The sequence below is a fragment of the Paenibacillus sp. FSL W8-0919 genome, from assembly GCF_038003785.1.
In the GTDB taxonomy this organism is placed as follows: Bacteria; Bacillota; Bacilli; order Paenibacillales; family Paenibacillaceae; genus Paenibacillus_AQ; species Paenibacillus_AQ lactis.
This window is the reverse complement of sequence record NZ_JBBOPV010000001.1, coordinates 4813487-4871157: the sequence shown is the minus strand read 5'-3', so window position 1 is coordinate 4871157 and position 57671 is coordinate 4813487. Positions and strand designations below refer to the sequence as shown.

The following is a 57671-nucleotide window of genomic DNA, read 5'->3' as shown; positions in this document are numbered from 1 at the left end:
GATGAACCCACCAATGGGCTGGATCCCATCGGGATCAAAGATATGCGGGAATTGATCCGGATGTTAAACAAGGAATACGGCATCACGTTTCTTCTTTCCAGTCACATCCTGGGCGAGATTGAGCAGATGGCTGACCGAATCGGGATGATCCAGCAAGGGAAACTGGTAAATGAAGTGGCACTGGCGGACATACAGAAGCTGCGTACCGATTATATCGAACTGGTAACCTCGAATGTACAGAAAACGGTCTACTTGCTTGAGCATGATCTTCAAATTTCCAATATCAAAATCGTAAAGGACACAAGGATCCGCATATATGATATGAACCGGTCCACAAGCGACATTTCAAAGACGTTGATATCGAACGATATTGAAATCGAGGAGATCCAGAAGCATACGAGTACGCTGGAGGACTATTTTTATCATCAAATCCAAGGGGGCGGTAAGGTTGGCTAAACTGATTGAGCTCGAGTGGAGAAAATTAGATCAAAAAAAAGTTATTGGTGAAGTGATTGTCTACTGGGTAATTATTATGTTTTTACCAACCTTCTTTATAAAAGTTATCTTTGCTGATATGGCTTTTGTGGATTTCTCAAAAAGCTATGCAAATGCGTTAGAGCTGATGCTGCCGATTCAAATGGGACTTCTTCTGTTTGGCGCTTCCATGATTAATCATGTGTTTATCGAAGAATATAAGAATAAAACGATGTCTTTATCTTTTGGATATCCGATCAGCCGAAAGAAGCTGGTTATGGCAAAAGTGTGTTTTATCTTCCTGGCGGTTTTCCTGTGCACGCTTGTATCCTTTGTCCTGTCCGGGATCACCACCTATGTGATTGATCAGATATTCGATGTGATACATGGACAGCCAACGCTGGAGGACTTCATGGCCTTTACGGTCAGATCGATTGTTCATTCCGTCGTTGTCGCCCTGATCAGCTTTGTTCCGCTGTTTTTGTTCGGAATATGGAAGCGGGCAGTGATTCCGACCGTGATTTGCGCCGTGTTTCTTGCGCAGTTCCCTAACTTCACCGGACTGCTTCATATTACGTTAAATACGGATATGCTATATGGCGTGCTGAGTCTAATCGGCGTGGCCAGTGTGTACTTGTCGGTTGCCAAAGTGAATCAGGTGGGGGATATCTAGCGATGAAGACTTAGGCGGATTTTCGTATAATGCGATTATGCATCGAATCAGTTACCAGATAATCGCTCTCCGCAACCTCTCTCGGGATGAAAGATCTATCCTGTGACATGGTTGTGGAGTTTTTTTGTGCAAAATGAACTTTTATTGCCTTTGCCAACTCTTATCTATGGAAGGAGGGGGAACATGAGAATAAGCCGTCTTGTCAAACAAGCCAAAAATGGCAACAAGGAAGCTTTATTGCAACTCATCATGGCCGATCAGGACGCTTATTATCGTCTTGCTTATTCATATATGGGAAACGAGCATGATGCGATGGATGCCATGGAAGACATGATTGTATCCATTTATGAAAAGATCGATCAGCTACATAATATTGAAGCTTTCTACAGCTGGAGCAAAACCATTCTCGTCAATCGGTGCAAAACATTGCTTCGCAAAAAGAAGCGGTATTTACCTATGGAAGAAATGCATGAACCATCACATGCCGAATTAACTGACGATAATCCATTTCGCTATACAGAGTCTGCAATAGACATGCATGAGCTCTTATCCCGTCTGAATCCAAAGCAGCGGGAAGTGATCGAGCTTCGTTATGTTCACGATTTGCCGTATCAGACAATTGCGGACATGACCGGTGCACCCCTTGGCACGATTAAATCAAGAATGTCACAAGGAATCCAAAAGCTTAAAGTCTTGATTGGAGGTGATCGTTATGAGAACGATCAAGGAGAAATTACTAGAGCATAAGCAAAGTTTTAAAAGGATACAAGCTCCATCAGAACTTGAGGGAAGACTTCGGAATGCACTTCAGAAAGTTCCCGCTAAACCGAGAAAAAAGAATAAAGCTCTGCTATGGGTTGCATCAGCTGCTGCAGCACTCATTTTGATTGCTGGAATGTATCAATATCCTGCATTCGCTTATTACGGTGCGAAGCTGCTTGATCGAAACGAGTTGATCTCGTTCAGCTTTTCAGAAGTGGCGGAACAAGGCTACGGGCAAACGGTTAATAAAAGCAAAAAGTTTGACGACGGCTCGGTCATTACTATTAATGGTGTCATTGCGGACGATAATGCATTCTTAATGTATTACACCATTGATTTTCCAGCAGGATCCAAATTTGGTCCAGGTGATCGTTCATCTCATTACAACGTGGATAATTTACACGGATTTTTGACGGATTCGGATCCGAAAGAGGGGTATGGGAATTATAACCATGACGGCTCGCAATACAAAGGAGTGTATAAATTCGAGCCAGTTAGTCCATTCTCCAGAACATTAACGGCGACTTTCAGTAAATGGCAGGATAACGGGGAACAGGCATCTTCTGCGATCTCCTTCAAATTTGAAGCAAATAAAGCAATGAAGAGTATTATAAATCAGAAAATTTCAAAATCCGTTGCTGTCGATCAGGGAACTGTTCACTATGACACCATTACGGCCTCGCCATCCTCAACCATCGTGAGAGGGCATTATGAACTGGAGAATAAGGGACACCCATGGTTTTTTGCTAAAACAAAGCTATTGGTGAATGGAACCGAAGTGGAGTACTGGGGAGGAAGATCGAGCAATTACACCAACACGGGATTCCCTGGCTTTGATCTGGAATTCGATGTCCTTCCAACCGACAAGATAGAAACCATCGAGCTTATCCTCGAAAATTTCGATGGATATCAAAAAGTGGAGGAACCTATTTCGCTAGTCTCTCCATCTGATCAATCCATCCGAATAGGCAACGAAAAATTATGGATTCGCAGTGTAACAAAAACCGACAGTGGTTATGACATCGTGATTGCCAGAAAGCAATTTATCATTTTGGAAACGGACAGTTTATCCATACAAGTGGGGTCGAACGTTGTTCCCGTATCATCAATTTCCGCTGCACGGCCTTGGGATCTGAACAACGGTAACATTCTGTGGGAGCAAACGTATTCATTTTACACATCGGATAAGCCGGAACGCCTGTTGTTGGATGGATTCAAATATATAAAAACCTATAATAAAAAGATAACTATTCCTGTAGATAGCAAAAAATAAGATTATACGTTTTTATAACATCTTTGGTTTGAGGATAACGTTTGTAACCCTAGAGGCTAGTCACTTCCTAAAGAGAATGGCTGCCCTTTAGGGTTATTCTATTTTTAATATAAAACTATAAAGAGGCATACTTGGCTCGAAGAGCTTCCAAAACACCAAATAAGTAAAAAAAGTGAAACTATTGTAAAAAACACGAAATTGATAGCGCTTTCTTTTTGGGCCTATAATGAAACCACATGAAGCATAAGTAACACTTTGCGCTTAACAAATCAACTTGGAGGTGCTTGGATGCATCAGCGTGGTTATTCGAGGACCAGATTCAAGTACGTGAAAGGTGATGGATGCTTATGAGTATTTTGACACCTAATAAAAGCAGCCTAGTATGGCTGTTCACGGCCGGAATTTTAATCTTGGTTTTCCTGAGTGTCGCGATCATCGCGAAGCCGAAACCTTCAAATGCTGATCAAGAAGACGATTTTATCGCAACAGTCGATGGTTTTCCGATCCATGCAAATGAATTTCAAAGAGCGATTCATGCCAATAAATCCGGGAACATCCATTATTTCCACGAGAAATATGATGCTGGGCAGTCGGCCACATTTTGGACCACTTCTTACGGAGGAGAAATTCCGCTAGAGTTGTTAAAAGAGAAGGCACTGGAAAATAGCGTGAGTCTAAAAATTCAGCAAATCATCGCCAAGGAGCAGGGAGTGCTGTCTGAAATCAGTTACGACAGTTTCATACATAATCTCAATCATGAAAACGAGAGAAGACGAAAAGCCATCAAAAATAACCAAGTGGTTTTCGGACCCGCCCAATACACCGAGGAGGCTTATTTAGAATATGTGATGGGAAATTCCATTTTATCCGTCAAAAACCGCCTGATGGAACAGGAATGGAAGCCGACTGAACAGCAAATGAGAACGTTCTTCGAGACCAAAAAAGATAAGTTGTACAGAGCGTCGGCAACTGTGAAGGTGCAGCAAATATCCTTGTCTTTTCTTGATGCTAACCTGAGTACCGATAAGGAGCTCAAACGTCAGAAAAAGAAGAGAATGAATGCGGTTCTGGGGAAAATTGCATCGGGATTGTCATTTGAGCAAGCAGCCAAAGAACTCGGTCATGAGGGGAAAGTTACGGAGCAATCATACAATCTGGATAGTTACAGACATAACGCTAGGAGTCCGGTTGCTCAAGCAGCCGAAAAGCTTCAAATAGGTGAAGTTAGCGGAATTATTGAAGAAAACGGCCATTTTCATTTAATTCAATGTATTGAAAATGAGAAGGCTGACTCGAATTTCCTGTCATTTGATGAGATCAAGGAACAGGTGTTAAGAGATTACATTGATCACAGATATGAAGAGTATGTGCGCACGCGAATTGCAGATGCGCAGGTTGTTGTGAACGAAGAGTCCTACCAAAACTTCAAGATGTAACGTCCTATATAAGTTGATTATAAGAATACGACGCAGGCAAGGGAGTAAAATGATTCCGAAAAAGTGGAACGGTCGCCTTTGGTTTCAGATTTCTACTGTACTAGCTTATATACAATCAAGAAATCTGAAACCAACAGCGATTGCAGGAACATTTTACGTACATGCCCTGACATCGATCCATTCATTTTGTTCAACTTATATAGTTGATTTTACATAAATAAAAAATGAAGGGATGATATGCTTTGAGGCCAAGGTATATGAAAAAAGTGATTTGCATGGTTTCGATTTTCTCCTTGTTCTGTACGTTCTTCACCGCTTTGCCTGAACCAGCGAATGCTGCCGGAACAACGTATTATGTGGACAGCACCGGAGGAGACGACAAGAATAGCGGCACAACCCAAGACGCTGCATGGAAATCGCTGGATAAGGTCAATGCGACTACTTTTTCTCCAGGCGACAAGATTTTGTTTAAAGCCGGGGAGAGCTGGAACGGCAGACTGTGGCCAAAAGGTTCCGGCGAGAACGGACGGCCAATCATTATTGATATGTACGGAACCGGTAGTAAGCCGTTAATCGCCGGTGTAACGACTGAACTTGAAGCCGTCTTTTTGAAAAACCAGCAATATTGGGAAATCAACAATTTGGAGGTGACCAACAGCTCGCCATTGCCTTTTGATCGGGATTGGGAGAATCCGCGGGGACAAAGACGAGGTGTCTATATCTTAAATGAGGAAGCGGGCATACTGAATCATATTCATATTAAAAATATGAACATCCATGATGTCGATGGTTCCTATACCACACGTTCCGGCGGAATTATTTTCGATTCAGTCGGGTCGAATACGCCAAGTGCGTTTAACGATATTCTCATTGACGGAAATACATTAACGGATGTGGATGCCTATGGGATTTTCATAGGTTCTAACTGCATTTTGCGCTATGGGATGGGCGATTTATGGCCTTGGGTACCGAAGCCTTACGGGCCGTGGACGCCGTCTACCCAAGTGAAAATTGCCAACAATACCGTCATTAGAGCCGCCACGGGCGGGATTGCTTGGAATGTTACTGATGGAGCGATTGTCGAGCATAACACGGTGCAGCAAGCCACTTACCTGGCCACGAATGCTTCGATTTGGTGGGCTTATGCGGACAACAATCTCGTTCAATTCAACGAATCTTTTGCAAGCGTTAACGGAGCAGAAGACGGCCATGGCTTCGACGTGGATGCAGGGAACATCAATTCGCTCGTCCAGTATAATTACAGCCATGATAACGCCGGCGGCTTTATGCTTTTTGTTAACGATACCTATTACACGATCAATACAATCGTTAGGTATAACATCAGTCAAAACGATAGAAAAAGTATCTTCAGGTACAGCGGTTCAATTGATCATGTCTACAACTACAACAATACCGTTTACGTAGGAGAATCATCAGGCAATCCGGTCATGAGCGATTATTTCACCAAGGCTTCAGGTGCTCCGCGCAATATTAAAAACTATAACAATGTGTATTACAGTGTCGGTGATAAAGGATGGGATTTGACGGGCCAAACGTTTGACTATAACGCTTATTACGGTGGGAACACGCTGGTACAGGCCGATGCGCATGCGGTGACCGGCGACCCAAGGTTCGTGGATCCCGGAAGCGGCGGCAACGGTATGGATACCGTAGATGGGTACCAATTGCAACCGATTTCGCCTTTAATCGGCGCAGGCATTCGCATTAACGATAATGGGGGGCGGGATTATTACGGCAATCCATTATACAATGGGGCTCCCGATATTGGTGCCTACGAATACGGCGGTACCGTTCCTCCAGCGGGAGATATGCCGGATCCGATCGTCATTGTTCCGAAACGGCCCGATAGCACGCCAGTTGACAATCTAGCTACACAGGCAGCTGCAAGTACGACCTTTGCAACATCAACTTCGCAGCCCATAGAAAACATCAACGATAACTATTATGACATGGCTTGGTCTACCGATCCTTCGCCTTCATTCCCGAACTATATTACGCTCGATTTCGGTGATCAAACGATTTCTGCCAACCAATTGAAGTTAAATACAAGATTCGGTACAGAAATGGGAATCACGAATTTTGATCTTGAATATAGTAACGGTTCTGCATGGATTCCAGTTCGGACGAATATTCACCTGACTTGGGATATGAATGATGGCTCGGACGAGATCAAAACCGTGGAATTCCCGCTCACTCGATTTTCTAAAATAAGATTGAAAGTAAATGAGGGGAACCGCCAATCGGGACGTATTGCCCTGAACGAGCTAGAACTGTACAACAATCCGGATTTATCCAAGGACATGGTGAGCACGACCTTTGCTACAGGAGCAGGCACAATTGCCAATATTATCGACAATAATTTAAACTCGGCGTGGGGGAGTACGGGTGATGTGAGCTTTCCAGGTTATATCACGCTAGACTATGGCGAAAATGCTGTGCCCGTCAACGAAGTCACTTTGGTTACCTTCTTCGGCATTGGCCAAGGGATTACTCATTTCGATGTTGAGTATTACGATGGCAGCAGCTGGAACACGGCTTTATCCAATGCAAGGATTGAATGGAAGCTGAACGACAGCACCAAAGAACGGCATACGGTTACTTTTCCAACGGTTAACGCCTATAAACTTCGATTGAAGGTTAACGATGCGAATCGGATATGGGGAAACATTGCGCTTAATGAGCTTATTGTTAGCTATTCCTCTGAATCCGTACCCGTTACAGGAATTTCGCTCGATAGACCAGCGTTGACCTTTAATTCTTTGTCGGATCGCACAACTAAGTTACTCGCCACGATTGAGCCTGACAACGCGAGCAATAAAAAGATTTCATGGAGTACGGATCAAGCTCAGGTCGTTACGGTTGACGATAACGGATTGGTGACAGCAGTAGGGGAAGGGAAAGCAGTCATTACGGCAGCGACGGAGGACGGGAACTATAAGGCTGCCAGCAGCGTTACCGTCGATTGGACGGCTCCTGAAATTACGATCCATCGCGTTGTCACATCTGAATACAACACAGGTATATTTCAACCGAAATTTGAGCTCTCCGACAGCCTGACCGGAATCGACAATAAGAAAACAGAAGTAATGCTGGACGGGAAAGTGCTAAACACTGTAAGTGATATCCCAATGTACAAGCTTGATCTTGGAACACATACCTTTACGGTAACGGCCTTTGATTTGGCAGGGAATGCTGCAACAAAGTCTATTGAGTTTCAAGTCAACACAAGTTACGAGACGCTTGAGGAGTTAGTTCACCGTTTCGCAGACGTGGGGTGGATTGACAACCAAGGCATCGCCAACAGTTTGCTGAAGAAATTACAAAAGCAAAACCTTAGCAGTTTCATTCAAGAAGTACGTGCACAGAAAGGAAAACATATAGCTGCCGAGGCTGCGGGTTATTTACTTCGCGATGCAAAGGCTCTTCGCAATCAATAGAAGACAATCAATCAAAGACCAGGTTCCATGGAAAATGAAATAGGTAATCCAAAGTGATGAATAAGATATTTACATTGAGATCAATTGAAAAACACATCGAATCCAATTTGTTCGATGTGTTTTTCGCTTACGCAACCACCTCTTCATCCCAGGAAGGCCGGGACTGGTTCTATTGCAAGTTCAATCCTTTTACAGTAAACTAACAATTACATCTTAATTATATGGAAGGATGAACGATAACGATGACCATTCCTTCATTGCATAGAATCAATGAACTGAGCCGCAAGCAGAAATCCGAAGGATTGACCCAAGAAGAATATACCGAACAGCAAAAGCTTCGCCAGGAATACTTGAAAGACATCCGGGGCCAGGTTCTCTCCACGATGTCTACCCTGAAGGTTGTAGACCCGAATGGTGACGATGTTACCCCTGAGAAATTGAGAATAACCCAGCAACAGAATCGGTCAAAGCTGAATTAAGCTTCATCTCATAAAGCAATGGTCCGTAATATGGATAATTGACCAGGTCCCATTTATGATCCCGGAAGACAGACAATGTTGGTTGTCCGTTTTCCGGGTTTTTATGTATTAGCGGAGGGGAGAAACGATGAACAAAACCGAGCGCCAGTTCGCCATCATGCTTGAATTGCAGCGGAGCAAGGTGCTGCGGGCGGAAGATTTGGCTGCCCATTTCGAGACAAGCGTGCGGACAATATATCGAGACATGCAAGCGCTCAGCGAAGCAGGGGTTCCGATACTTGGGTCTCCAGGGCATGGGTATTCCCTAATGGAAGGGTACTTTTTGCCGCCGGTTGGTTTTACTGCGGAAGAGGCGGTGGCATTGCTCATGGGGACGGATATGATTGAGCAGCGGCTGGATGGCGACTACAAAGCAGCTGCGAGGGCAGCTCGAAGCAAGATTGAAGCGATACTTCCTGAACCCATTCGTGAGGCCTCAGCGGATGTCCGGGAAACGATGCAGTTTCTTCATCCCGGCGGGCAGGGGGAGAACGAGCTTGGACAGGTTCGGGGTGCCATTTTGGAGCGGCGGAAGATAAGGATGCGTTACCTGAAAAAAATACCGGATTCGGATGGAAAACGGATGAGCGACCGGATCGTTGCTCCATATGGCCTTGTGCTCGTCCAAGGGAATTGGATCATGATCGCACGCTGCGAGCTGCGTCAGGAGATCCGTCATTTCCGATTATCGCGCATGAGGGATGTTACGGTCCTAGAGGAAAGGTTTAACCTTCCCCAAGGATTTAAGCTGAGTCAATATCGTCCGCCTGACGATCGTAACGTTCATGTGACGATTCAAGTAAATCCGGAAATTGCCGATAAAATCACCGAGACCGCGAGCTTCTATATCGAAGCTTCTGAGCAAAGGGAACACGGTCTTCTGGTCCGCTTTCGAGTCAGACAGCCGGAAGAATTGCTCCCCTATATTCTCAGCTGGGGTGGGGACGTGGAGGTGCTGGAACCTGATTCCTTTCGTAACCGGATTCGTGAAGAAGCTGAAAAAATACGAAAACGCTACTGACACGCTGTTGTCAGGAGCGTTTTTTTATATTGGGTATATACCAGATGGAAGAGGAGATATCATGATGAGAAATACAGTAGAAGCTTTGCAGGCGTTTGAAACAACAGTAGCGATGTATTTAAACGAGCTGGGACACCTGGAGCTGGAGGAGCTGCATATCAAGCCGAACGAAGAGGAATGGTCCATTGGGCAAATGTACATGCATTTGATTCAATCGGCTCAATATATGCATCTGCGCAATGTCGACCAATGTTTGGCCGGAAACGAAACGGCCGTCGAATCCCCTGGGGAAAAAACGGAGAGAGGCAAGACGGTATTCGAGCTCGGAAGTTTTCCGCCTGTCAGGATACGAATTCCGGCGTCTCCGCAGTACACGCCGCAGCAGCCGATGAGCAAAGAGCAGTTAGTTGAAGGTCTTCAGGGCGTAGCGGAGCGGATGAAGCGAACGGAACCGGTTGTGCGTCAAGCAGACAGCAGCATCACGATTCCTCATCCCGGATTCGGAGCCTTAAACGCCAAAGAGTGGTTTCTGCTGGTAGAGATGCATTACAGGCACCACCTGCTGCAGCTCGATCGGTTAAAAAAGGAGCTGTCCCTCTAAGGACTCCCCTAATGGATTGATGATCAAGCGGAATTGACAAAAGAGCGTCTCAGTGGAGACGTTTTTTTGTTGTCGATCCTCGTCTATGAATCTCAAAATTTGCTTGATAGAATTAGAGATATTTGGTATGATGAACTCACATAAAGCTACTCACGATAAATGGCAAACTTGTCGAAAGGCAAGGACGCAAAGCTATAGGGCCTTCTTGATAAACCATCAATGGCAGCCAGCTACCGAACGAAGATGCTTTTTTTGTTTTTTATATGAGATTTTTATTCAATTAATTCTTTGAAAACTCTACTACGATAACGGCAAACTTGTCGAAAGATAAGGACGCAAAGCCACAGGGCCTTCTTGATGAACCGTCAATGGCAGCCTGGCTACCGAAGGGAGTTTATAGTATGCGCAACATGGTGTTGGCTATTGTAGGGTTTATTGCGTTATTCGTATTGGCTCCGGTTGTACATGCTTCCCAAACGGGAGATTGGCTGGATCTGGAGCAGCTTGATCGCGGAGTCATCGCCGTTCGCTATGACGTGAAAGCGGACGTGAAGACGAAGCTTATGATTGCAAAAGGGCAAAACAAGTATACATATACGCTTTTAGCGGACAAGCAGCAGGAGACCTTTCCGCTGCAAATGGGAAACGGTCGTTATACCATAAAAGTGCTGGAGCAGGTCAACGGTACCAAGTATAAGATCGTTCAAGAAGCGGAAGTTAAGCTTCAACTGACCAATAGCAGCAAGGTATTTTTGAACTCGGTACAAAACATCGATTGGCGTTCAAGCGACAAGGCGGCTCAGCTTGCAAAGAAGCTAACTCGGTCCGCAGACACCGACGAGGAAAAAGTAAAGCTGATCCACGAATATATCGTCGATACGATCCGGTACGACAAAGCACTCGCATCCAGTGAGCTGACGGACTATCTTCCCGATATTGACCGCACGCTGTCAGGGAAAAAAGGCATGTGTTATGATTACGCCTCTCTGTTCGCATCCATGCTGCGGAGCGTGGACATTCCGACTAAGCTTGTAATGGGGACAACGGATTATGTTGACGTTTACCACGCTTGGAATGAGGTTTACCTGAACGGGCGGTGGGTAACGATCGACACGACCGTTGATGCGGGATGGAAGAGCAAGGGTGCCGGTTTCAAAATGATTAAAGAGGCATCTCGCTATTCTGCAGCCAAGTATTATTAAAATAATTTTATAGCTAAAACCTTAAGCTTTGGACCATTGTCCAAGGCTTATTCGGGTTTTTATTCAGAAAATATTCAGAATCGGGCGTTACAATGCTAGAAGCTCAATTGGTTCTTAAGGAAAATACAGGCACCAATGTATCGTGCGCCAAATAAAAGTATGCGGAGGTGATGGACGAACAAATCTCTTATCGGCATATGATCCGAGAGATGGTTGGCTCGATTTGCGCACGCGAAAGCGACATCGGAACCAAATATATTGAGGGTAATGGAGAGGCTGAGGGAGAGATCATGAAGAAAAAAGTAAGTGGAATCGTATTGGCTCTGCTGCTTATGATCCAAACGTGGTTTGGAGGATCGGACTGGACGGTCAATGCATCGACTAATGTTCCAGAACCGGTAAGCGTGCAGGATTCAGTGTATGGAGTGACGGATGATGTTTATGGCCCGTCCGAATCAGAAATCAATAATGATAGCATTTTAACCAAAGTTGTGTTAACCGACATGGATGGCACCGTCATTGATGCCGTTTATAATCCGGACAGCAGCCTGGATATCGGTGCAGCCGTTAATCTAGGCTACGAATGGGAGCTGCCGAACGGTCACAACTATAAGAACGGGGACACCTTTACCTTCGATCTGCCGCAGCAGTTTGAAATCTTCACGGACATTGACTCGCCGCTCGTTGCCGGTCAGGGTGAAGTCGGCCGTTTTACGGTGGACCGCAGCGGCAAGGTTGTGATGACCTTCAACGATTACGTGGAGAGCCATTCCAACATCAGCGGCAAGCTGGAAATTCGTACAGAGTTCAAGAAGGAAGTTCTTAAAGGAAGCACGGAAATCATTATTGCTATTCCGATAAAGGGCGGGGTTCAGACCGTCGTCGTGAATCTGAAGCCGCAAGGCGGAAAGCTGATCGAGAAGCAAGGAAAAGCGATTGGCAAAGACCGGATCGATTGGACGGTACAGATCAACAAGTCGCTCAATAAGGTCAAGCACGCGGTCATCACCGATGAAATGCCTGAAGGCTTGGAGCTCATCGGGGATTCCGTTGAGGTATACAATCTGCAGGTTAACGGTGACGGCTCGGCGGTTCTTGGCGAACGGCTGGATGCCGGCAAGTACACCGTCCAAACAGGCGGTGGCGGCAAGCTGGAGCTTGCATTCTTGGATGAGACGATCAGCAAAGCCTACGAAATTCGCTTTTCGACGAAGCTTGTCGGCGAACAGTCCCGTTTTGAGAACACCGCAGTTCTATCTGGCGACGGGATGGAAAATGCCCAATCGACGGCTACAGTAACAGTAGATCGCGGCAGTTTCTTGGATAAGACATATAGCCAGGACAAGGACACGGGGATCATCACTTGGACGGTGAAATACAATTTCAACGAGAAGAAGATTCCGAGCGCTCAAGCCATCATTACGGACCAAGTTAGCGAGAACCATTCCTGGATTGCCGATTCGCTGAAGGTGTATAACGGGGATTCGAAGGATGCCAGCGCTTTGGTATCAGCGGATGAATACACCGCTGTAGCGAAAGGTAAGCACGGATTCGAGCTACAATTCAAGAAGGATATCGATTCGCCTTATACGATTGTTTACCAGACGGAGCCGGTCGATCGCTTGAGCTCCGAGGGGAACGCAGTCAAGAACAAAGTCGTATCGGGTGAAGCGTCTAAGGAAGTAACGGCTCCGGGCTACGGAAGCCGTGCCCTGGTAAAAGGATCCTCGAACGTCAATTTTGACACAAAAGCCGCGAAGTGGATAATTACCGTCAATGGCGATAAAAAGCCGGACGGCACCAAATACATCATGGAGAATGTAGTCATCACGGATACGTTCCCGCAAGGCGGACTTGAATTCGTTCCGGATTCGGTAATCGTAAAAGCGGACGGTAAAGTCGTTCCAGCGAGCGAGTACACGGTGAAGTACAATGATTTACGCGAAGGCTTTATCATCGAGTTCTCCAAGATTGACACCACCTATACGATCGAATATGAAACGAAGTTTAACATCAACTGGCTGAAGGATCGCAAATGGGACTTTTTAAACAGAGCCTCGATGACATGGGTCGAGGAAGGCAAGGTGAAAGGCCCGATTGTGCGGGATGCAAGCTTCTCCGCTGATGGTTATACGAAAAATAACGGCGGTAAAGACGGCAGCTACAATCCGATCAGCAAAGAAATTACGTGGAACGTCAAGATGAACTATAATCTTGATTCGCTTCAGGAAGCGATCGTTACCGATGTGCTGCAGCAGGATCAGAAGCTTGTTCCGGGTTCGGTCAAGGTCTATGAAATGAAGCTGACTGGAGGACGGAATGGCGTTCAGAAGGGCTCGCTAGTTCCCGCTTCTCAATATGAAGTGACAGGACCATCAGAAGCTAATGGCAACAAGCTGTCCATTCGCTTTGTCGGCCCGATCTCATCCGCATACTGGATTGAATTCAAAACATCGCTGGAAGGTACATTGATTGTCAACAAAATCGATAATACTGCGGAGCTGTCCGATGGCAGCGCGAAAAAGGCAACATGGAACGCCAGCGTAACGATTCCTCACGGCGGGGAATATGTGAAGAAGAGCGGCTCCCAGAACGGAAACAAAATCGACTGGGAAATTCGCATCAACGAAGGTCAGTCGCATATTTCCAACGCAAAAATTATCGATAATCCAAGTCCGAACCAGATCTTGATCGAGGATTCCTTCCGCTTGTATGCGACCAAGATCAATGCAAACGGAAAAGCGGAAAAAGCCCAAGAACTGACTAAAGGGAAGGATTATACCTTAACCATCCATAGGCTTGATGGTGATAAAGAGACATTCGAGTTGAAATTCACAAATGACATCTCTACGGCCTATATTTTGGAATATCAGTCGTTCATTATTGCTGAAGATAAAGAGGCAGTACAGAATAAGGTGGCTCTTGAAGGAGATCAGCTGAAGACGGAGATCCGGGAAACGACGGAAGAGGTTATTGTCCGTACTTCCTCCGGTTCAGGTTCGGGAGGCGGCGTAACGGGAAGCCTGGAAGTAACGAAGGTGGATCAGGACGAACAGACGAAGCCGCTGGCGGGAGTCAAGTTTGCGCTTTACGACAAAGCTGGCAAACGTGCGCCGATCGTAAAATCCTCGGACGAGGAAGGCAAGATCCTGTTCACAAAGCTGCTGTACGACGAGTATATTTTGGAAGAGCTGGCTGCTCCTGAAGGATATAAGATCGAGCAAGCGAAGTGGGACGTAACGATTGACTCCAGCATCAAGAATCAAGATAATGTTAAGAAAATGATCGTTACAAACCGCAAGGAAGAGCCGGTTATACCTGGCGAGCCTACGGATCCAACAGATCCAACAGATCCTGAAAACCCAACGGATCCTGGCAATCCGACCGATCCAGGCTACCCGGGGAGCCCAACCGATCCGGGCAATCCGACGGACCCAGGAAATCCGGGGAACCCAACGGATCCAGGCAATCCGACGGACCCAGGAAATCCGGGGAACCCAACGAATCCTGGCAATCCGACGGATCCAGGTAATCCGGGGAACCCAACGAATCCTGGCAATCCGACCGGTGAGGTAGAGGTGCCGGACGAGGATGTTCCAAGAGGTGAACCAACAACGCCTCAAACGCCTGAGACACCTCCGACAGAACCGGAAACACCTGCCGTCGATATTGACGAAGAGGATATTCCGCGAGGAGGCGTCGAGCCTGAGCCTCAAAAGCCGGATGCACCAACTCCGTCTGAGAACGCTTCGACACCGCAGCCAACGGTTCCGATGCTTCCAAAAACGGGTGAATCGAGTCCTTATCCGTTCTATTTAGCGGGTCTCGGGCTGATCGCTTTCGGTGTATGGTTAGGTCGCAAACGGATGAACATGAAACAATAGCACGTTGTACTTCGGCTCTTCTTGTCCAGTAACCTGGGCAGGGAGAGCTTTATTTCTTGCAGCATCCCGTCCTATGCTTAAGCACTGAACGGCAAAGTTCGAGAAGAAAATTTTATGGTTTATTATTGACTGAACGATCTATAATTGATATGATGAAGCCATCAAAAGGAGGTGCTAATAAGACAATGTAGTTGAAGCACTGTATTTTTTTAATCAATATAGACCGAACGGTCTGGAAAGTCGATTTCTTGAACCCTCATTCTTGACTGAATAATCCGATAACGATAGTATTATGGGAGTGAAGGAGGCAGACGAAAATTGGCAAGGAACAAAGAATTTGACACGACACTGGTCCTACATAAGGCTATGGAAGTATTCGGTCATTACGGTTATGAAGGCACGTCACTGCAGCTTTTGCTCGAAGGATTGGGTATAGCGAGACAAAGCTTGTATGACACCTACGGAACGAAGCGAGATCTCTTTATCAAAGCGGTTAAGTATTACCTGGACGAGAAATCATCTGCCGTCATCGCCCATTTGGCTCAACCAGGCCCTGTCAAGGGTACGATTGCCGAAATCTTTGCGATTATCGTCGATACTTTGAAGGATGAGCAGCGCCGCAAGGAGTGCCTAATTCTGCATAGCGCAATTGATCAGGTACCTCATGATCCCGAGATTGCACAGATTTTCGAGCAAGATAAGATTCGTTTGGAGCAAGCGCTATACGAGGCACTAGCCCGTGGCCAAGAGCAGGGAGAGTTAGGATTGAATCAGGATCTTCGCTCGCTGGCACGATATTTATACCATTCGCGTTATGCACTGACGCAAGTAGCAAAATTAACGGACGACCCTCTCGTCATCGAACAAGTTGCTTCAGTTACTCTATCTGTACTTGATCATAAATGAAGCGTCCTTTTTCGCGCTTCATTTTTTCATGCGAATAATAGAATGATCAGTCCGTAATGGCGATCATTTTGGATCATTCAAGTCTACAATCGCGCATATATTAGATCGATTGGTCTATAATATTGCGCATATTAGATCGATTGGTTCCTAATTATGTTTATATTAGATCGTTTAGTCTATAAAATGGAAGGGGAAATTGTATATGAGTTCAAGTAAATTCAAAGGCTTGGCACTTTTCATTCTAGCCATCTCCCAGCTCGTTATGGCACTCGATTACACCATAATTTTTGTAGCGATGCCGTCTCTCGGCAACGAACTCGGGTTTTCGGCAAACCATCTGCAATGGGTCGTCAGTGCATTTTCACTCGCTTACGGCGGTTTCTTGCTGCTTGGCGGGCGCTTATCGGATCTTCTTGGCAGACGGCGCATGTTTATAATCGCTATGGCACTCTTTGGCCTAGGTTCGCTGCTTGGAGGATTATCTGAATCGCAGCTGATGCTCATCGTCGCAAGAGGGGTGCAGGGTCTTGGAGGAGCTCTGCTCTCTCCCGCAACGTTGTCATTGATTGTGTCTAACTTTAACGAAGGAGCGGAACGTAACCGTGCAATGGGCATATGGGCTTCCATGGGCGGTGTAGGCTTGTCGCTTGGATTACTCCTTGGCGGTGTGCTCACCAGCTATATCGGATGGGAAGCAACCTTCTTCGTTAACGTGCCAATCGCGCTTATCGTCATTATTCTTGCACCCATTGTACTTGCCGAGAGCAAGGTATCCACGGCAACCAGGCACTATGATGCTGCCGGAACGATCTCCGTTACTGCTGGGTTAATGCTCGTCGTATATTATCTAATACAGTCACCGGTGGAAGGCTGGTTCAGTGCATCGACACTTCCTTATGTGCTGCTTGGAGCGGTGCTGTTTCTCGCTTTCATAATCATTGAGCGGCGTACGAAAGAGCCATTGATTTCCTTCGGATTGTTCCGTAATCGCAATTTGACCGGAGCAGCACTCACTGCATTTCTGTTGTCGGCCTCGTTCGGGTCACTGTACTACTTTCTGACGCTGTATACGCAGGGTGTCTTGCACTATTCGGCCATTCAATCCGGCCTTAGCTTCCTGCCGCTTACGCTTAGCGCTTTACTTGGTGCCCGGTTCATTAACAGAATACTCACTAGGATCGGCGTAGCAGGTACAATCGCTGCCGGCATGGGTCTGGGAACGATCGGTTTTTTACTTCTGACAAGACTGTCGGAAACAGGGACGGCGTGGGGGATCATACCAGGCACGGTTATTATCGGCCTCGGCCAAGCGCTTGTGTTTACAACGATGTTTATCGCCGGAAGCACGGGAGTGGATCCTAAAGTACAGGGCGTTGCTTCCGCGCTCATTTCGACCGGCCAGCAAATTGGAGGTGCAGTAGGCTTGGCCGTGATCATGGCCATGATTTCGGCTGGTATGGGTACGAACGAAAGTCTCGAAACCATGATGGCGACGGAGCTTAACCAAGCGATCCGGACTGCGTTTCAAATTGCGGCTGTCACTACGGTGCTTGGCATCGTAGTAGCTTTCTTGGTGCTTAAACAGCCTAAGGTATCGAAAAATGCAGATACGGAAGTGACCATTTCCCATTAAAAAACGCAGTAATATTGAGAGCAAGGAGAGGGGCCGCGGATAACGCGGCTTCTTTTTTACGGCCGAACAATACCGCTATGGCATAAAGCACCCTTTGAACATCACCGTAAAAGGCAACCGAGAACAACATTTCATGTTAATGAGCATTGGTGGTGCATTCCATTCAGATCGATATAATGAAGACAAGGGATGTGAAAAATATGATTAGTATGAATTTAAAAACCATGCGCAAGCTGCACCGATTGACTCAAGAAGAAGTGGCTGAAAAGATCGGCGTGTCCAGGCAAGCTGTAGCTAAATGGGAAAATGGAGAGACCGTGCCGGATATTCAAAATTGCTTGGCGTTGGCGGAACTTTACGATGTTGTATTGGATGACTTGGTCAAAAATTCCGATAAGCATGTCAAAATAGGGATTCGGCCGAAGGGAAAGCACATGTTCGGGATGGTAAAGGTTGGAGACCGGGGACAGATCGTGATACCCAAAAAGGCAAGAGACATATTCGATATCCGTCCTGGGGACAGGCTTGTGGTTCTGGGGGATGAAGCGCAGGGAATCGCCATTTTGAAGAGCGAAGGCTTGCTGCAGTTTGCCGAGGAGATCCTTCAATCGCAGAACGACGAGGAGGAAGATGAGTGTTAGCTATTGAAACGAAGAATTTATCCAAGAGATACAAAACCAAAACGGCCGTCGATTCGCTCAATCTCTCGATAAAGCAGGGCGAGTTGTTCACGCTGCTTGGCGTGAACGGCGCAGGAAAAACAACGACCATCAAGATGCTGACTTGTCTGAGCAAACCTACCAGCGGCGATGCGATTCTATTGGGAGACAGCATTATCTCCAATCCCTTTGCGGTGAAGGAGAAGATTAACATTTCGCCGCAGGAAACGGCAGTCGCTCGCAACTTGTCCGTCAAGGAAAACCTCGAGTTTACTGCAAAAATCTATGGATTCGACCGGAAAGAAACAGCCTTGAAAGTACAGGAAATGCTCGACACCTTCAGTCTTGCAGAGGTGTCCCCAAACAAAGCAAAAACGTTATCAGGTGGTATGCAAAGACGGCTTAGCATTGCAATGGCGCTGATTTCTGATCCCCAAATCCTGTTTCTCGATGAGCCTACCTTGGGCTTGGATGTTATCGCTAGAAGGCAGTTGTGGTCAGCCATTGAAAAACTAAAAGGCAATATTACCATCATTTTAACAACACATTACATGGAGGAGGCGGAAGCGCTCTCGGATCGCATCGGAGTCATGTCGAAAGGTAAACTGAGGGCTGTCGGTACGACGGCTGAATTGACGGCAAAGACTAGCACGGGATCGCTAGAGGATGCATTCGTATCTTTGGCAACACTAGAGGAGGCAACTGGATGAAGACGGCAGCATTTTCCGCACGAAACCGGAAGGAAATGATTCGGGATCCGTTGAATATGGCTTTCGGTATTGGTTTTCCACTGGTCATTTTGCTGCTCTTAACGGCGCTGCAATCGAATATTCAAGTTGAATTGTTTGCTATCGATCAGCTGGTTCCGGGAGTCGCCGTATTCGGATTATCGTTCATCTCGCTTTTTTCAGGGATGCTCATTGCTAAGGACAGAAGCACTTCATTTTTAATGCGATTATTTACGGCTCCATTAACGGCTCCGGACTATATCCTGGGATACACGTTACCTTTAATTCCGATGGCGGTTCTTCAAATAACGATAACCTTTATCGCGGCAGCCTTCTTGGGACTGGTCCTCCATTTCAATGTTCTGCTGTCCATCGTGGTGCTGATTCCGGTAGCCATTTTATTTATCGGCATTGGTCTGCTTGCAGGAAGCATGTTTAACGATAAGGTCGTCGGGGGCGTATGCGGAGCTTTATTGACGAATCTCAGCGCATGGCTGAGCGGGACATGGTTTGATCTTCATCTGGTGGGCGGTTGGTTTAAGGGGATTGCCTACATGCTTCCTTTTGCCCATGCGGTTGACGCGGGAAGGGCAGCCATTTCGGGAGATTACACATCGATTTTACCTCATCTTTGGTGGGTGATCGGGTATGCCGTTGCCATCCTGATTATTGCGATCTTTGTATTCAGGAAGCAAATGAGCAGTGATAGCGATTAGACTATTGAACGAAAATCGATGATATAATTGCGTATCGTATAACAAGATGTCCATACGGCCTGTTGGAGGTCAAACACTTTTCCGCATGAAAGTCGCCGAACTGGCGGCTTTTCTTGCTGCAACGATGCAGAATCATGTCTAGAACCGAGGACACGATCTTATCGCATACCGGAAAGATAAAGAGGATTTGTAACTTTTCTACCGAAACCAATATGAACATGTGCAGATTGGGAGTGATGTTTCGGTTATGAACAAAATCCTCATCATAGGTAGTGTTGCCAGTGGTAAGACAACATTGGCAAGACGATTATCCGAACAGCTGCATATTCCTTGGTTAGAACTTGATACCATTGTCCATCATCAAACATCGACTGGACGATATAAACGAACAGAGGAAGAGCAAATTGAAGTTCTGTTGGAAATCGACCGGAATGGTCCGTGGATATTAGAAGGCACGGATCGAGAATCATACCAATGTTTATATCAAATGGCGGATACCATCATATTCTTGGACACTCCATTATGGAAGCGTAGAATTAGGATATTGACGCGATTCCTAAAGCAAAACCTTGGCATTGAGAAGTGTCATTATAAGCCAGACCGAACAATGTTAATGATGATGTACAAGTGGACGGAGGATTTTGAGAGGAACCGAAGCCATTTTGAAGCTAAATTAACCCGACACAGTGAAAAACTCATCAGGTTAAGAGATAATGACAGCCTGAACATTTGATAGCCCTATAAATCATTCCAAACATGTTCTGTGCTCCTTCCAATACGGATGGGGCTTATTTGTGTTGTGCTGAACATCAATTTATGTGTTTACCATATTGGGATTTCTAAAAATCTTTGATCAAAATTAACATAGATCTTATATGATTGGACTGGGGAAGTAGGTATACAATGAATAGAATTTTTTTATAACAAAATGATTAAAAGGCGTATTTTTACGCGATGAAAAAAGCAGGAAAACCCTATTCATTAACGAAATGCTTGTTCAATAAACGGAGCATCTTGAATCAAAGCATATCGATGGAGGTATATCGCTAAATGTACACTGTTCTGATCGCCGAGAATGAACCATGGGTATTGAAAGGAATCGTCCAGATGGTGAAAGCTGCCGGGATGGAATTCCAGGTTGTTGGAGAATGCAGCAATGGAAATGAAGCATGGAACATGATACAAGAAGTGTGGCCCATGCTCTTGATCACGGATATCATGATGCCTGAGCTGGATGGGTTATCTTTGATTAAAAGAATCGCCGAGCATCGAATTCCCATGGTATCCGTCATTATCAGCGGCTATGACAATTTTCAATATGCACAAAAAGCCATGAGCTTTGGTGTTTCGGAATATTTACTGAAGCCGCTGGAATTTGAAATGCTGACCGAAGCCTTGAATCGATCCAAGGATAAGCTGGAGTCGTTAAAGGATCTGAACAACTATATCGTCAGGTTCCAGTGTTTATTGGAAAACAGTCAGGGTTTGGCGCTCGATACCATCATGCAAAAGCAAAGTCAATTGATTCAGTCGATCTTAAGGTTACATGGTCTGAACAACAATGCCCGGGTCGGGCTGCTGAATATATTGGACAGCAAAATGAAGAACCTGCTTAATGATTTTGGCATTGAGTTTAGGGATATCCCTAAATCCAAGCACCAGGATGAGACCTCCATCTTGAAATACTACATGGCGATGCTGGAAAAATGGTATCTCGAGTATCCCCGAATGGTGAAATCAAGCATGCCTGAGGCCATCGCCCAATCATGTCGCTACATTGAGACCAATTTTAAAACGAACCTATCGCTCGCGGAAATGGCGAACCTAACGAATTTCAGCATTTCCCATTTCAGTATGTTGTTTAAAGAACATACGGGCTGTTCGTTCGTCAGCTATGTGAACCGATTGCGTGTTGATGAAGCCAAAAAGCTGCTGAGGACAAGCTCCTACGCTGTATCCGAAATTGCGGACATCGTCGGATACGCTTCCGGTCCGTATTTTACGCGAGTGTTCAAAGCACATACCGGCGTGTCGCCCCTCGAATACAGAAGGAGGATGGGTTCATGAAATGGCGGAACTGGCATTATCGATTCTCATTCAAAACGAAAATCCTCGGGCTGGTATTCTCCGTTAGCATGATTTCCGTTTCGCTGATGGCGGTGTTCACATCGTATTACTATACCGAATCAGCTAAAAATGATTTCTACATGATTGCTCAGGATTCTACGGCGAGAATGAACCATCAGCTTGACCGGTATTTCACGCAAATGGCCCAATCGACATATGCATCCATTGCCGGTCCATTGCCTTCGAATTCCATGCTCGGCGACAATCCGGAAAGCGGGCTGCTGCAGAAATGGCTTATTCGTGGTCAATTGTTCAGTCGGGAGCAGGAGGCACTGGTTGAAGGGATCATGTCGAAGTATATTGCAATTAACTACTCCAACGTCCTGGGGCTTGTGCTCCGTTCACACGACAACCGGCTGATTTATTCGAAAGACCATTCTTTAAGTCATCCCATGATTAGATCCTCACCTTGGATTAACGATACGTTGGCCGACACATTAACCATCGTTCCCTCCCATTATCGTCCGCAAAATACCCTCATGGCGGCATACCCCTATATTACTCTGATCGTTCCCGTCTTTGATCCAAATTCACTTAAGCTCGTCGGCAATTTGAATATCGCCTTATCCATGACCGAAATCGAGGATATTCTTGGACAGACGCGACTCGGGAGAACCGGATTCTTCTTTATTGTCGATTCCTCAGGGGAGATCGTTTATCATCCGGACGTCAACTTAGCTGGTCGTCGTGTTGAAGACACCGCAATTAGAGCTCTCCCGCTTGGAGGGCAGGGGGCTGTTATCAAACGAAATGGGGAGAAAATTCTGATGTCCGGCAACCGGTCGGAGCTGACAGGCTGGAATCTGGTTGCTTCCGTCCCTATGCACGAGATGGCGAGCGGTCTGGACTTCGCGCGAAAAGCAACGTTGTTTGTCATGAGCGGCATTATTGTGATATCCCTGCTCTTTATCCCAAGGATGGTCGACCAAGTAGTACGTCCCATTCTTCGCCTGCGAAATCTGATGAAACAAGTGGAGCAGGGGGACACAAGCGTCTACGCGGAGGTGATTGCCGGGAAGGACGAGATTCAGCAGCTTAACGGAAGCTTTAATCAAATGACGACCAGGCTGAATGAACTCATACACACGGTTCATCGTCTGGAGATCAACGAGATGCAGCTTCAGCTCAGGCAAAGAGATGCGCATATTAAGGCATTACAGAATCAAATCAACCCTCATTTACTCTACAATACACTGGAAATTATCAAAAGCATTGCTTTTATAGAAAAGGTTCCGACGATTGAGAAAATGGTGACCAGTCTCGCAGCCGTATACCGGTATTCATCAAAAATGCCCGGGGCTGAAGTGCTGCTAAGGGATGAGCTGAAAAATCTGCAGCATTATTTAGAAATCATACATATTCGTTTTGAGCATTTTCAAAGCCGCATATCGGTGCATGAATCTTGTTTGGATTGCCGCGTGATCAAGCTATCCCTGCAGCCGATCGTAGAGAACAGCGTAAAGTATGCCGTAGAACCCAAAAACGGAAATGCCCAAATCACGGTTACGGCATATGAGAGCGACGGTGACCTCATCATTGATATATCGGATAACGGGAATGGGTTTCCTGAAGAGGACCTTGCCCGGATTCGTCATCGAATGAAACTTGTGGAGCAACAGCCGGAGCCTGCCTCCCACGAGGAATCGGTTGGACTCATCAATGTCCATTCCAGAATGGCATTAAGATATGGCCCGCCTTACGACGTTAGTGTGCATTCATTACCGGGAAGAGGAAGCAAAGTTTCGCTTCGATTCCCAAATAAGATAAATTCATGATCAGAAAATCGGATAAAATGATCATCCATTTGTGAAAAAATGACCCCCGGCAACAAGATATATTAAATGGCATAAGGACAAATCAAAAATTGTGTAATGGAGGTCACCCGAAGTGAAAAGAATGCTGTCCATGATCATGATTGTGAGCGTCGTATTATTGTCGATCGTAGGATGTACATCGACGGGACAACAGGATGCCGGCACGGCTTCCGGAGAGAACGGGGACAAGGAGAAGGAGAAAATCAAAATTGATATGATGATCGCCTCTTGGAAGGGAGGGGGCTGGCCGGACAACAACCATCCGATTATCAAGCACATTAATGAACAATTTAATGTGGATTTGCAAATTCAGTGGGTACCGAATGCAAATTTTGCCGAGAAGCTGAACGTGATCGCTGCATCCGGCAAGCTGCCGGACGTCATACGGATGGATAGTCCAAGCCTGTACTTGAAGTGGGTAGAACAGGGAGTATTCCTGGATTTAAAGCCCCATTTAGCCGAGTATTCAAGCTTGCAAAGCATCGCTAAGCCTGAGGAATGGGCATTGCTGAACCCGAAAGATCAGATTTTCGGCATTCCGATATACGCCACAGCTCAAAATACCATTTATGTAAGGGAGGACTGGCTTGCTAAACTGGACATCCCTATACCGACCGCAGAAGTATTTACGATCGATAAATTTTATGAAATCGCCAAGGCGTTCACCACTCAAGATCCGGACGGCAACGGAAAGAATGATACCTTTGGGTTTTCAGCGCTCGGCAATTCGAGTCTTCTTGGCATTCCGGAGTTGTTCGCAGCCTTCGGATTGGCGAATGGCTGGAAGGAAGAGGGCGGCCAGCTGATTCCCATGCAAGTACAGTCGGATGAATGGAAAGCATTCCTGACCTTTATGAGTCGTGCATATAAGGAAGGAGTCCTTGACAAAGACTTCATTACCAACACAAATTTCAATGAGAAATATGCGCAAGGTAAAGTAGGTTTTGCCGACATGCATTATCAGTTCAGCCAGCAAACGAACCAACAGCTGCAGACCATTTCCCCTGGTGCCGAATTTGTGGAACTCAGCCCGCCGATGGGAACTAACGGGTCAAGGGGCAACTCAACGCCGACGAGTGGAACGATAAAGGTCGTGTTAAGCAAGGACGTGGATGACGAGAAGCGGGATCGTATTCTGGAGCTGTTTGATTGGTGGGTATCTCCAGAAGGCGAAGACATCCTAAAGAACGGGATTGAAAATATTCATTACAAGAAAAACAGCAGCGGAGCCTATGAGATGACCGACGAGTTGAAGGCTGAAGGCGAGGGGCGCCAAAGCCTCTTATGGAACTGGGTGCTACGGAACAACAACAATACGTTTAACACGTATAAATGGAGCGATCCTACTTGGGCAAAGGAAATGGAGCAGTCCATCGATAATGCCGGCAAATATCCATATAAGAACGCGTCGGACGCCTACATCTTCTCGTCAAGGACCTATTTGGAGAAGGGGGCGTCATTGAACGAAAGCTTCCACAAAACCGTGATCGAAATCATCGCAGGGAAGAAGCCGATTGAAAGTATTGATCATGCGATTACGGAGTGGAAGAGTAACGGCGGGGATAAGATCATAGAGGAAGTGAATGCCGCGTTTACGGCGAATAAATAACGTTCGTCTGAAGCTCCCGAGCGGCAGCAGCCGTTCGGGAGTGTTATTTTCCAGACAGGCTTAAATGGAGGAGTGCAGTAATGAATGCGTACTGGAAGAGAGCATTTCCGATCTATTTCATGATCTTGCCTGGTTTTCTCTTTTTTATCATTTTCAAGTATATCCCGATGATCGGGATCTCCATTGCATTTATAGATTATAGCCCCTTCAAAGGGATAACGGGAAGCGAGTGGGTAGGACTTCATTATTTTCGCAGATTATTCGCTGAAGGCGATTTCCTGGTGCTGCTCAAAAATACGCTGCTGCTAAATCTGCTTGACGTTGTGTTCTTTTTTCCTGCTCCCATTCTAGTCGCCTTGCTCCTTAATGAAGTTAGAGCGAAGCGCTTCAAGACGGCGGCTCAAACCATTCTGTATGCCCCTAATTTTATTTCCTGGGTCGTCATCGTCGGCATTACCATTCTGCTATTCGCAACCGGCTCCGGAGGGATCAATCAGATTCTGGACAATTGGGGGCTTGGCCCGCTGGAACTGATGACGGATCCCCAATACTTTCGGTGGGTGTGGCTGCTGCAGAATATTTGGCAAGGCGCGGGCTGGGGAGCGATCATTTTTCTCGCTGCTTTGTCTACCATTGACCCCACCTTGTATGAGGCGTCCACGATGGATGGCGCGAACCGCTGGCGCCAGGTCTGGCATATTACGCTTCCCGGCTTGCGAAACGTAATTGTCATCATGTTTATATTACGGTTCGGCCATATCATGGATCTCGGCTTCGAGCATATTTTCTTGCTCCAGAATCCGATGAATCAAGACGTTTCCGAGGTATTTGAGACGTTTATTTACAAAACGGGCCTGATCCAAGGTGATTACAGTTACTCAACGGCTGTCGGTTTATTTAAATCCGTTGTCGGATTGGTGATGGTATGGTTCGTTAACCGGCTGGCCAAACGAATGGGGCAGGAGGGAGTTTTTTAAAATGCGGCACGAAAAAGGCCTTGACCGGTTATTTACGATTCTTGTGTATTTCATACTTATCCTTGCGGCAGCCATGGCGATCTTTCCCTTGTTTTACGTGCTCTCCGTTTCCTTCTCAACAGAAATTGAGTATTTAACGCGCGGGTTTTTCGTGATCCCGAAGCAGTTCACCCTGGAAGGATACATGTATTTATTGGGACATCCCGGGTTTACCTCCGCATTTCGAAATGCGGTTATTCTTAGCGCGGTTGGAACGGCGCTGAATATTGTGCTGACCTCCCTCATGGCATACGGATTGTCCAAGCGGTGGCTTAGATTTCGCAGTTCCTTGAATTTTATGGTGTTCTTCACATTGTTATTCTCGGGCGGAATGATCCCAACCTATCTGGTCGTGCGGTCTCTCCATCTTTTAGACAGCTTCTGGGCGATTTGGTTAAGCACCGCAATAGCGCCGTTCAATGTTATTGTGATGCGAAGCTTCTTCCAGTCCATGCCTTCCGAGCTTGAAGAATCGGCCAAAATCGACGGAAGCGGGGAATGGCGTTTGTTTTTGTCGATTATCGTCCCGCTCTCCAAACCCGTGATCGCTACGTTTACGTTGTTTTATTTGGTAACCAATTGGAATACGTATTTTACTGCGATTCTTTATTTAAACGATGCTGACTTAATGCCGCTTCAAGTATTCCTAAGACAGATGCTGGTTGAGGACGATCCTACAATATCCAATGCGTCCAACGTCATGTATAAGTACACGCCTGCAGCCAAAATGGCGGCGATTATTTTAACAGCCTTGCCGCTGCTGGTGATCTTTCCGTTCTTGCAAAAGCACTTCAATAAAGGAGTAATGCTGGGATCGGTTAAAGGATAAGTAGCAGATTAAATTAATATCGATACGAGGTGAGCAATAACATGATTCGTAAACCGAAATATGTAGCCCATCGCGGATTAAGCATGTTCGCACCTGAGAACACCATTGCAGCATTTGAATTGGCGGGCAAATCGGGCTTCTGGGGGATTGAATGCGATACTTACTGCACGACGGATGGTCGCTGGGTTGTCCATCATGATCGGACCGTCGACCGAATGACGAACGGGACGGGGAGGACAAAGGACTTCTCATTTGAGGAAATTCGCAAATTGGATATCGTTGCAGGCAACGGAATTGACGACTACAATGGCTTGTACATTCCAACGCTTGAGGAAGTGATGTCTGTCTGTTTATTCTTTGGCATGCACGCTTTCATCGAGATCGAGGAATATCATCAAGACGGTGATCTGGAGGTGCTGGTAGAGCTTGTGCGCACCGCGGGCATGGCGGATCAAAGCAGTTTCATATGTTTCAATGCCGATGATCTGTTCAAGGTGCGGGCGATTGATGAAACGGTGGCGCTAGGCTTTTTGTCAGCCAAACCACCTGCTGCTGAGGACCTGCAGCTTATTAGCCGGCTGCAGCCAGCTTTTCTGGATTACGATTACCGGACAACGACGCCCGATGACGTACGCAACTGCATCAGGACTGGAATTGACGTCTCGATCTGGACCGTTAACGAAAGAGAGATATCTCGGCAGTTTGAAGAAGCGGGAGCCACATATATAACAACCGACACGATTTTGTGGAAAACGATGGAGCCAGATAATCTTTCCACACCGAAGAAATGACGGAAGCCAAGAACGTACATGAACAAGAAGCCGTGATCTCCACGGCTTCTTAGTATTTAAGGATAAAGAAACTCAATGAGCCAAAGTATGCGGAAAGCGGATGTTTGAAAAAATACTGGAATGTTCGTTCCGATTAGTTTATACTCATGTTGAGAAGGAGGAGGTATGAATGGGACGGACCAAAGAATTTGACCGTGAGCAGGTGCTCCGCAAAGCGATGATCGTTTTTTGGGAGAAAGGATACGAGGGGGCAAGCATCCCGGATTTATTGCAATCCATGGGATTAAGCAGATCCAGCATGTACGAAACGTTTCAGGATAAACAGACGCTTTATTACGAGGCCATCCAGCAATACAAAAAAATGTCGCAAAAAAAACGCGATCTGATGATCCATGCTCCTTCTGCGATCACCGGGATCCGCCAATATTTTGAGCTGCATATTACGAACGCATTTGCGACGCACGGTGAAGCTTATCCGCACGGATGTCTGATTACGAACGCTTCCGTGGGTCTGGATGCCATGGATGAGCCCTTGCAGAATACGATTCGCCAAAGCTTTACGGAGCTGGAGCAGCTGTTCTATCAGAAATTAAAAAAGGGCCAGGAAACGGGCGAAATTTCTCCCGATAAAGATATAAAAATGTTATCGTTCCTGCTGCTTAATCTCAACCATAGCATCAACGTGATGGCCAGGATCCAAAGCGACAGCGACAAGGTCCGCGATATGATGAACGCCGTGATCGAGTCGCTGTAGAGCTTTTTTTTCACCATACTGGAACAATCATTCCGAATGGATCTCCCTCTTGCTAAAGCATAGAAGGGGAACTTCTTCTCAAACTGGAATGATTGTTCCGATATTCTTGTTCGATCATTCTTATAAGGAGTGTTACTATGAATGAAAATAGATACGCAAAGGGAAAGCTGGCGAATTCGCCATCGCCCTGGATTATGCTGATTCTTGCTGTTGCATGCGGCTTGGTTGCAGCAAATCTTTACTACACGCAGCCATTAGTTGAGTCCATTAGCTCATCTATAGGATTATCTTCAGGAGCAGCGGGGGTCATCGTCACGCTGACCCAAATCGGCTACGGGATCGGCTTGCTGTTTATCGTTCCTTTGGGAGATCTGCTTGAAAACCGCAAACTGGTGGTTACGCTGCTGATGCTGACGGCCATCGTTTTAATCATTGCCGCCACTGCCCGAAATGCCGCTTTGTTTCTTGCCGCCTCTTTGTTTATCGGTGTGGGGTCCGTCGCGGCTCAGATCCTGGTCCCTTATGCAGCTCATCTCTCCCCGGAGGAGACGAGAGGACGTAATGTCGGTAATGTCATGAGCGGGCTGCTGTTAGGAATCATGCTGGCCCGCCCGGTATCGAGCTTGGTGGAAAATTATTTCGGCTGGCACGCGATCTTTATGATGTCTTCCGCCTTACTCTTCCTACTCGCTCTGGTTTTGATCAAAGCACTGCCGGCAAGGAAGCCGCAAACGACCGAACGCTATCCGGCAATCATCTCATCCATGCTGCGGCTGCTCAAAACGACGCCGATTCTTCGTCGCAGGGCGCTGTATCACGCTTGTTTGTTCGGGATGTTCAGCCTGTTCTGGACAACGGTTCCGCTTGTATTAACAAGTCCGCTATATCATTTTTCCTCTGCAGGCGTTGCGTTGTTCGCTTTGGCGGGAGTATCAGGCGCGGTCGCAGCGCCTCTGGCCGGCCGCTTTGCGGATAAGGGCCTGATCCGGCCTGCAACCGGAATATCCATCGCGCTGGTGCTACTATCCGGACTTTTGCCGATTGTCTTTCCTGGCGGTTCTTTGCTCTCGATTGTGATACTGGTGCTTGCCGCCATCCTGCTGGATATGGGCGTGTCTGCCAATATGGTGTTGGGACAACGCGCGATCTTCTCGTTGGGAGCCGAGGTGAGGAGCCGGCTGAACGGCTTGTATATGGCGATCTTTTTTGCCGGGGGGGCCATAGGCTCTGCTGCCGGGGGATGGGCCTACGCTATGGGCGGGTGGAGGGCGGCGATGTGGCTTGGCGTCTTTTTCCCGGCTTTGGCAATGCTATACTTTTTGACGGAACGAAGGGTGCGGCAAGACCGCAAATAAAAAGCGATGCATGTTTTTAACAAGAGGTTATAAGATAATAACTTAGAAATAATCTGTAGGATGTATGGGTATGGATCGCAGGTGGCAATATTGAGCAATCAAGAAGAAATGTCTCCTCTCGATACACGCTATAATAAGTGTAATTTCCGAGAGAGAAATCATATGAAAGGGTGGGACGATGTCGGAAACCGAAGATGCTCAGAAAATCCATTGGAAAAGAAACATCATTCTCTTTTTAAGCAGCCAGACGCTCTCGCTGTTCGGTTCTGCCTTGGTGCAGTACGCCATTATGTGGCATATTACGCTGACGACACAGTCAGGCATTATGATGACGCTGTTCATTATTTGCGGTTTTATACCGACGTTTCTACTATCGCCGTTCGCAGGCGTATGGGCGGACCGGTTCAATCGAAAATCGCTCATTATCATTGCGGATGCCATGATCGCGGTGGTAACGCTCATCTTGGCCATCACGTTTTTGCTCGGTTACCAAGCCGTATGGCTGCTGTTTGTTATCGCCGCGGTACGCGCACTTGGTGGAGGTATTCAAACACCCGCTGTCGGAGCGATATTGCCTCAAATCGTACCTCAGGATAAGCTAACCAAGGTGAACGGCATTAACGGAAGCTTGCAAGCGCTCATGATGTTCGTTGCGCCTATTGTCAGCGCTGCTTTGCTAACGATGGCTACGATCGAAATGATTTTTTTCATCGATGTCGTTACAGCGGCGATCGCGATCTTTATCTTGTTCTTTTTCCTTAAAATCCCGTTGCATAAAAAGGCAGCTGACACGCAAAACACAGGCTATCTCGACGACTTCAAACAGGGCTTGGTGTATATTGGACAACATGCCTTTCTCAAATCATTCTTTATCTTTTTTGCCATCTTTTTCGTGCTTATGGCACCTGCGGCATTTTTGACTCCGCTGCAAGTCACACGAACTTTCGGAGACGATGTATGGCGCTTGACCGCGATCGAAATCGCGTTTTCGGTAGGCATGATGGCAGGTGGGGGGATTATTGCGTCTTGGGGCGGCTTCAAAAATAAAGTCTACACGATGGCGATTGCCAGCCTCGTGATGGCATTGTCCACATTCGCGCTTGGCATCGTCCCAGTCTTCTGGTTGTATCTAGCCATTATGGCTGTATTCGGGGTAGCCATGCCTGTCTTCAATACGCCGACGACCGTCATGCTGCAGGAGAAGGTGGATGAAAACTATTTAGGACGGATCTTTGGCGTCTTTGGAATGATCTCGACTTCCATGATGCCGATCGGGATGTTGATCTTTGGACCGCTTGCCGATGTGGTCAAAGTCGAATGGCTGTTGATCGGTACCGGATTGCTTATGCTCGTGCTGACTGTATTCTTCGCCCGCAACAAGCGATTGGTCGAAGCGGGGAAGCCGCTTGTGGTCGCAAACGCCCCTGAGTAAGTATCGGATATCCATTCTAATATGAAGCCCGCAAATGCTCAGGCATTAGCGGGCTTCATTACTGACTCAGTGATAGGCCGGCGTTTCGATGCCGCAGGGGCCTCCGTCAGGATTGCCTTCGAGCTCAAGCGTAGTCCCGTCGGCACGGTAGAGCGGATTATACCAGCGCGAAATTTTGTCGGCACTGGAGTTGGCGTAGTGACAAATGAACGCCCGGCGGAATCGGTCCTTTGATTTGTTGCGGTATGAGCCGTGTATCAGATTTCCGTTGAAGAACAGCACATCACCTGGATCCATGACGGCCGGCACCGGCTTCTCGTCTTTTGGCGGTTTAACATAGTGCGTTGTGAACGATTCCTTAGAATCCGACACATCGGGACAGACGATCTCGTACGTGTTCGTTTTCGGCACAAGCAGCATGCAGCCGTTCTCCTCGTCGCACCGGTCGATCGCCGTCCAAGCGGCGATGCAGTTGCCCGGCTCAACCTTCAGATAGAAGTTGTCCTGATGCAGCGCCTGTCCTCTGGAACCCGGAGGCTTGTAGTAGAACATGCTCTGTGCTGCGTAGGCTTCCTCGCCGTACAGGTCCTCGAGAATCGCCATGACGCCGGGATGTAGCATATACTTCATGGCCACCGGATTGAACCGGTGCGGATGCATGACACGGGGGAACCGCTTCAGCGGGTCGGACCGGTCCGCATTCAGATCCGGTTCGAAATGGCCCGGGATCGTTGTTTGTCCGATCTCATCGAAAGTCAAGCGGATCTCATTGACCTCTCCCGGATGAAAAACCTCTTTAACGATTAGATAACCTTCCGTTTCAAATTGCTTCATTTGCTCTGTGGACAACGTTTTTAACACCTTTGACATATTGACTGCTCCTCTCCGAGATGAATTATCTACAGTTTAATGGAAGAGAACGCAGGCTTGAAGTCGCATTCATGCTCATAACAGGTTGGATTCTGCTATCCTGCTGGACAGAATGTGCAGAACACCTTATTTTATCAGGAGAAGGAATCAAGGAATATTCTTATGGGAGGAGAACGCATTGGTTGAAAACCAACAGCAAAATGGAGCTAAAGACGGGGGGATATTGATTGGTCATTTCCGGGAGAACGAAGAATATTTGATGACGCGCTCGAACGGAATCGATGACTGGCTCATCTTTTACACGATCGAAGGGGGAGGGTATGTGCGAACCCCCGCGGGTGAGAAAACATGCGGCCCGGGTGATGTCGCAGTCATACGCAGAGGAGTGCCCCACACGTACGGGACGACGTCGGGCGGGATATGGCATTTCATGTGGGCGCACTTCCAGCGGCTGCCGGAGACAACGCTGCTGCCCGATGACGAAGTATCGGTCTGCAAAATGCCGAACGGCACCATGCAGCGACGCGTGCTGCGGATATTCCGGACGCTGCTGCATGATTTCCGCGATCGCGGGAAGCTGTGGCAGGAGCTGTGCGAGAATCAACTGAGTAGCGTGCTCCTGCTTGTCGCCGAGCAGCTTGCAGATCGGCATGACCCAAGGGTTAGCCAGGTGCTGCGCATTCTATCCGTTCGGATGCAGGAGCCTCTGACCATCGATGAGCTCGCAGCTGCGGTGAGGTTGTCAGCTTCTAGGCTATCTCACTTGTTCAAAGCAGAGACCGGACAGACGATCCTGGAAACGTTGAATGGCATGCGTCTTGAGCAAGCTGCGCTGCTCATGACCCACGCCGGCCGCACGGCAAGTGAGGCGGCAGTCGATGTTGGCTTTCAGAGTTACAATCATTTTGCCGCACTGTTCCGCAAACGTTACGGCGTCGGCCCGGCGAACTATCGCAGAAAAGGGTCGGCTGCAAACTAAGAAAGAACTGGGATTATGTCACTACTCCCATGAGGGCATATTTGACCATCGTCAGCATACGATTAGGCGAGACTGCTTCTGAGCAAGGGAGGATACCCAAATGACCGTTAACGATCAGCAGCTGGCGCAAATCGCTAAAGCCTATCTGCCCCACGGTGCTGAGCTTGTCACCATTGGAAAGCCTATGGAGCATGCGGCAGTTATCGCTGCCGACATCACGGGAGATCGGATTCCCGAAATAGCCGGTGTATATCGATGGAATGATGAGCTTTATCTGTTTGTGCTGCAATACCGCAATGGCGGCTATGAGGTCATGGCCAATATCATGGGGCAGGGGTATGCGGTCACTTTATTAGGTGCGGTCCCTGTGATGGCTCCCGGCAAGAACCAAATTATCGTTGGCTGGCAGGTTGGCTCCATCTGGTCCAAATTATCAATTTACGACTGGACATCGGAGGGACTTAAGGATATCGCACCTCCTGAAATGAGTTACAGCTATATCGATGTGTTGGATATCCCGGGAGGTTCGGGACCTGACGGCCAAGCTGAAATTGTGTTATGGATACACGATACGGGCGAAGCCTATCGAGTCGAAGTCGTCAGGTGGAGCCAAGGAAGGTTTGTGACCGCGCCGGATGTTTACCCTCATTACTTTCCTGTTGTCGTAAGATACTACGAGAGGCTGACGCAAAAACATCCGGATTATTCCTTCTATTGGTATTACTTGGCGGATGCCCAATATCGGGCGGGGATGCCCGAGGCAGCTTTGGCGTCGGTTCGCATGGCACTCCGTTTCCCGGAGCCTTACCCTATGCGCGAAACGCTGTTAGAGCTTGAGAGCCGGATCAAGCAAATGCTGGCCGGCAGGTGGGAGCCCCGGCAGCCGGTCGGATTATTTCCGGCTTCCGTAAAGACCACGAGTGGAACCAAGTGGGGATATATTGATCGCAGCGGAAAATTAATCATACAACCAAAGTATGAGGATGCACAGGATTTTCAGGATAATGGACTTGCCATCGTAGGGATGCACGGCAATTATGGTCTTATTGACAGATCTGAACGTTATGTAGTGGCACCCATATATCAGTCCATTAGTCCGTTCTCGGAGCATCGGGCGATTGTGATCGATCATCAGGGATTTAAAATGATTGACGAACAGGGAAATGTGCTGACACGACGAGCATATCCGTACATTTCGGTACTGAAGGAAGGCAGGGCGGTTTATTATGTAACCGATCAGGGCAGCGGTAATGGAGCGGCCAGCCGATACGGATATCTTGATGCAGAAGGTCGGGAGGTGATACCTGCCCAATTCGAGGAAGCAAATGATTTTGCCGATGGGAAAGCCGTTGTGAAGATAAAAGACAACCATTACGCCCTCATAGATCCCCATGGCCGGCGATTGGCCGACTATCCATTTGCCTATGTCGGACCGCTTGGCGATGGGCTGCTGGCTTTTCAGCAGGATCCAAATGGCAAATATGGTTACATCAACGAGCAGGGGAATATCGTTATATCGCCGACGTACACCTCGGCATTCCCGTTTCATCAAGGCAGAGCGATCGTGAACACGGCGGAGGATTACAGGTGGAAGTACGGGGTCATTGATTCACAAGGTAAATGGATCATCCAGCCGGAGTATAACGATATTCGGGATTTGAATGAAGAACGGTTTGCGCTTGGGCGTGCAGTTGATCCCGAACAGCCGTATATTGGTTCGATCTATGCCATTGCAGATTGGGAAGGGAAGAGACTTTCTGAATTTATGTATCGTGATGTCTCGGACTACCAGCACGGCTTGGCTTCGGTTTATGACGGGAAGCAGACGTATTTCATTGACCGTACAGGACACCCCGCCCCAGGATATCCTCGAGTGGACGGCAGCGGTTCGCTCACGCTGGAACCCGGAGGGCTAATTAAGGCATTGGTCGATCAGCGCTTGTCTTACCTGGACCGGTCAGGTCACGTCATATGGAGGCAAAACACGGTAATTCCGCTGAACCCGCCTTATCAGGTAATCGAAGAGAAGTATAAACCCAATCCGGATTACTTAGTCTATTATCCACAGCTCGCGGGAATGAGGGATCAAGCAGCTCAGCAAACGTTGAATACGAAGCTTAAAGAAATGTCGCAGGTGAAGTACATTCCTCCGAACCAACAGCTGGATTACTCGTACACGGGTGATTTTGACGTTATTTTCTACAAGCACCAGCTTCTTGAACTGGAGCTCACCGGATATAACTATCCCTTCGGTGCCGCTCATGGCATGCCTTCCAAAGTGTTTGCCGCGATCAATCTTGACAATGGGAGGATCTATGAATTGAAGGATTTGTTTAAAGCGGGCAGCGATTATGTGAAGGAGCTCAGCCGCATCGTTGGCAAGCAGATTCAAGAGGATCCGCAGTATTCGTATGTATTTCCGGATAGCTATAAGGGAATTGCGCCGAATCAGCCCTTTAACGTAACCGAGGACGCGCTGCATCTTGTGTTTGCCCCCTATGAGATCGCTCCTTATGCCGCTGGTTTTCCGACATTCACGATTCCATTCACTCAGATCATGAACATCATCAATACCGAGGGTGAGTTCTGGAGAGCATTTCATTCTTAGGACTTTATACTCAATTATCAATTGGGTGGCCGTGTTTAATGCTTCTCACAGATGGAGGGTTGGAGGAGGAATTGTTAGAGTACAGTCACAAAAATACAAGGGATTCCCCTTAGGCGCTGACTTACCCGATCGACCCATTCCTTCTCCGTTCGTGCGTATGTAGGATCTCCCGCCATTCTGAATACTTTGTACCTACCGCTTCCTTGCTTTTCCAGTGTATCATGAAAAGATGGTCATAATGCTGCGGCATGAACACAGCTTCATGATGTACATAGGGAGACGATTGGATATGAATTGGTTGAACACAGAGATAGCACAGCGTTGGCGGACAGAAGGAAAGAGATACGCTTCCGAGATCAACGAATATGTGCGCATCGGCATGGAGAACGGTTGGCCAGAAGAGCTGCAGCCCCCTGAGGATGATCAGCGCAGAAGCATTGCCGGGGATATTCTTCGCATGATCCAGGGCGCCAATCAGGCTGGGGAAACAAAGAGGCTGCGCGAGGAAATTCCGCCGGCATCCTGGCCGATCACGTCCGAGTTTGGAGATCGGCTGCAGCCGATAAACCCGTTGACCTTTTTACGGGATGGGAGCTTGCTGGTCCATGCCGGCGGCCAGAGAACACACGGGACGCTTTATTTGGCGCATGGGGAGCAGCTGACCACGGTACCGGATGCAAACTTTGCCGGAGGCTCACGGGATGGCGCATATGTGGCGCTTGTCAATGAAGAAGGCATTCGGGTTGTCGAAGGGATGACCGCCGATTCGGATGGAGCGCAGGTTGCCGTGTATCCGTGGGAGGAAGTGCAGAGCAAGCTGAAATTGGCGCTTCCGAACCTCGAATCCCTTGCCGATGTGGAGCACCCCGAAAATGTGGTCGATGAGCTGATCCCTTTTGACGGGGGAAGAAAGCTGCTGCTCGTTTGCGGATACGGCATTTATTTGCTAGATCACGAGGGCGGGGTCGAACTGCTTAATCCTGAACATGCGGATCTCATCGAGTACGAGGAAGAGGATACAATTGTGGATATGGCTCACGGAGATGTTTCTCCTGATGGCCGGTGGCTGGCTTACGGCTCGCAATCCAGTTCGCATTTTTTGAAGGACCTGCAAAGCGGAGAGGTACATGCATTTGAACCGGCGTCAAGCTATCCGCACTTCGCGCGGTTTTCGAAGGATAGCCGCGAGGTATGGTATAATGCGTGCCATTTTTACAACGGGGCGACGTTCAAAGTGCCGCTGACGGAGGACGGACAGGAGAGCTACGGCGATATCGAGAAGGAATGGCCTATGATGAATGAAGAAATGCGGGTGTACGCGGCTGCCTCGCTGAAAGATGGATTCATCCTCGGAGATGCCTACGGCTATCTTAAGTATATCGATAGAGATGGCCGAGAGATCTGGCGGTATTTCGTCGGCAGCACCATATTTGGCATGACTGCTTTCGCGGATGAATCGATGCTGGCTGTCGGCACATATGGGGGCATGCTCCATCTACTGAAGCTGGATAGCGGCCAAAAAAGCGAATACAGCATTGGAACCGCAAATGTTATAGAGACGGATCGCTGGGTGCTGTGGCGGGATCAGGAGCCATTGCGCTGGTAAGAAGTTCAATTTGGTCCGGAGTGCGATAACAATTGAATGAAATGAAAACTGCACCAATGCAGAAGGAATAGACACGTAAATTTTGCGGGATAGCAAGCCCCTCTATTTTTGTTCAATCGGCGAATGAATGTGTTGTATCCTTTCATTCGCCGATTTTTTTTGTTTTTATGTGGAGGGCTGCCTGTATTTTTGGGCGGAAATGGTTGATTTACTATCATTCAGCACACGGAAAGGAGGTGATGAAGATGAACACCATTCATATGCTGGCCGGCATTCCCGGCAGCGGTAAAAGCCAATACGCGAAAGAATGCTGCAAACGGGAAAGAGCCGTACTTGTAGCGACGGACGCCATCCGGGAAAAGCTGTTCGGAAGCGTGACAAGGCAGAAGAACACCTACCGGATTTTTGATGAAGCTTTTGCCGAGATTGAGCAGGCGCTTGCGTCCGGGAGAAACGTCGTGTTTGACGCTACCAATGTTGCCCGCAACCGAAGAGTTCAATTCCTGAAGCGATTTAACAAGGTTCCGGTGGAATGCCATGTCTGTAACACGCCCTACGAATTGGCCAGGGAACGGGTGCAGGCGAGAAAGCGTAAAATCGAGGACAAGGTCCTTGAGAAGTATGCCAAAAACTTCGAGTTTCCCTTGCTTGCCGAAGGCTTCAATCAGCTGCATATCGTCCATACGCCGGCAGATGTCGGACTTGAGCGGGCCGAGCTGGAGCAGCTTCTTGAACGGAAGCCGGGTCATGACGAGCTGTTTGCTTACTTGCGCCATTCTCCTTATTTCAGCTTGATGCTGGGATATGACCAGGAAAATCCCTATCATTCCAAAACCTTGTCGGAGCATACGCATGCCGTTCTGGAGTATATCCATGCGTTTTACGAAGGGGAGCATATGCTTGAGATGCAGCTGGCGGCTTTGTTTCACGATACAGGCAAACCCCTTTGCAAGGTATGGAAGCCGAACCGGGGATATTACTCATATTTTGGACACGAGCATGTATCCGCAGGGATCACCTGCCATGTTCTGAAGGAACTGGGGGATGGCGATGATTTTATTTTACATGTGGTGAACATGGTGAGCTTCCATATGGAGATTCTGCACGGCGGTGATGCCGGGGCCTCCAAGATCTACCATCTGCTTGGCGGCCGGATGCTGGCAGAGCTGTATTTCTTCGCGGAAGCGGACACGTTCGCCAAATAGAGGTGATGAGATGAATAAAGTGAAATATCCGAAAACGATGCATTTGCCGTGGTCCAGAAGCTATACGGACGATGATAAAATTTTGCGGAGCACGGACCATTTTGCCGGACAAGAGGTTGTCATAACCGAGAAAATGGATGGAGAGAACACAACGATGTACTCGGACTTCATTCACGCGAGGTCACTCGACAGTAAAGACCACTCTTCCCGGCACTATGTGAAGACGCTGCACGGAGGAATCCGGTATATGATTCCGGAAGGGTACCGGCTTTGCGGGGAGAACGTATATGCCAAGCATTCGCTGCTGTATACATCCTTGCCCGGCTATTTCATGCTCTTCTCGGTTTGGAACGACCGCAATATCTGTCTTTCCTGGGATGAAACCGAAGCATGGGCGGAGAAATTGGGGATTCCGCTTGTTCCGGTTCTGTACCGCGGAGTGTGGAGCGAGGAAGCCGCCAAGCAGTGCTACACGAAGCAGTCCCGATGCGGCGGAGAGCAGGAGGGCTACGTGGTACGGCTCGCCTCAGAATTTCCTTATGAGGACTTCAAGCGCTCGGTCGCCAAGTTTGTCCGGAAAAATCATGTGCAAACCGACGAGCACTGGCTCAGCAAGCCAGTTGAGCCTAATGTTTTGGCCTAGGGTGTGAACGAAAGAGAATAAGCACGAAGACAGCAATAACCAAAACGGATGAGGAGGGTTTATCATGTAATTCGCTCGGAATTCCTAATGATTATTCGATCATGGGTCAATTCGTTGAATCCGACATACATAAAGATAATGACAATTGCCTTTGCACGTTTATCAATGAGAAACTATGGGCTGCATAGAGCCTTATATCGAAATACATACTACATAACTTTTCACAATTGCGGCAAATACGGAGGTGGTTGCTTTGAGTACGGGCATCGCGATTTACGATACGGAGAAAATAACAGCGCCCGAGGCACTCGAGATCGGGCTGTCTTTTTTTGAGGCAATCGGCGTCAGCGTGAACTCTGCCACGTATTATAGACTTTTAAGCAACGGTGATCATGAAGGAGATCACGATCTGTTCGAGATTTCCCCGGATCGTTTAAGAGAGAACGTGTTAAGAGGAGAATGCGATGCGTTCTGGCTCTATCACGAGCGAAAAGGCTCGGTTCCTTGGCATGCCGCATTCAGCAGGCAAACCGGTGAATTCGGAAGTTTTCCTCATCTTACCGCATTTTGTGAATGTTCACTTGAAGAAGCTTACGCCTCGCTCACAGCGTGGCTTAAAAGCTTGGCGAAGCGGTTTCCCCGCTTTGCTTACGGGATTGTCTATTCCACGGAAAAAATGACTAACGCATATCTTTATGCGGCAGGGAATAGCGGGGTGACGCTGTTCCCCTACGAGAACGGTTTCGCATTTAGCAAAGAGACTCCGGGACTGTATAAGGGTAAGGGGCGGTATTCAGGGGAATTGCTGCGGATGGTTTACCCATGCAACCTGGTGAACAGTCGCCATTTACATATCGAAATCGGCGGAGTAAAGCTGGGAGAATGGATTACGGGCAGTCGGGAACATGGCAAGCTAACGAATATCGGAAAGGAACATTGGCTGTGGGAAGTGGAGACAACGCATCTTGACCAGATAAATCAATTATGCGGAGAAGCTGGATTTCTGGTGGCCTGGAAGCCTCGACCACTGAAGAAGCCGCAACGAAAGCTGCCCTGACCAGGGTAAATACAAAATGGAGGGAACAAGATGAACGAAGAAGCAGTTACAACCGGCTGGGATGCAATTGAAGAGCAAATGAAAAAGCTATATGGGGCCCAGGAGCCTAAGCACTACGGTACGGTGATTCCTTATATGTTGGGTGGTAAGGATCCGCTGGACGGTCTGAGCGCCTACAAAGCGGAGAACCCGCTGCCGCATTGGCATATCGTCACGTTCGGCTTTTCCGAGCTTTATGAGAAAGAGTCGGAAAATAAGGAGTATAGCGGATATGGATTTGAACTTACGTTTCGGGTGGCGCGCACGGAAGACGAGGAAGAGCCGCCGATGTGGGCGCTGAACCTGCTTCAGAACATGGGACGGTATGTTTTTAGCAGCGGGAACGTTTTCGCTTCCGGCGATTACTTGGATGCCAACGGTCCGATTTGTTTAGGAACCGATACTCAGTTAACCGCGCTTGCCTTCGTAGAAGATCCTGAGCTCCCTAGCGTCGTTACGCCTAACGGAAAAGTTGAGTTTTTGCAAATGGTTGGAATTACGGAGGATGAGCTCGAGGCGATGAAAACGTGGAGTACTTCGGGCGTATTGGGTGCCAGCCAAACGAACCTTCCCGGGTATATCACCGATTTGTCCAGAGACTCCCTCTTGCGGATCCCTTCCATAGCGGAAACCGTCCAAAGAGGTTTGGAGCAGGAAGGTTCGAATACCGGATTTTTATTTGTGGATCAATTGGCTTGGGAGCCCGGCAAAAGCCGGCTGTTTAGCAAGACGCCGACCGTGCTCACCTTGGGGGCAAAGCAAGCGGGAACGGTCGGCAAGCTGCTTCGCGGAAGGCTTCTGAAAGGAAAGGACTTGACATTGGCAAGCCAAGACTTGAGAGTTGTGTTGGAGCCTGGTGCGGAAACCGGCTACGAAGCAGGAGAGCAAGAAGTACGGCTCAGGCTGGATGAAGCGACTGCGGACGAGCTCTCGCGAAAACTGCTTCCGAAGGAAGACAGAATCGAGTTGACTGCTTATAAAGGATGTATCATTCAAGTCGTTAAAACCCATATCAAGGACCAAGATGGTAACGTCGTTTCCACCATTGGGTAAAGCGTAAAATCAGGAGTTGAGGCTGCAATGAAATCACGTCGCAAAGGGGAGGCTCGGCTGAACGTGGTCAGCATCGCGGAGGAGCCGATCGAGCAGCTGCCTTATACGGCAGCCGCTCCAGGGAGCAGAGGGGTCACCTATGAATATTTACCGGTTTATTTTGGAGAGATGCTTGGGCTTCCGGATGAAGTAGACGCACTAATCCTAGCTTCAGACCTGCAAGGCGTCGCAGGACACTTATCTGCTGATGAAATGCATAGCCCGCGGCTGATCGGCGAGGAGCTGCCCGAAATGCTGGCCTTGCTGCTGGAAAGCTATTGTCCCCGGTGTGATCCTGAACGTATCGTCGTGCTTCTGTGTGGTGACCTGTACGGCGACCCGGCTCAAAGAGGTTCAAGCGGCGATCCGCTTCCGGTGTGGGAAGCCTTTCGCTCGCATTTCGGCACCGTGCTTGGCGTAGCGGGGAATCACGATATGGTTACGGCAGAAGGGAAAGCAAGGCTTGCGGCCGCCCCGGGTATTGATTTTTATGGCGAGCCTAGAACGGCGCAGCATAGCGGGTTGAATATTGCCGGGCTGGGCGGTGTGACAGGAAGAGCGGGCAAGCCGAATCGGATGCCGGAGGAAGAGTACATAGGCGAGCTACAAAAACTGCTCCGACGCAATCCGGATGTGCTTATGCTGCATCAGGGTCCGGATGTGCCTGCATTCGGGCTTCCCGGCCATGCCGGAATCCGGCGAGAGCTTTCGGCCGGGCCTCCGTTGCTTCTTTGCTGCGGGCATGTCCATTGGGACAGGCCAATGGCGGAGCTGGACAACGGCACGCAGGTGATCAATACCGACGGGAGAGTGCTGGTGTTTGCCGCTGCGGAGTTGGATTAAATCGAACTGACATTTTTATATTAGAATCCAATCATAACTAGTTTTATACCGCAGCGGCAGTCTGAAGTTAGTGACTGCCGCTGTTCAACTTTTACCTGCAACATTCGTTGGATCCGAGAGGTAGAACAATAATCCGGGTGCCGCTTGAAGCATAAATAATTGCGGCCGATTTAATCCTGACAACCATGTTGTCAGAATTCGTCAAGTAGGATCATAGCTAGATGATCCGAAATAGTTCATCGACAGAGGAGAGGATCACCGTGAGACTGGAGCGTTTGCTTGGAATGACGCTTGAGCTGATGGCCAAAAAAAGAGTGACCGCAACGGAGCTAGCCGCCAAGTTTGAAGTATCGGTGCGCACGGTTTATCGTGACGTCGAGTTAATCAATCTGGCCGGAATTCCGGTCGCATCGTTCACCGGCGCAGACGGCGGATTCGAGCTGATGGACGGATATTTTTTGACAAGGCAGCACTTCTCAGTCGACGATCTGTCGGTCATCTACACGCTCTTGAAGGCGATGGAAGGTTCGATGGGAGGTGCCGTAGCGCCTGCGATGCGGAAGCTGGTCAGCCTGCACCCGGGCTTGGCGAACGAAAGCAACCGCGAGGCGGTTATTTTGAGCATGAGCGCATCGGAGAGCGAACGGGATAGGATTCGGCAGCTGTTTCAGGCAATCCGGCAATCGCGCATCGTTCGACTGGCATACACGAGCGCATCCGGCACACCGTCCGAGCGCAGCGTGGAGCCGGGAAAATTGCTCTGGGAGAAAGGTGTCTGGTATTTGGAAGGGTACTGCAGGTCACGCCGAGGGAAAAGGTATTTTCGCATCTCGCGGATTACGGAACTCCAGGTGATGGAAGAAACGTTTATACCGCAGCCCCTACTCGATGAGCCGGAACAGGAAGAAGCGCATGGGATTCATGCACATCTTCGTTTCGACCTGTCGGTACGTACTCGCGTACTGGAGCAATTCCCGGGAGAATGCACGTATCAGGGCGATTGCGTTGAAGTTCGCACGATCTTCTATAAAAAAGAGTATGCATTGTCGGTCATCACGAGCTACGGGACAAATGTTGACATCATATCGCCGGAAGACCTTCGGCGCGACGTCATCGCGCATATCGAAGCCATTCGCCAACACTACGCGAAACCACGAGGAGGAGATCGGATATGACGATTCTGGTAACAGGGGCAACAGGTACGGTTGGACAGCATGTGACGGAGCTGCTGTTGAAACAAGGCGCATCCGTGCGCGCATTAACGAGAAATGCGGAGCGGGCGAGAAAGAAGCTGCCGGACGGCGTGCAGATCGCCGAAGGCGATTTGATGAAGCCGGGTACGCTGAAGGATGCATTGCAGGGGGTAGAGGCAATCTTCCTGATCACTTCAAGTGACGAACCGAACGCGGATCTTAACACGGACCCGGAGATGGTGGAGCTCGCGAAAGAGGCTGGTGTAAAGCGCGTTGTCGTTCTGGTCGGCTATGAAGAGGGGCCGGTCGAGGCAGCACTTAGAACAAGCGGCATGCAATGGACGCTGGTGAAGCCTGCAGAATTTATGGCCAATGCCTTGGTGGATTGGCGCGATACGATCCGTTCGGAAGGCGTTGTCCGGGAGTTTTATGGAGATGCTCTCAGCGCGCGCGTGCACGAAGGAGACATTGCGGAGGTTGCGGTCCTGGCCCTGCTTGAGGATGGACATCACGGACGCAGCTATCCGCTCACCGGACCCGAAGCGCTTACGCGTAAGGAAGCAGTACGGACCATCGCTGCAGCGATTGGCAAGGAAATCCCGTTCGTCGAACTGACAGAGGAAGAAGCAAGGCAGCAGTGGCGGCAGCAGGGGTATGACGAGGAGAGCGTCGAATTTTTCGTGCAGATCGCAAAAAATCCGCCGGAGGCTGGATATACGGTGCTGTCGACGGTCCAGGAGGTGCTCGGACGGCCGGCGCGTACGTTCGCCGATTGGGCAGCCGAGCATAAACGGGAGTTTCTATAAGAGATTGGAGGAGGGCCCATGAAGTACGCCATTGAAGCGAAAGGCTTACGCAAATCATTCCGGGGGCATGAGGCTGTGCGCGGGGTGGATTTGGCGATTCGGCAAGGAGAGCTGTTCGCGCTTCTTGGACCAAACGGAGCAGGGAAGACAACAACGCTGCACATGTTAACCACCCTGCTGCGTCCGGATGGGGGAACGGCGTACATCTGCGGCAGCGATGTTGTCGCCGATGCAGCCGATGTACGCAGGCGAATCAGCGTTACTGGCCAGTATGCGGCGCTGGACGAATCGTTGACCGGCCGGCAAAACTTGAGGCTGTTCGCCGGGCTCCACGGTTTTTCGCATAAAGAAGCCGTCGTACTGGCGTCTGAGTTGCTGGAATCATTCGGGCTGGGGGATGCAGGTGATCGAACCGTCGGAACCTACTCCGGCGGCATGCGCCGGCGCCTGGACCTCGCCGCCGGCATTCTCTCGCAGCCCGAGGTGATGTTCCTCGACGAGCCAACCACCGGACTCGATCCGCAGAGCCGGCGCGAGCTGTGGGAGGCGATTCGCCTGCTGGTGAAGAAGGGGACAACCGTGCTGTTAACGACGCAGTATCTCGAAGAGGCAGACCAGTTGGCCGATCGGATCGGTTTCATCGCAGACGGAAGGGTTATCGCCACCGGCACGCCGGAGCAGCTCAAAGCATCGACCGGCGGCAAAACACTGACGATCCGTCTGTCAGCAGAAACCGATCCGTATGAGATCTGTCGTCTGTTTGCAGACGAACATGGGCTAAGTGCCCATACGGATGAAGACGGGGTGACCGTAAAAGCGGCGGTTCGGGAAGCTTCGCTGGCACACGCTGCGATCGGTACGCTTATGGAGCACCAAACGGCGATCAAGGATTTCGCCTTGAGTGATCCAAGCCTTGACGACGTATTTTTCGCTTTGACCGCCACAACCGGAAAGGAGGCGACGCGATGAGTTCCATACAAGCATCTCGTGCCCGAAAGCCAGGCCAAAGTCCAGGCGGCTTGACCGCGACAGGACTGTTCATGCGGCGAACGCTGCATCACATGCGTAATAACATTTTCGGCCTTGCCGTTGAAGCGGTGTTGTCTTCAATCATTATGCTGCTCATATTCACCTTTCTGTTCGGCGGAGCGATTGCCGGTTCCGCTTGGGAATATATTCAGTATTTGTTGCCTGGCATCCTGGTGCTGACGGTGGTGCCGATGACGGTGTACAGTGGTACGACAATCTGCACGGATATCGCCAAAGGCGTTTACCACCGGTTTCGTACGTTGCCTTTCTGGCAGCCCGCAGCCATTTTCGGCTCGATCATCGCAGACAGCTTGCGCTATGCAGTGGCACTACTCGTTGTCTTGACGATGGGGTTTGGGCTTGGATTTCGGCCGGACGGCGGCCTCGAAGGTACCATGGCAGCTGCACTTTATGTCCTCTTATTTGCATTCGGTACTAGTTGGGTCTTTGCACTCATCGGCAATGCGGCCAAGCGGCCAGAGACCGTGTCGGGTACGAGCATGATGATTGTTTACCCGCTTCTATTTGCCAGCAACGTGCTTGTCGATACTTCGACAATGCCGCGCTGGTTGCAGGTGGCGATCGACTTGAACCCGATAAGTATTGTTGTTACCCTTACGCGAGGACTGCTGAGCGGAACGGCGGGTGCCGCTGAGCTGGCGGCAGGCATCGGTGTTGTGCTGCTGTTTATCGTTATTTTCGCTCCTTTGACGATCAGTATTTACTTGAGGAGGCAAATACGAGGGTAAAGGACAAGGATAGGGATAGGGATAGCACATCCATAAAGACCTAAATAACGTGGATATCGTATGAATTGCAAAAGGTCAGCCAGAGTTTTCTGGTTGGCCTATCTATATAGCATAAGTTTTTTAAAGAGAGATGGAAGTTGTAGTTTCCAATATGTGGTATGATAAGCTTATGTTGAACATAATCGATACGGTTATTTTTGACCTTGACCAAACCTTGCTCGATAAAACCCAGTCACTCGTCAATTTTGCCAATTATCAATATGAGCAATATTCTTTGGACAAGTTCATTCCGGATAGGAATGAATTTATCGTAAAATTCTCTGAGCTTAATCATATGATCATGCCGAAGGAAGAGGTTTACCGAAAGCTAATAGAGTTCTTTAAGATTGACTGGAACTTATATCATGAGCTGCTTGCGGATCTAAACCACAAGTTTCATCTTTATTGCGTTGGATATGATGGGCTGCGTGAGATGCTCCGTACGTTAAAGAGGGAAGGGTATAAGTTAGGAATCGTCACGAACGGCCGAGATTTTTATCAACGAAACAAAATATCCGCATTAGGCATTCACGGCTATTTCACCGACATTGTTACTTCCGGTTCTGTGAATATCAAGAAGCCTGATCATGCTATCTTTCAAATCGCTCTGAAGCATTTGAAATCAATCGGAAGATGTACTGTATTTGTTGGTGACAGCATCCAAGCAGATATCATTCCCGCCAAAGAACTTGGAATGTTCACCATTCTTAAAACGAAGGACGCCTCGTCGATGCTGCCTGATGCAATTTGCGATGATTTAATGGAAATTCCGAACATCATTAAATCGATAGGATCAAACTAACTCAATCAAAGGAGCTGCGATCATGAGTATTGAAGCAGAGCTCGCATCAAAAATCTATCGGCTAGAGGAACTCCACAATCAATTTGTAAACGGGGAGTTTGAAGAAATGAACGCGCTCTACGCGGATGATTTTCAGGGCATGCTGTACATGCCTTCGTCCGGGAAGATGGAAACCTATAACGCTAAGCAGATCAGAAAGGGAAATGAAGACGCTGCAAATTATTATAAAGGCAAGAGCTTTAAGTTCATTTTCTCAGGCTTAAAAATCGTTTCTCAATCAGAGGATCAAGCTGCCGTTTCATATGAGGTTACGCATCTCAGCGATAATCGAATAATCCGTGCTATTTCACTCGAGGTCTGGAAGAAGATCAACGGTTCCTGGAAAATGATCCGTTGGTATGAGGAGAAGGGAAAAGCGATTCTCCCCGAAAAGCATTTAGGGGAAAGTTATATAACCGATTGATCAACCTGCATCAACGAGCTTGGGTATAAAAGCAATGTTCCATGGCCAGCAGAGCCTCCGCCCGTAAATAAGATCATTTTCATTTTTCCCCCCTTTTCATATTGTTTTTTTATATATCCATAATACTCCACCCGTATAATAGAAGACTGTAAGGTCTGAACACGGAGACGATAGGAGGACACGCGGAGTGGAGCCGAAAGAAAAAGTAGTCGTTACGATATTGGAAACCAGCGATGTTCATGGCCATATTTATCCGACGGACTATCGGGGGCCCGGGGACAAGCCCATTGGGCTCGCCAAGCTGGCTGAGATCATTCACAGAGAACGGCTGGAAGCCCCGCAGCTTATACTGCTGGACAACGGGGACCTTCTGCAGGGTACGCCGTTTATGTATCATTACGCCAAGTACGACAGAACCGGCACGCACCCCGCTGCAAGCGCGCTGAACGCACTCCAGTACGATGCGGCGGTGATCGGCAATCATGAGTTCAATTACGGGCAGGAGCTGTTGAATCAAGCGATCGAGGACGCAACCTGTCCCTATCTGTGCGCGAATATTATGAACGAACAAGGCGGTCGTCCGGCGTTCGGGCAGCCTTACCGGATGTTTGAGATGAAAGAGGGGATTCGGGTCGCGGTGCTTGGCGTCACCACCCATCATATCCCACACTGGGAAGAGCCTAAGCACATTCACGGCTTAACCTTTGAGGATGCCCTTGAGTCCGGACAGCGATGGATCAACCATATTCGAGAAAACGAACGTCCCGACGCTGTTGTTGTATGCTATCATGGCGGTTTCGAGCGGGATCCTGCTACCGGAGACCCTACTGAACCGCAGACGGGAGAAAATCAAGGCTACGAGATGTGCATGCGCCTACAAGGCCTCGACGTGCTGCTGACCGGGCACCAGCATCGGTTGCTTGCCGGCGAGCTGAACGGCGTTGTATTTGCTCAGCCCGGTTCCGCAGGACAGGCAATCGCCAAGGTTCAGCTGACATTCGAGCGGGAGAAGGAAGGCAGATGGTCGATCCGCGGCAAGAGCGCCCAGCTGCTGCCAGCGGAGCAAGCAGAGGCGGATCATGTCGTGCTTGCGATGTTTGCCGAGCAAGAAAGGAAAACGCAAGCCTGGCTGGATCAGCCGATCGGCAGGGCCGAGGGCGATATGTCCATCATGGACCCCTTCGAGGCAAGACTGGGGGATCACGCATTCACGGAGTTCGTCAATCGGGTGCAAATGGAAGTTACGGGAGCAAGTATATCCTGCGCCACGATCTTTACGAATGAAGCCCGGGGCTTCCTTGGGGAAATTACGATTCGGGATGTGGTGTCCAACTATATCTACCCCAATACGTTGAAGGTGATTCTCCTAACCGGACGCGATATCCGGGACGCGTTGGAGCAGAACGCCCGTTATTTTACTCTGGACAAGCTGGGGCAATTGCAAGTGTCAGAGAGTTACCTGGAGCCGAAGCCGCAGCACTTCAACTACGACATGTGGGAGGGGATTGACTATGAGCTTGACATTTCAAGATCCGAAGGCGAACGGGTTATTAAGCTGCAGCGGAACGGACACCCCTTGGATCCCGACGCTACGTTCGAAGTGGTGATGAACAGCTATCGGGCGGGAGGCGGCGGAAACTTCCGGATGCTGATGAACAAGCCTGTCGTCAGGGAGATTCCGACGGACATGACGGAGATTTTGGCCGATTATATTTTGAAGCATCAGGTCATCCATGCCGTCTGCGATCACAACTGGAAGGTCGTCTACTAAATAGATCCGCACATAACAAAACCAACCATTTGTATGACATCCTATGAAAAAAACCTCCAATCCTGCGCTGCATCAGGGTTGGAGGTTTATGCGTTTACGGATGAACGGAGCGTCATATTAGGACCGTCAGATAAGCTTGTTATCCTTGGACCAGTTTGGATCGAAGCTTGTTCGAGAACCATTCGATAAGGAGGATAAGGATGACAAGGCCGATTAAGATGGAGCCGACCTGATTCCACTTATAGCTGTTCATGGCAAAGATCAGCGGCGCTCCGATCCCGCCGGCTCCCACGAGTCCTAGAATTGAAGCCTCACGCATGTTCATGTCGAACCGATAAATGGTAACGGACAGGAACAGCGAGAACAACTGCGGAATAATTCCATAGCGGATCTTCTCAAAAGTGGTACAGCCGATGGATGTCATCGACTCCAGGACTTTCTTGTCCAGCTCCTCGATCGCATCCACGTAAAGCTTGGACAGCATACCGATCGAGGTCAGCCCGATCGTGAGCACCCCGGCAAACGGTCCCGGACCTGATACCCGGATGAACATCAGCCCATAGACGAGGGCAGGGATCGTTCGGATCATAATAAGCAGCATTCTTGTAAGCCAAGCGATCGGCTTCGGCATGATATTGGAGGCGGCCAAAAAGGCGAGCGGAACAGACAGCACGGCACCCACCAGCGTACCCAGAAATGCAATGGCCGTCGTTTGAACGAGCAGGTAGAGAACACTCTGCTTCGAGACGCTGAACAGCAGGTCCAAATCCGGATGGACAATGCCTTTCAATATGTTAAGGGCGATTGCCAGTCCGTTTTGGTTCACGTCTTTAAAGCTTACAGCGCTTAATGACCAGGCGAGCAAAATCAGAACGATTGCCGCCACGGTCAACACATAGCGATGATTGCGGGGGGATGCAAGCAGCTGCTTCTCAATTGTCGTCATAGCATGGATCTCCTCAATTTAACTTTTTTCGAAAATGCTCGCTGATCGTTTCAATCACGTATACGGTGACTCCCAGCGACAAAATGATCATACCTACGCGCGGATAGTCGCGCCATCCGAGATTTTCGTTGATCAAGAGTCCGATTCCGCCTGCCCCTACATAACCGAGAATGGCTGCATAGCGCACGTTCCCCTCAAAGCAAAACAAAGTGGTGGACAGATAACGCGGGAGCACTTCTGGAAAAATAGCGTAGCGAAAGGCTTGAACACGGGTCATGCCAATGGACTCCATGGCTTCGAAGGAGCCCATATCGACGTTTTCGATCTGCTCGTACAGAAGCTTCCCGACGTACGATAGGGTAAAGAGCAGGATGGCCACCAGGCCCGCCGTCGGTCCCAATCCGAAAACGAAGGTTGCAATCAGCGCTGTCACCAGCGTCGGCAATGTTCGGAGCAGGCTAAGCATAACTTTAAAAATGGTCACGACCGCTTTGTTGCGAATGACGTTGAACGAAGCAAGCAGGGCGAACGGTAGAGCCAGAAGGGCGCCGATCATCGACCCAAGCACGGACATCTGCAGCGTATCCAGCAAGGCTCCCCACAGCTGTGGCGTATAACTCCATATGGGAGGGATCATCTCGCCTAGAATGATAAAAAACTGGCGGATCCTCGTGAACAGAACATGTAGGCTGAACCCCGTCAAATTGACGGATAACGCGGTCACGGCTGCGAGCGTGAGCAAGGTAAGGGGAAGCCGCGATCTTTTTTCCAGGACAATTTTACCGTTTGGAAGAACCATCTTTTTGGGAGGAAACCATTTATCAAACATGCGCCTAATTCGCCTCCGCCAAAAATGGAGTTTCATTGGACTTGCTGCCGTAAATGTTATCGAGGGTTTCCTTGGTCACCTGATCGGCTGCTCCGTCGAAGACGATTTCGCCTTCGCGCACTCCGATAATGCGATCGGCATACTCCAGCGCGATCTCCACATGATGAATGTTCATGATCACAGAAATCTTCATGGTCTGATTGATGGTTTTGAAATCGTCCATAACCAATTTCGACGTTACCGGGTCCAGTGAAGCAATCGGCTCGTCCGCCAACAGGATATCCGGATTCTGGGCGAGTGTTCGCGCCAGCGCTACACGCTGCTGCTGCCCGCCCGAGAGCTGGTCTACTCGCACGTATGCTTTATCCAGAATGCCGACTTTATCGAGAGCCTCCAATGCTTTGAGCTTATGTTCCTTGGTAAATACACCGGTCAGCTTGCGCCACATCGGAAGGTCAGGCACGAAGGAAACCAGAACATTCTTGATGACGCTCATTCGAGTGACCAAATTGAAGGACTGGAAGATCATCCCGATCCGTCTTCGGAAACGGCGAATTTGTTTTCCTTTCAATTTGGACACATCGACATGATTCACGTAAAGGTGGCCGCTGGTGATATCGTGCATGCGATTAATGCAGCGGATCAGCGTAGACTTGCCTGCACCGGATAAACCGATTACGGCCACAAACTCTCCTTGTTCGATCTTCAGATTGATATTTTTGAGTGCATTCGTGCCGTTGTGATACGTCTTGTTTACGTGGTTAAACTCAATCATGGCTAAACTCCAATCCTCGCATATTCAGCTGCTGAACAGAAAAAAAGGAGAACATCGGTTAAAGGCTTGATGCTCTCACTTTTAATAAAAGAATAAAGTCGTTGGACGATCATGCGGTGTTTATTATTTTTTCAAGTTTTTAATTATCTCCTGCGCTTTGCGCTCGCCGTCGTAATCGGAAGGCTGTGCTTCCTTGTAGCCTTCGTGGCTGTATACCGCGATCACGTTCTTCCCTTCCTCCGTCTGGGCGATGGCGATAAAGGCTTTTTGAAGCGCGGCCTTCAGCTCGTCGTTCATGGTTGGGCTGTTCTTGCTGACGCTAATGGTGTCATTGTAAATGCCTTGAGTGACCCCGATAATATTCGTTTCGTCCCAAATCGATTGTTTACGGCCGAATTCATTTGTCCATTGCTCTTCATAGTCGCGTCTTGCGTCCGCGAAAGCAACGATAATGTCGACTTGTCCGGCCGCCAGTCGGGCGAAGGAACTGCCGTAAGAGTCGGATGTTACGACGTGGGAAAGGTCGGTAATGCTTTTGTTATAGTTGTCTTGCAGCCACAGCGTAGGGTAAATGTATCCGGCGGAAGAAGAGGTGGACATCACAGCCCAGTTCGCATCGTTCAACTCTTCCCATGTCAGTTCTTCTCCGTTGTTGATTTTGGCAGCCAATGTTTGACCTTTATCGGATGGACCTGCAATGAACAGAGCCCGATAATACGTTGCCTGATCGCTTGTCGGCTGGGTCGGCTTATTATCGTTCCAGTCCTTAGCCTGGTCGGAGTCATTGGATAATCCAGCACGGGTGGCGGTCAAAATGACGTCGGCTCCGTCATCGTACAGAGCATATGTGCCGCCCGGTATAAAACCGACATCCGTTGTACCGGCAGTCAGTGCTTCGCCGACGGCTTCATAGGTGGTTCCTACATCAATGCTGACTTTTCCGACATCAAATCCCTCGGATGCTAGCTGGCTCTTCAGCAATTCCTTGAGCGGATCCGTTGCCGTAATGATTTGATCCGGATCCTTGGACGGGACGAAGCTGATTTTCAGCGCTTCGATTGTCTGAGCCGCTGTGCCCGAACCGCCTGTGGATTGGGAAGTCGAAGTCGGCGATGATGGGGCATCAGGCGTTGAATTGCCCGAGCCGGAGCTGGAGCTGGAGCCGCAGCCGGCAAGCAGCGCGATAACCAAAGCGAATACGGATACAAGCGTCATTTTTTTCTTCAACATAAGTCCCCCTGATTATAATAGTGATTCTCAAGACACGGGCTGACCTCGGCCTTGAAAGCCAACCCAATTGTATAATCGCTTTATTATCGATGGATTAACCTTGTGTTAAGTCAGTTATAAATATGTAGGATTTTCCAAAGAAACATAATAAATATTATGTAAACTAAAAGTAGTCGCCTTGAAGGCGGCTTTTTTGCATGGCATGAAGAAAATCTTCGAATCTTGATGGTTCTCTGATATTTCCCGATTACCGTTGTTGTTACCACATCATCTTTGACATGCAGGATATAAGGAGGCTTGTTACATGAAGATAACGTCCAAAGGCTGGATCCTCTTTACGGTTAGCGCGCTGCTCCTACTAACAGGATGCGAAAGGCTGGAACAGTTCACGCAAAAGGTGGTTGAGGAAACGCAAAAAACAGCCCACTATACATTGGAACTCGACGAGGAAACGGACCTTACGATCGAGCAGCTTATCGATGAAGGGCGACTGGACCGTCTGGTGTTCGACGGAAGACTGTATGAGCTGCAAGGGGAAGCCGATCCGGAGTCTAAAGGCGGCCGTATAGGTTTTATCGGCGAAACGTATTATGTGGATCAGGAGGGGAAGAGGTGGACCGAGGATGAACTGAAGAAGCCCTACCTATACCTTGATCCGAATGAAATTCGGGAGAAAAATCCCATGACGTATGGTTCCGTCTATCGACATAAAGGAGAGCCCAAGGGGAGCTCCAACCGGATCATCATTGAGCTTAACCGGAAGGTTCTGGAAGCAGAGCTGGTCCGTGAAGAGTAAAGAACTGCATCAATTCAACATATTACAAAGGATAGGAATGATGAAAATGGTTAACGGCCCTTTATTAGAAATGAAGAAGGTTTCCAAGCGCTTTGGCAAGGAAAACGTCATCAAGGAGCTCTCCATGCAGGTGCCTGCAAACTGCATTTATGGACTTCTCGGCCCTAACGGAGCGGGCAAGTCGACGACGCTTAAGATGCTGACCGGCATCATTGCGCCGTCATCCGGCAGCATCTGGTTTGACGGTCACCGCTGGAGCAGGCAGGATTTGAAGCAAATCGGAGCGTTGATCGAATCTCCGCCGATTTACGGAAATTTAACGGCTTTCGAAAACCTGAAGGTTCGCAGCCTGCTGCTCGGGCTTCCGGATTCGCGAATTCAAGAAGTATTGGATTTGGTGAATTTGTCAACGACCGGCAAAAAAACAGCAAGGAATTTTTCAATGGGGATGAAGCAGCGTTTAGGAATAGCGATTGCACTGCTCAACCGCCCCCGTTTGCTCATCCTCGATGAGCCTACGAACGGGCTGGATCCGGTCGGTATCCATGAGCTCCGTGAGCTGATCCGTTCTTTTCCCCGTCAAGGGGTGACCGTCATCCTTTCCAGTCATTTGTTGTCCGAGGTGGAACAAACAGCCGACCGAATCGGTATTATTAACCACGGCGAGCTGCTATATGAAGGGGAAGTTCAATCCGGACAAAATTTAGAGCAACTATTTATGGATGTCGCTACAACTCCTGCAAGACGAAAGGGGGGGTACAGATGATTCCTTATCTACGATCGGAACGCCTAAAGCTCAAACGTACGTTTTCAACCAAGCTTTTCTTTCTGGTACCCATCGCAAATGTGGCGTTTTCGTTGCTTATGAATCCGATGTATTTTGTATCCAATACCATTAATTGGTGGTCTATTCTGTTCCTGCCGCTGATGCTCGCTCTATGGGCCGTCCAGACCCATCAGAAGGAACAGCTTGCTTCACGATATCAAGGGGTCTATCTGCTTCCGGTTTCGCTCCGAAATATCTGGCTAGCCAAGCTGATCGTGATTAGCATCTACTCTCTTGCAGCCTTCGCGGCCTATCTTTTGGTTCTGGGGGCGGTCGGCATGCTCTTTACGGGAGAGAGCATCATTACGATGGCCACGTTCATGTCCGCATTGGTGCTGTGGCTAACCACTCTCTGGGAAATTCCCCTGTTCATGTGGGTCGCCAAAAAATGGGGAGCAGCAACAGCGATCGGAATCAACATCGCATGTGCAATGGGCCTGGGGATTCCGCTCTCCTCACGGACATTCTGGTGGGCATGCCCATGGAGCTGGTCCATCCGGCTGATGGCTCCGATTGCCGGAGTCCACCCCAATGGGACATTGCTGGAGCCGGGGCATGCGATGCTGGATATGAAGGTTCTGCCGATAGGGGTTGGAATGTCATTGTTACTTACGGCGGTACTAAGCATGTTGACGATGCAGCGATTTGGTCCGCAAATTCGAAGCGGCAAAGGAGGCCGCTGACAGGGAATGAACGTATGGGGATGTTTTAGAGCCGATCTGATGAAGCTCAAGCGAACCAAGCTTATGTGGATTCTCGCCGCAATTCCCGTCGCTTACGCCGCGCTTTTTCTGGCGTATTTTACCGGCAGGACAGAATCTTCCTCACAGATGTATTTGTTCTACATGGAGAGTTTGGGCGTTGCGCTGCCCTTTTTCATAGGACTTGCGGCTGGCTTCATGATTGACCAGGAAAGGCAAGCCGGCCATTTCCAAGTGCTGCTCGGGGGAACGACATCCAGGATTAGCGGATATATGAGCAAACTGCTTTTGTTGCTCTTATTGCAAGGATTATTGATATTCTTTGCCGTAATCCTTTGGATCGGGGGTATGAAATGGGGGATGGGCTTGACCGATATTCCTATTTGGAGTTACGTTTGTGGGTGGTTCTGGCTTACATGTTCCAATTTCATGCTGCTGATGATGCATTTATTTATTGCGTTTGTGTTCGGGATGGGCGCATCGATCCTTATGGGAGGAGCCGGATTGCTGATGACTGCGCTCATGGCGACCGGTCTTGGCGATCAGGTATGGATGTACGTGCCTTGGGCGTGGGGAGTTCGATTCAGTGGTTTAACCGGCATGGTATTGGACGGCTCCTTGGCTCCGGAAATGGCGAACTACGTGCAAGACAAGATGGCGCAGGGCATGGGATTTGCCGTCTCGTTGACTGCGGTCGGTCTTGCGGTAAGCATCGCCTGGTTTCGCCGATGGGAAGGAAAGACTGCGCATGAATAAGGCGCTTGTACATAGAAAGAGGTGTAAGGATGGCAAAAATACTGGCAATCGACGACGAAATGGACATTTTGGCATTGATAGCAAATATTCTGCGACGTGACCGTCATGAGGTGATTACCCGATCGGAAGTGACGGAGATCCAGCCTGAAGCATTTCAAGGATACGATCTGATCCTGTTGGACGTCATGATGCCTCACGTGGACGGTTTCGAATTGTGCAGGAAGATTCGAGGGTATGTCAGCTGCCCGATTCTTTTTCTCACGGCCAAGTCGGACGAGGAGGACGTGGTGAACGGGCTGATGCATGGAGGGGACGACTATATCGCAAAACCGTTCGGCGTTAAAGAGCTTAGTGCGCGGGTGAATGCCCATTTGCGGAGAGAATCACGGGAGAAAAGCTTGTCCAGGCTTACCGTTTCGGGAGTCAGCTTTGATTTTGACGCGAAGGAAGTATGGGTAGGGGATCATCAGGTTCGGCTGACTCCGAATGAATACAAAATCTGTGAGCTGCTCGTTCGACGAAGAGAGCGGGTATTCACCCGTGAAGAAATCCATGAGGAGGTTTACGGGATTGATGGAGATGCCTTATTTACGACGATTACGGAGTTTATCCGGTCGATTCGCAGTAAGTTCAAGGCGTGTGGGGTCTCTCCCATCTCAACGGTGTGGGGAGTGGGCTACCGATGGGACAACGATTAAGACAATCCAGCCTTAGGCGGGAACTGCTGCATTACGTCATCCTCTTATCCGTTTGCCTTATTGTATTGGTCCTGCTGGGTGTTCTCCTAAACAGACTGGCGATAAATGCAGGTCTCGTCGTCCATGCCAATTATGACGAACGGCGGGTTCTGGATGCGGAGCCGGGTATACAGGAGGCAAGATTGTTTTCCCATGAACTGATTCCTGAAGACATTCCTTATGTTGTGGTGGATAAACGCACGCTTCAGGTGGTTGAAGGCACGCTGGATCCTTCCGGGGAGGAGGCGGCCATTCGAGCGATTCAGAACAGAACAGCCTATCAGGGGCAGGCCGTTTACCGTGTGGTCGAAAGAGAGCAAGAATATGTGGTTCTCCACTATAAGGTCCGTTCCCGCTTTACATTGCCATGGTTAAGAGCGCATTTTCCGGATTATGAGCTTACGACGCTCATCATCGGCATAATAGCGATCATTGGCATCGTATTTGCGGTGACCACGATCTTTGCCAGGCGATTACAGCGGCAATTTGATCGCATTCAGCAGCTGACCATGCGGATTCGGAATCGGGATTTGAGTATGGAGGCGGAGAGGTCACCGATTAAGGAATTCGATGATGTTTTGTCCTCGCTTCAGGAAATGGCCAAAGCGCT

General features: G+C 48.8%; 52 protein-coding genes and 2 riboswitches (2 of these 54 running past the window's edge). Of the genes, 47 read left to right on the top strand and 5 right to left on the bottom strand.

The genetic code is table 11. The features are described from left to right. From NST44_RS22040 to NST44_RS21915, 26 genes are all read left to right on the top strand, one after another. Positions 1-456, top strand: partial view of an ABC transporter ATP-binding protein gene (locus NST44_RS22040; protein ID WP_007131922.1) — the 3' portion only. 468 nt of this gene lie to the left of the window's left edge; the window shows 456 of its 924 coding nt (coding positions 469-924); the start codon falls outside the window, past its left edge; it ends in the stop codon at positions 454-456. Next, positions 449-1147, top strand: a complete 699-nt coding sequence (locus NST44_RS22035) for an ABC transporter permease (RefSeq protein ID WP_007131923.1) — start codon at positions 449-451, stop codon at positions 1145-1147. The genes NST44_RS22040 and NST44_RS22035 overlap by 8 nt, the downstream gene beginning before the upstream one ends. 183 nt (positions 1148-1330) lie before the next feature. Then, on the top strand, positions 1331-1894 hold the full coding sequence (locus NST44_RS22030) for an RNA polymerase sigma factor (RefSeq protein ID WP_007131924.1): 564 nt from the start codon (positions 1331-1333) through the stop codon (positions 1892-1894). Further along, positions 1860-3182 (top strand): DUF4179 domain-containing protein, encoded by a 1323-nt coding sequence (locus NST44_RS22025; protein WP_007131925.1) that lies wholly within the window; start codon positions 1860-1862, stop codon positions 3180-3182. Before NST44_RS22030 ends, NST44_RS22025 begins: the two co-directional genes overlap by 35 nt. Before the next feature lie 347 nt (positions 3183-3529). Further along, complete coding sequence (locus tag NST44_RS22020) at positions 3530-4618, top strand: peptidylprolyl isomerase (RefSeq protein ID WP_028405743.1); 1089 nt, start codon at positions 3530-3532, stop codon at positions 4616-4618. 257 nt (positions 4619-4875) lie between these two features. Further along, positions 4876-8076, top strand: a complete 3201-nt coding sequence (locus NST44_RS22015; RefSeq protein WP_007131927.1) for a discoidin domain-containing protein — start codon at positions 4876-4878, stop codon at positions 8074-8076. 242 nt (positions 8077-8318) lie between these two features. Beyond that, a complete protein-coding gene (locus tag NST44_RS22010; protein WP_007131928.1) occupies positions 8319-8555 on the top strand; it encodes a DUF896 domain-containing protein in 237 nt (78 codons plus the stop codon). A 127-nt stretch (positions 8556-8682) separates the two neighbouring features. Next, positions 8683-9615: a helix-turn-helix transcriptional regulator gene (locus NST44_RS22005; protein WP_007131929.1), complete on the top strand. Its 933-nt coding sequence runs from the start codon at positions 8683-8685 to the stop codon at positions 9613-9615. 64 nt (positions 9616-9679) lie between these two features. After that, positions 9680-10216 (top strand): DinB family protein, encoded by a 537-nt coding sequence (locus tag NST44_RS22000; protein WP_028407020.1) that lies wholly within the window; start codon positions 9680-9682, stop codon positions 10214-10216. A gap of 151 nt (positions 10217-10367) precedes the next feature. Next, a riboswitch (cyclic di-GMP riboswitch) is annotated at positions 10368-10454 on the top strand. A gap of 62 nt (positions 10455-10516) precedes the next feature. Continuing rightward, a riboswitch (cyclic di-GMP riboswitch) is annotated at positions 10517-10604 on the top strand. A gap of 13 nt (positions 10605-10617) precedes the next feature. Next, a complete protein-coding gene (locus NST44_RS21995) occupies positions 10618-11418 on the top strand; it encodes a transglutaminase-like domain-containing protein (protein ID WP_213614034.1) in 801 nt (266 codons plus the stop codon). Between the two features lie 170 nt (positions 11419-11588). Next, complete coding sequence (locus NST44_RS21990) at positions 11589-15302, top strand: collagen binding domain-containing protein (RefSeq protein ID WP_340900613.1); 3714 nt, start codon at positions 11589-11591, stop codon at positions 15300-15302. Positions 15303-15620: 318 nt separating this feature from the next. Continuing rightward, complete coding sequence (locus tag NST44_RS21985; protein WP_007131273.1) at positions 15621-16208, top strand: TetR/AcrR family transcriptional regulator; 588 nt, start codon at positions 15621-15623, stop codon at positions 16206-16208. A 202-nt stretch (positions 16209-16410) separates the two neighbouring features. Then, positions 16411-17841, top strand: a complete 1431-nt coding sequence (locus NST44_RS21980; RefSeq protein WP_007131274.1) for an MFS transporter — start codon at positions 16411-16413, stop codon at positions 17839-17841. A 200-nt stretch (positions 17842-18041) separates the two neighbouring features. Further along, the gene (locus NST44_RS21975; protein WP_040739603.1) at positions 18042-18482 is read left to right on the top strand and encodes a helix-turn-helix transcriptional regulator; all 441 of its coding nucleotides are present in this window, start codon (positions 18042-18044) and stop codon (positions 18480-18482) included. Continuing rightward, entirely contained in the window at positions 18476-19210 is a 735-nt protein-coding gene (locus tag NST44_RS21970; RefSeq protein ID WP_007131276.1) for an ABC transporter ATP-binding protein, read from the top strand. The genes NST44_RS21975 and NST44_RS21970 overlap by 7 nt, the downstream gene beginning before the upstream one ends. Further along, positions 19207-19944, top strand: coding sequence for an ABC transporter permease (locus NST44_RS21965; protein WP_007131277.1), 738 nt, complete (start codon positions 19207-19209; stop codon positions 19942-19944). The genes NST44_RS21970 and NST44_RS21965 overlap by 4 nt, the downstream gene beginning before the upstream one ends. Before the next feature lie 247 nt (positions 19945-20191). Further along, on the top strand, positions 20192-20677 hold the full coding sequence (locus tag NST44_RS21960; RefSeq protein ID WP_007131278.1) for a EutP/PduV family microcompartment system protein: 486 nt from the start codon (positions 20192-20194) through the stop codon (positions 20675-20677). 317 nt (positions 20678-20994) lie between these two features. Then, positions 20995-22011: a helix-turn-helix domain-containing protein gene (locus tag NST44_RS21955; protein WP_007131279.1), complete on the top strand. Its 1017-nt coding sequence runs from the start codon at positions 20995-20997 to the stop codon at positions 22009-22011. Beyond that, the gene (locus NST44_RS21950; protein ID WP_007131280.1) at positions 22008-23846 is read left to right on the top strand and encodes a cache domain-containing sensor histidine kinase; all 1839 of its coding nucleotides are present in this window, start codon (positions 22008-22010) and stop codon (positions 23844-23846) included. The genes NST44_RS21955 and NST44_RS21950 overlap by 4 nt, the downstream gene beginning before the upstream one ends. Before the next feature lie 121 nt (positions 23847-23967). Further along, positions 23968-25494, top strand: a complete 1527-nt coding sequence (locus tag NST44_RS21945) for an extracellular solute-binding protein (RefSeq protein WP_244152757.1) — start codon at positions 23968-23970, stop codon at positions 25492-25494. A gap of 80 nt (positions 25495-25574) precedes the next feature. After that, on the top strand, positions 25575-26471 hold the full coding sequence (locus tag NST44_RS21940; RefSeq protein WP_007131282.1) for an ABC transporter permease: 897 nt from the start codon (positions 25575-25577) through the stop codon (positions 26469-26471). A gap of 1 nt (position 26472) precedes the next feature. After that, positions 26473-27339 (top strand): carbohydrate ABC transporter permease, encoded by an 867-nt coding sequence (locus NST44_RS21935; RefSeq protein WP_007131283.1) that lies wholly within the window; start codon positions 26473-26475, stop codon positions 27337-27339. Between the two features lie 41 nt (positions 27340-27380). Further along, positions 27381-28130 carry a glycerophosphodiester phosphodiesterase gene (locus NST44_RS21930; RefSeq protein WP_340900611.1) on the top strand — a complete coding sequence of 250 codons (750 nt, stop codon included), beginning with the start codon at positions 27381-27383 and terminating at the stop codon, positions 28128-28130. Positions 28131-28299: 169 nt separating this feature from the next. Next, on the top strand, positions 28300-28884 hold the full coding sequence (locus NST44_RS21925; protein ID WP_007131285.1) for a TetR/AcrR family transcriptional regulator: 585 nt from the start codon (positions 28300-28302) through the stop codon (positions 28882-28884). A gap of 137 nt (positions 28885-29021) precedes the next feature. After that, a complete protein-coding gene (locus tag NST44_RS21920) occupies positions 29022-30239 on the top strand; it encodes an MFS transporter (RefSeq protein WP_007131286.1) in 1218 nt (405 codons plus the stop codon). 178 nt (positions 30240-30417) lie between these two features. Then, on the top strand, positions 30418-31671 hold the full coding sequence (locus tag NST44_RS21915) for an MFS transporter (protein ID WP_007131287.1): 1254 nt from the start codon (positions 30418-30420) through the stop codon (positions 31669-31671). A gap of 66 nt (positions 31672-31737) precedes the next feature. Here NST44_RS21915 and NST44_RS21910 read toward each other — a convergent pair whose 3' ends face one another. Then, on the bottom strand, positions 31738-32541 hold the full coding sequence (locus NST44_RS21910) for a phytanoyl-CoA dioxygenase family protein (RefSeq protein ID WP_007131288.1): 804 nt from the start codon (positions 32539-32541) through the stop codon (positions 31738-31740). Positions 32542-32719: 178 nt separating this feature from the next. On the opposite strand from NST44_RS21910, the gene NST44_RS21905 reads away from it, so the two are divergent. The 15 genes from NST44_RS21905 (at position 32720) to NST44_RS21835 (ending at position 49465) form a co-directional block, all read left to right on the top strand. Next, a complete protein-coding gene (locus NST44_RS21905; protein ID WP_007131289.1) occupies positions 32720-33520 on the top strand; it encodes a helix-turn-helix domain-containing protein in 801 nt (266 codons plus the stop codon). A gap of 100 nt (positions 33521-33620) precedes the next feature. Further along, entirely contained in the window at positions 33621-36128 is a 2508-nt protein-coding gene (locus NST44_RS21900; RefSeq protein WP_007131290.1) for a WG repeat-containing protein, read from the top strand. Positions 36129-36417: 289 nt separating this feature from the next. Next, positions 36418-37734, top strand: coding sequence for a hypothetical protein (locus NST44_RS21895; protein ID WP_007131291.1), 1317 nt, complete (start codon positions 36418-36420; stop codon positions 37732-37734). 245 nt (positions 37735-37979) lie between these two features. Then, positions 37980-38939: an AAA family ATPase gene (locus NST44_RS21890; protein WP_340900607.1), complete on the top strand. Its 960-nt coding sequence runs from the start codon at positions 37980-37982 to the stop codon at positions 38937-38939. Between the two features lie 10 nt (positions 38940-38949). Further along, positions 38950-39582, top strand: a complete 633-nt coding sequence (locus tag NST44_RS21885) for an RNA ligase family protein (RefSeq protein ID WP_007131293.1) — start codon at positions 38950-38952, stop codon at positions 39580-39582. A gap of 253 nt (positions 39583-39835) precedes the next feature. Beyond that, positions 39836-40639 (top strand): hypothetical protein, encoded by an 804-nt coding sequence (locus NST44_RS21880; protein WP_007131294.1) that lies wholly within the window; start codon positions 39836-39838, stop codon positions 40637-40639. Between the two features lie 30 nt (positions 40640-40669). Then, the gene (locus NST44_RS21875) at positions 40670-41731 is read left to right on the top strand and encodes a suppressor of fused domain protein (RefSeq protein ID WP_007131295.1); all 1062 of its coding nucleotides are present in this window, start codon (positions 40670-40672) and stop codon (positions 41729-41731) included. A gap of 27 nt (positions 41732-41758) precedes the next feature. Beyond that, positions 41759-42613, top strand: a complete 855-nt coding sequence (locus NST44_RS21870; RefSeq protein WP_007131296.1) for a metallophosphoesterase family protein — start codon at positions 41759-41761, stop codon at positions 42611-42613. Between the two features lie 260 nt (positions 42614-42873). Then, positions 42874-43788, top strand: a complete 915-nt coding sequence (locus NST44_RS21865; RefSeq protein ID WP_007131297.1) for a helix-turn-helix transcriptional regulator — start codon at positions 42874-42876, stop codon at positions 43786-43788. Then, positions 43785-44612 carry an NAD(P)H-binding protein gene (locus NST44_RS21860; RefSeq protein WP_007131298.1) on the top strand — a complete coding sequence of 276 codons (828 nt, stop codon included), beginning with the start codon at positions 43785-43787 and terminating at the stop codon, positions 44610-44612. The genes NST44_RS21865 and NST44_RS21860 overlap by 4 nt, the downstream gene beginning before the upstream one ends. An 18-nt stretch (positions 44613-44630) precedes the next feature. Then, entirely contained in the window at positions 44631-45581 is a 951-nt protein-coding gene (locus NST44_RS21855; RefSeq protein ID WP_007131299.1) for a daunorubicin resistance protein DrrA family ABC transporter ATP-binding protein, read from the top strand. After that, a complete protein-coding gene (locus tag NST44_RS21850; protein WP_340900604.1) occupies positions 45578-46390 on the top strand; it encodes an ABC transporter permease in 813 nt (270 codons plus the stop codon). Before NST44_RS21855 ends, NST44_RS21850 begins: the two co-directional genes overlap by 4 nt. Positions 46391-46520: 130 nt before the next feature. Beyond that, entirely contained in the window at positions 46521-47231 is a 711-nt protein-coding gene (locus NST44_RS21845; protein ID WP_244869104.1) for an HAD family hydrolase, read from the top strand. Between the two features lie 22 nt (positions 47232-47253). Continuing rightward, positions 47254-47694: a nuclear transport factor 2 family protein gene (locus NST44_RS21840; RefSeq protein ID WP_007131302.1), complete on the top strand. Its 441-nt coding sequence runs from the start codon at positions 47254-47256 to the stop codon at positions 47692-47694. Positions 47695-47881: 187 nt separating this feature from the next. Further along, entirely contained in the window at positions 47882-49465 is a 1584-nt protein-coding gene (locus tag NST44_RS21835; protein WP_007131303.1) for a bifunctional metallophosphatase/5'-nucleotidase, read from the top strand. A 139-nt stretch (positions 49466-49604) separates the two neighbouring features. On the opposite strand, the gene phnE (NST44_RS21830) is transcribed toward NST44_RS21835, so the two are convergent. The 4 genes from phnE (NST44_RS21830) to NST44_RS21815 form a co-directional block, all read right to left on the bottom strand. Then, the gene (gene phnE, locus NST44_RS21830; protein WP_007131304.1) at positions 49605-50411 is read right to left on the bottom strand and encodes a phosphonate ABC transporter, permease protein PhnE; all 807 of its coding nucleotides are present in this window, start codon (positions 50409-50411) and stop codon (positions 49605-49607) included. 13 nt (positions 50412-50424) lie between these two features. Next, a complete protein-coding gene (gene phnE / locus NST44_RS21825) occupies positions 50425-51240 on the bottom strand; it encodes a phosphonate ABC transporter, permease protein PhnE (RefSeq protein ID WP_028404248.1) in 816 nt (271 codons plus the stop codon). 4 nt (positions 51241-51244) lie between these two features. Next, a complete protein-coding gene (gene phnC / locus NST44_RS21820) occupies positions 51245-52015 on the bottom strand; it encodes a phosphonate ABC transporter ATP-binding protein (RefSeq protein ID WP_007131306.1) in 771 nt (256 codons plus the stop codon). 123 nt (positions 52016-52138) lie between these two features. Beyond that, positions 52139-53245 (bottom strand): phosphate/phosphite/phosphonate ABC transporter substrate-binding protein, encoded by a 1107-nt coding sequence (locus tag NST44_RS21815; protein WP_007131307.1) that lies wholly within the window; start codon positions 53243-53245, stop codon positions 52139-52141. Between the two features lie 304 nt (positions 53246-53549). On the opposite strand from NST44_RS21815, the gene NST44_RS21810 reads away from it, so the two are divergent. The 6 genes in view from NST44_RS21810 to NST44_RS21785 are tightly spaced (at most 37 nt apart) and all read left to right on the top strand, a layout consistent with a single transcriptional unit that may run on beyond the window. Next, a complete protein-coding gene (locus tag NST44_RS21810) occupies positions 53550-54041 on the top strand; it encodes a NisI/SpaI family lantibiotic immunity lipoprotein (RefSeq protein ID WP_007131308.1) in 492 nt (163 codons plus the stop codon). A 37-nt stretch (positions 54042-54078) separates the two neighbouring features. Beyond that, the gene (locus tag NST44_RS21805) at positions 54079-54807 is read left to right on the top strand and encodes a lantibiotic protection ABC transporter ATP-binding protein (RefSeq protein WP_007131309.1); all 729 of its coding nucleotides are present in this window, start codon (positions 54079-54081) and stop codon (positions 54805-54807) included. After that, positions 54804-55550 (top strand): lantibiotic immunity ABC transporter MutE/EpiE family permease subunit, encoded by a 747-nt coding sequence (locus NST44_RS21800; protein WP_007131310.1) that lies wholly within the window; start codon positions 54804-54806, stop codon positions 55548-55550. Before NST44_RS21805 ends, NST44_RS21800 begins: the two co-directional genes overlap by 4 nt. 6 nt (positions 55551-55556) lie before the next feature. Continuing rightward, positions 55557-56324 carry a lantibiotic immunity ABC transporter MutG family permease subunit gene (locus tag NST44_RS21795; RefSeq protein WP_007131311.1) on the top strand — a complete coding sequence of 256 codons (768 nt, stop codon included), beginning with the start codon at positions 55557-55559 and terminating at the stop codon, positions 56322-56324. Between the two features lie 29 nt (positions 56325-56353). Continuing rightward, the gene (locus NST44_RS21790) at positions 56354-57022 is read left to right on the top strand and encodes a response regulator transcription factor (RefSeq protein ID WP_007131312.1); all 669 of its coding nucleotides are present in this window, start codon (positions 56354-56356) and stop codon (positions 57020-57022) included. Next, positions 57007-57671 carry the start of a sensor histidine kinase gene (locus NST44_RS21785; RefSeq protein ID WP_007131313.1) on the top strand. The gene runs 712 nt beyond the window's last position, so 665 of the gene's 1377 nt are visible here — the first part of the coding sequence; the start codon lies at positions 57007-57009; the stop codon falls past the right edge of the window. The genes NST44_RS21790 and NST44_RS21785 overlap by 16 nt, the downstream gene beginning before the upstream one ends.

Coding starts and splice junctions, on each gene's coding strand:
- NST44_RS22030 (WP_007131924.1), top strand. CDS start 1,331: ATGAGAATAAGCCGTCTTGTCAAACAAGCCAAAAATGGCAACAAGGAA.
- NST44_RS22025 (WP_007131925.1), top strand. CDS start 1,860: ATGAGAACGATCAAGGAGAAATTACTAGAGCATAAGCAAAGTTTTAAA.
- NST44_RS22020 (WP_028405743.1), top strand. CDS start 3,530: ATGAGTATTTTGACACCTAATAAAAGCAGCCTAGTATGGCTGTTCACG.
- NST44_RS22015 (WP_007131927.1), top strand. CDS start 4,876: ATGAAAAAAGTGATTTGCATGGTTTCGATTTTCTCCTTGTTCTGTACG.
- NST44_RS22010 (WP_007131928.1), top strand. CDS start 8,319: ATGACCATTCCTTCATTGCATAGAATCAATGAACTGAGCCGCAAGCAG.
- NST44_RS22005 (WP_007131929.1), top strand. CDS start 8,683: ATGAACAAAACCGAGCGCCAGTTCGCCATCATGCTTGAATTGCAGCGG.
- NST44_RS22000 (WP_028407020.1), top strand. CDS start 9,680: ATGAGAAATACAGTAGAAGCTTTGCAGGCGTTTGAAACAACAGTAGCG.
- NST44_RS21995 (WP_213614034.1), top strand. CDS start 10,618: ATGCGCAACATGGTGTTGGCTATTGTAGGGTTTATTGCGTTATTCGTA.
- NST44_RS21990 (WP_340900613.1), top strand. CDS start 11,589: ATGGACGAACAAATCTCTTATCGGCATATGATCCGAGAGATGGTTGGC.
- NST44_RS21980 (WP_007131274.1), top strand. CDS start 16,411: ATGAGTTCAAGTAAATTCAAAGGCTTGGCACTTTTCATTCTAGCCATC.
- NST44_RS21975 (WP_040739603.1), top strand. CDS start 18,042: ATGATTAGTATGAATTTAAAAACCATGCGCAAGCTGCACCGATTGACT.
- NST44_RS21965 (WP_007131277.1), top strand. CDS start 19,207: ATGAAGACGGCAGCATTTTCCGCACGAAACCGGAAGGAAATGATTCGG.
- NST44_RS21960 (WP_007131278.1), top strand. CDS start 20,192: ATGAACAAAATCCTCATCATAGGTAGTGTTGCCAGTGGTAAGACAACA.
- NST44_RS21955 (WP_007131279.1), top strand. CDS start 20,995: ATGTACACTGTTCTGATCGCCGAGAATGAACCATGGGTATTGAAAGGA.
- NST44_RS21950 (WP_007131280.1), top strand. CDS start 22,008: ATGAAATGGCGGAACTGGCATTATCGATTCTCATTCAAAACGAAAATC.
- NST44_RS21945 (WP_244152757.1), top strand. CDS start 23,968: ATGCTGTCCATGATCATGATTGTGAGCGTCGTATTATTGTCGATCGTA.
- NST44_RS21940 (WP_007131282.1), top strand. CDS start 25,575: ATGAATGCGTACTGGAAGAGAGCATTTCCGATCTATTTCATGATCTTG.
- NST44_RS21935 (WP_007131283.1), top strand. CDS start 26,473: ATGCGGCACGAAAAAGGCCTTGACCGGTTATTTACGATTCTTGTGTAT.
- NST44_RS21930 (WP_340900611.1), top strand. CDS start 27,381: ATGATTCGTAAACCGAAATATGTAGCCCATCGCGGATTAAGCATGTTC.
- NST44_RS21925 (WP_007131285.1), top strand. CDS start 28,300: ATGGGACGGACCAAAGAATTTGACCGTGAGCAGGTGCTCCGCAAAGCG.
- NST44_RS21920 (WP_007131286.1), top strand. CDS start 29,022: ATGAATGAAAATAGATACGCAAAGGGAAAGCTGGCGAATTCGCCATCG.
- NST44_RS21915 (WP_007131287.1), top strand. CDS start 30,418: ATGTCGGAAACCGAAGATGCTCAGAAAATCCATTGGAAAAGAAACATC.
- NST44_RS21910 (WP_007131288.1), bottom strand. CDS start 32,541: ATGTCAAAGGTGTTAAAAACGTTGTCCACAGAGCAAATGAAGCAATTT.
- NST44_RS21900 (WP_007131290.1), top strand. CDS start 33,621: ATGACCGTTAACGATCAGCAGCTGGCGCAAATCGCTAAAGCCTATCTG.
- NST44_RS21895 (WP_007131291.1), top strand. CDS start 36,418: ATGAATTGGTTGAACACAGAGATAGCACAGCGTTGGCGGACAGAAGGA.
- NST44_RS21890 (WP_340900607.1), top strand. CDS start 37,980: ATGAACACCATTCATATGCTGGCCGGCATTCCCGGCAGCGGTAAAAGC.
- NST44_RS21885 (WP_007131293.1), top strand. CDS start 38,950: ATGAATAAAGTGAAATATCCGAAAACGATGCATTTGCCGTGGTCCAGA.
- NST44_RS21875 (WP_007131295.1), top strand. CDS start 40,670: ATGAACGAAGAAGCAGTTACAACCGGCTGGGATGCAATTGAAGAGCAA.
- NST44_RS21870 (WP_007131296.1), top strand. CDS start 41,759: ATGAAATCACGTCGCAAAGGGGAGGCTCGGCTGAACGTGGTCAGCATC.
- NST44_RS21860 (WP_007131298.1), top strand. CDS start 43,785: ATGACGATTCTGGTAACAGGGGCAACAGGTACGGTTGGACAGCATGTG.
- NST44_RS21855 (WP_007131299.1), top strand. CDS start 44,631: ATGAAGTACGCCATTGAAGCGAAAGGCTTACGCAAATCATTCCGGGGG.
- NST44_RS21850 (WP_340900604.1), top strand. CDS start 45,578: ATGAGTTCCATACAAGCATCTCGTGCCCGAAAGCCAGGCCAAAGTCCA.
- NST44_RS21845 (WP_244869104.1), top strand. CDS start 46,521: ATGGAAGTTGTAGTTTCCAATATGTGGTATGATAAGCTTATGTTGAAC.
- NST44_RS21840 (WP_007131302.1), top strand. CDS start 47,254: ATGAGTATTGAAGCAGAGCTCGCATCAAAAATCTATCGGCTAGAGGAA.
- phnE (WP_007131304.1), bottom strand. CDS start 50,411: ATGACGACAATTGAGAAGCAGCTGCTTGCATCCCCCCGCAATCATCGC.
- phnE (WP_028404248.1), bottom strand. CDS start 51,240: ATGTTTGATAAATGGTTTCCTCCCAAAAAGATGGTTCTTCCAAACGGT.
- phnC (WP_007131306.1), bottom strand. CDS start 52,015: ATGATTGAGTTTAACCACGTAAACAAGACGTATCACAACGGCACGAAT.
- NST44_RS21815 (WP_007131307.1), bottom strand. CDS start 53,245: ATGTTGAAGAAAAAAATGACGCTTGTATCCGTATTCGCTTTGGTTATC.
- NST44_RS21810 (WP_007131308.1), top strand. CDS start 53,550: ATGAAGATAACGTCCAAAGGCTGGATCCTCTTTACGGTTAGCGCGCTG.
- NST44_RS21805 (WP_007131309.1), top strand. CDS start 54,079: ATGATGAAAATGGTTAACGGCCCTTTATTAGAAATGAAGAAGGTTTCC.
- NST44_RS21800 (WP_007131310.1), top strand. CDS start 54,804: ATGATTCCTTATCTACGATCGGAACGCCTAAAGCTCAAACGTACGTTT.
- NST44_RS21795 (WP_007131311.1), top strand. CDS start 55,557: ATGAACGTATGGGGATGTTTTAGAGCCGATCTGATGAAGCTCAAGCGA.
- NST44_RS21790 (WP_007131312.1), top strand. CDS start 56,354: ATGGCAAAAATACTGGCAATCGACGACGAAATGGACATTTTGGCATTG.